Annotated in this window: 45 protein-coding genes and 2 tRNA genes (1 of these 47 cut by a window edge); 27 read left to right on the top strand and 20 right to left on the bottom strand. The window is 48.4% G+C overall.

Annotation, left to right across the window (positions count from 1 at the left end; all coding sequences use genetic code 11):
* Window positions 1–36: 36 nt before the first annotated feature.
* Both C2M34_RS11075 and C2M34_RS11070 read right to left on the bottom strand, forming a co-directional pair.
* Window positions 37–113 (bottom strand) — tRNA-Asn (locus C2M34_RS11075).
* Between the two features lie 22 nt (window positions 114–135).
* A tRNA-Asn gene (locus C2M34_RS11070) sits at window positions 136–212 on the bottom strand.
* A 719-nt stretch (window positions 213–931) separates the two neighbouring features.
* Between C2M34_RS11070 and C2M34_RS11065 the strand changes: the two genes are divergently transcribed.
* Window positions 932–2,275, top strand: a complete 1,344-nt coding sequence (locus C2M34_RS11065; RefSeq protein ID WP_105214333.1) for an MATE family efflux transporter — start codon at window positions 932–934, stop codon at window positions 2,273–2,275.
* A gap of 15 nt (window positions 2,276–2,290) precedes the next feature.
* Window positions 2,291–4,306, top strand: a complete 2,016-nt coding sequence (gene uvrB, locus C2M34_RS11060) for an excinuclease ABC subunit UvrB (RefSeq protein ID WP_105258788.1) — start codon at window positions 2,291–2,293, stop codon at window positions 4,304–4,306.
* 24 nt (window positions 4,307–4,330) lie between these two features.
* On the opposite strand, the gene C2M34_RS11055 is transcribed toward uvrB, so the two are convergent.
* The 3 genes from C2M34_RS11055 to queC all read right to left on the bottom strand — a co-directional run bounded on the left by C2M34_RS11055 (window position 4,331) and on the right by queC (window position 6,700).
* Entirely contained in the window at window positions 4,331–5,674 is a 1,344-nt protein-coding gene (locus C2M34_RS11055) for a diguanylate cyclase (RefSeq protein ID WP_105214329.1), read from the bottom strand.
* Window positions 5,675–5,699: 25 nt separating this feature from the next.
* Window positions 5,700–5,939: a hypothetical protein gene (locus C2M34_RS11050; RefSeq protein ID WP_105201557.1), complete on the bottom strand. Its 240-nt coding sequence runs from the start codon at window positions 5,937–5,939 to the stop codon at window positions 5,700–5,702.
* Between the two features lie 101 nt (window positions 5,940–6,040).
* Complete coding sequence (queC, locus tag C2M34_RS11045; RefSeq protein ID WP_105189125.1) at window positions 6,041–6,700, bottom strand: 7-cyano-7-deazaguanine synthase QueC; 660 nt, start codon at window positions 6,698–6,700, stop codon at window positions 6,041–6,043.
* A 152-nt stretch (window positions 6,701–6,852) separates the two neighbouring features.
* Between queC and queE the strand changes: the two genes are divergently transcribed.
* Window positions 6,853–7,518: a 7-carboxy-7-deazaguanine synthase QueE gene (gene queE, locus C2M34_RS11040; protein ID WP_105214327.1), complete on the top strand. Its 666-nt coding sequence runs from the start codon at window positions 6,853–6,855 to the stop codon at window positions 7,516–7,518.
* A gap of 57 nt (window positions 7,519–7,575) precedes the next feature.
* Here queE and bcp read toward each other — a convergent pair whose 3' ends face one another.
* Window positions 7,576–8,049, bottom strand: coding sequence for a thioredoxin-dependent thiol peroxidase (gene bcp, locus C2M34_RS11035; protein WP_105258787.1), 474 nt, complete (start codon window positions 8,047–8,049; stop codon window positions 7,576–7,578).
* Between the two features lie 12 nt (window positions 8,050–8,061).
* Window positions 8,062–8,595: a glycine cleavage system protein R gene (locus tag C2M34_RS11030; RefSeq protein WP_105214323.1), complete on the bottom strand. Its 534-nt coding sequence runs from the start codon at window positions 8,593–8,595 to the stop codon at window positions 8,062–8,064.
* 339 nt (window positions 8,596–8,934) lie between these two features.
* On the opposite strand from C2M34_RS11030, the gene bamC reads away from it, so the two are divergent.
* Window positions 8,935–9,987 carry an outer membrane protein assembly factor BamC gene (gene bamC, locus C2M34_RS11025; RefSeq protein WP_105201552.1) on the top strand — a complete coding sequence of 351 codons (1,053 nt, stop codon included), beginning with the start codon at window positions 8,935–8,937 and terminating at the stop codon, window positions 9,985–9,987.
* Between the two features lie 135 nt (window positions 9,988–10,122).
* Window positions 10,123–11,463: a YjiH family protein gene (locus C2M34_RS11020; RefSeq protein ID WP_442792508.1), complete on the top strand. Its 1,341-nt coding sequence runs from the start codon at window positions 10,123–10,125 to the stop codon at window positions 11,461–11,463.
* A 28-nt stretch (window positions 11,464–11,491) separates the two neighbouring features.
* Here C2M34_RS11020 and C2M34_RS11015 read toward each other — a convergent pair whose 3' ends face one another.
* Entirely contained in the window at window positions 11,492–11,659 is a 168-nt protein-coding gene (locus C2M34_RS11015) for a DUF2897 family protein (RefSeq protein WP_105258786.1), read from the bottom strand.
* A 105-nt stretch (window positions 11,660–11,764) separates the two neighbouring features.
* Between C2M34_RS11015 and C2M34_RS11010 the strand changes: the two genes are divergently transcribed.
* On the top strand, window positions 11,765–13,102 hold the full coding sequence (locus C2M34_RS11010; RefSeq protein WP_105201549.1) for an ankyrin repeat domain-containing protein: 1,338 nt from the start codon (window positions 11,765–11,767) through the stop codon (window positions 13,100–13,102).
* 225 nt (window positions 13,103–13,327) lie between these two features.
* Here the strand turns inward: C2M34_RS11010 and C2M34_RS11005 are convergent, their stop codons facing one another.
* The 4 genes from C2M34_RS11005 to C2M34_RS10990 form a co-directional block, all read right to left on the bottom strand.
* The gene (locus C2M34_RS11005) at window positions 13,328–13,780 is read right to left on the bottom strand and encodes a DUF2069 domain-containing protein (protein ID WP_105201548.1); all 453 of its coding nucleotides are present in this window, start codon (window positions 13,778–13,780) and stop codon (window positions 13,328–13,330) included.
* A complete protein-coding gene (gene wrbA / locus C2M34_RS11000) occupies window positions 13,773–14,324 on the bottom strand; it encodes an NAD(P)H:quinone oxidoreductase (protein ID WP_105201547.1) in 552 nt (183 codons plus the stop codon). Before wrbA ends, C2M34_RS11005 begins: the two co-directional genes overlap by 8 nt.
* The gene (gene arsC, locus C2M34_RS10995; protein WP_105201546.1) at window positions 14,324–14,671 is read right to left on the bottom strand and encodes an arsenate reductase (glutaredoxin); all 348 of its coding nucleotides are present in this window, start codon (window positions 14,669–14,671) and stop codon (window positions 14,324–14,326) included. Before arsC ends, wrbA begins: the two co-directional genes overlap by 1 nt.
* A gap of 201 nt (window positions 14,672–14,872) precedes the next feature.
* Window positions 14,873–16,318 (bottom strand): M48 family metalloprotease, encoded by a 1,446-nt coding sequence (locus C2M34_RS10990; protein WP_105258785.1) that lies wholly within the window; start codon window positions 16,316–16,318, stop codon window positions 14,873–14,875.
* A 622-nt stretch (window positions 16,319–16,940) separates the two neighbouring features.
* Between C2M34_RS10990 and C2M34_RS10985 the strand changes: the two genes are divergently transcribed.
* From C2M34_RS10985 to C2M34_RS10955, 7 genes are all read left to right on the top strand, one after another.
* Complete coding sequence (locus tag C2M34_RS10985) at window positions 16,941–17,174, top strand: hypothetical protein (RefSeq protein ID WP_105258784.1); 234 nt, start codon at window positions 16,941–16,943, stop codon at window positions 17,172–17,174.
* Window positions 17,167–18,252 carry an AI-2E family transporter gene (locus tag C2M34_RS10980; RefSeq protein ID WP_105258783.1) on the top strand — a complete coding sequence of 362 codons (1,086 nt, stop codon included), beginning with the start codon at window positions 17,167–17,169 and terminating at the stop codon, window positions 18,250–18,252. The genes C2M34_RS10985 and C2M34_RS10980 overlap by 8 nt, the downstream gene beginning before the upstream one ends.
* 94 nt (window positions 18,253–18,346) lie before the next feature.
* Window positions 18,347–20,626, top strand: coding sequence for an aminotransferase class V-fold PLP-dependent enzyme (locus C2M34_RS10975; RefSeq protein WP_105258782.1), 2,280 nt, complete (start codon window positions 18,347–18,349; stop codon window positions 20,624–20,626).
* Between the two features lie 30 nt (window positions 20,627–20,656).
* The gene (locus tag C2M34_RS10970; RefSeq protein ID WP_105201541.1) at window positions 20,657–21,151 is read left to right on the top strand and encodes a GNAT family N-acetyltransferase; all 495 of its coding nucleotides are present in this window, start codon (window positions 20,657–20,659) and stop codon (window positions 21,149–21,151) included.
* Window positions 21,152–21,266: 115 nt separating this feature from the next.
* The gene (locus tag C2M34_RS10965) at window positions 21,267–22,616 is read left to right on the top strand and encodes an AlkA N-terminal domain-containing protein (RefSeq protein ID WP_105258781.1); all 1,350 of its coding nucleotides are present in this window, start codon (window positions 21,267–21,269) and stop codon (window positions 22,614–22,616) included.
* Complete coding sequence (locus C2M34_RS10960) at window positions 22,613–23,146, top strand: methylated-DNA--[protein]-cysteine S-methyltransferase (RefSeq protein WP_105258780.1); 534 nt, start codon at window positions 22,613–22,615, stop codon at window positions 23,144–23,146. Before C2M34_RS10965 ends, C2M34_RS10960 begins: the two co-directional genes overlap by 4 nt.
* A gap of 79 nt (window positions 23,147–23,225) precedes the next feature.
* Complete coding sequence (locus C2M34_RS10955; RefSeq protein WP_105258779.1) at window positions 23,226–23,813, top strand: thymidine kinase; 588 nt, start codon at window positions 23,226–23,228, stop codon at window positions 23,811–23,813.
* A 3-nt stretch (window positions 23,814–23,816) separates the two neighbouring features.
* On the opposite strand, the gene rlmF is transcribed toward C2M34_RS10955, so the two are convergent.
* Window positions 23,817–24,740, bottom strand: coding sequence for a 23S rRNA (adenine(1618)-N(6))-methyltransferase RlmF (gene rlmF / locus C2M34_RS10950; RefSeq protein ID WP_234398804.1), 924 nt, complete (start codon window positions 24,738–24,740; stop codon window positions 23,817–23,819).
* Window positions 24,741–24,920: 180 nt separating this feature from the next.
* On the opposite strand from rlmF, the gene C2M34_RS10945 reads away from it, so the two are divergent.
* The 5 genes from C2M34_RS10945 (at window position 24,921) to C2M34_RS10925 (ending at window position 30,392) form a co-directional block, all read left to right on the top strand.
* Window positions 24,921–25,253: a hypothetical protein gene (locus tag C2M34_RS10945; protein ID WP_158681430.1), complete on the top strand. Its 333-nt coding sequence runs from the start codon at window positions 24,921–24,923 to the stop codon at window positions 25,251–25,253.
* Between the two features lie 65 nt (window positions 25,254–25,318).
* The gene (locus tag C2M34_RS10940) at window positions 25,319–26,050 is read left to right on the top strand and encodes a hypothetical protein (RefSeq protein WP_105258777.1); all 732 of its coding nucleotides are present in this window, start codon (window positions 25,319–25,321) and stop codon (window positions 26,048–26,050) included.
* A 4-nt stretch (window positions 26,051–26,054) separates the two neighbouring features.
* A complete protein-coding gene (locus C2M34_RS10935; RefSeq protein ID WP_105258776.1) occupies window positions 26,055–29,105 on the top strand; it encodes an ATP-binding protein in 3,051 nt (1,016 codons plus the stop codon).
* Between the two features lie 2 nt (window positions 29,106–29,107).
* Window positions 29,108–29,749: a hypothetical protein gene (locus C2M34_RS10930; RefSeq protein WP_105258775.1), complete on the top strand. Its 642-nt coding sequence runs from the start codon at window positions 29,108–29,110 to the stop codon at window positions 29,747–29,749.
* Between the two features lies 1 nt (window position 29,750).
* Window positions 29,751–30,392 (top strand): hypothetical protein, encoded by a 642-nt coding sequence (locus C2M34_RS10925; protein WP_105258774.1) that lies wholly within the window; start codon window positions 29,751–29,753, stop codon window positions 30,390–30,392.
* Between the two features lie 127 nt (window positions 30,393–30,519).
* On the opposite strand, the gene C2M34_RS10920 is transcribed toward C2M34_RS10925, so the two are convergent.
* Window positions 30,520–30,882: a hypothetical protein gene (locus C2M34_RS10920; protein ID WP_105258773.1), complete on the bottom strand. Its 363-nt coding sequence runs from the start codon at window positions 30,880–30,882 to the stop codon at window positions 30,520–30,522.
* Window positions 30,883–31,031: 149 nt separating this feature from the next.
* Between C2M34_RS10920 and C2M34_RS10915 the strand changes: the two genes are divergently transcribed.
* Window positions 31,032–31,943: an alpha/beta fold hydrolase gene (locus tag C2M34_RS10915; RefSeq protein WP_105258772.1), complete on the top strand. Its 912-nt coding sequence runs from the start codon at window positions 31,032–31,034 to the stop codon at window positions 31,941–31,943.
* A gap of 138 nt (window positions 31,944–32,081) precedes the next feature.
* The gene (locus C2M34_RS10910) at window positions 32,082–32,471 is read left to right on the top strand and encodes a hypothetical protein (RefSeq protein WP_105214303.1); all 390 of its coding nucleotides are present in this window, start codon (window positions 32,082–32,084) and stop codon (window positions 32,469–32,471) included.
* A 28-nt stretch (window positions 32,472–32,499) separates the two neighbouring features.
* On the opposite strand, the gene thpR is transcribed toward C2M34_RS10910, so the two are convergent.
* Entirely contained in the window at window positions 32,500–33,033 is a 534-nt protein-coding gene (gene thpR / locus C2M34_RS10905) for an RNA 2',3'-cyclic phosphodiesterase (protein ID WP_105258771.1), read from the bottom strand.
* A 71-nt stretch (window positions 33,034–33,104) separates the two neighbouring features.
* On the opposite strand from thpR, the gene C2M34_RS10900 reads away from it, so the two are divergent.
* Complete coding sequence (locus C2M34_RS10900; protein ID WP_105258770.1) at window positions 33,105–34,475, top strand: leucyl aminopeptidase family protein; 1,371 nt, start codon at window positions 33,105–33,107, stop codon at window positions 34,473–34,475.
* A gap of 51 nt (window positions 34,476–34,526) precedes the next feature.
* Here the strand turns inward: C2M34_RS10900 and C2M34_RS10895 are convergent, their stop codons facing one another.
* A complete protein-coding gene (locus C2M34_RS10895) occupies window positions 34,527–34,913 on the bottom strand; it encodes an STAS/SEC14 domain-containing protein (protein ID WP_105258769.1) in 387 nt (128 codons plus the stop codon).
* 142 nt (window positions 34,914–35,055) lie between these two features.
* Window positions 35,056–36,123, bottom strand: coding sequence for a ketoacyl-ACP synthase III (locus C2M34_RS10890; RefSeq protein ID WP_105258768.1), 1,068 nt, complete (start codon window positions 36,121–36,123; stop codon window positions 35,056–35,058).
* A gap of 386 nt (window positions 36,124–36,509) precedes the next feature.
* On the opposite strand from C2M34_RS10890, the gene C2M34_RS10885 reads away from it, so the two are divergent.
* From C2M34_RS10885 to C2M34_RS10865, 5 genes are all read left to right on the top strand, one after another.
* Window positions 36,510–36,914 (top strand): nuclear transport factor 2 family protein, encoded by a 405-nt coding sequence (locus tag C2M34_RS10885; protein WP_105258767.1) that lies wholly within the window; start codon window positions 36,510–36,512, stop codon window positions 36,912–36,914.
* Window positions 36,915–37,172: 258 nt separating this feature from the next.
* Window positions 37,173–37,577, top strand: a complete 405-nt coding sequence (locus C2M34_RS10880; protein WP_105201690.1) for a DUF1761 domain-containing protein — start codon at window positions 37,173–37,175, stop codon at window positions 37,575–37,577.
* 133 nt (window positions 37,578–37,710) lie between these two features.
* Entirely contained in the window at window positions 37,711–38,754 is a 1,044-nt protein-coding gene (locus C2M34_RS10875; RefSeq protein ID WP_105258766.1) for a DUF2804 domain-containing protein, read from the top strand.
* A gap of 93 nt (window positions 38,755–38,847) precedes the next feature.
* Complete coding sequence (locus tag C2M34_RS10870; RefSeq protein WP_105214285.1) at window positions 38,848–39,099, top strand: hypothetical protein; 252 nt, start codon at window positions 38,848–38,850, stop codon at window positions 39,097–39,099.
* Window positions 39,100–39,243: 144 nt separating this feature from the next.
* Window positions 39,244–39,513 carry a CBU_0592 family membrane protein gene (locus C2M34_RS10865; protein WP_105214283.1) on the top strand — a complete coding sequence of 90 codons (270 nt, stop codon included), beginning with the start codon at window positions 39,244–39,246 and terminating at the stop codon, window positions 39,511–39,513.
* A gap of 66 nt (window positions 39,514–39,579) precedes the next feature.
* Here C2M34_RS10865 and C2M34_RS10860 read toward each other — a convergent pair whose 3' ends face one another.
* The 3 genes from C2M34_RS10860 to C2M34_RS10850 form a co-directional block, all read right to left on the bottom strand.
* Complete coding sequence (locus C2M34_RS10860; protein ID WP_105201516.1) at window positions 39,580–40,200, bottom strand: hypothetical protein; 621 nt, start codon at window positions 40,198–40,200, stop codon at window positions 39,580–39,582.
* 181 nt (window positions 40,201–40,381) lie between these two features.
* Entirely contained in the window at window positions 40,382–41,101 is a 720-nt protein-coding gene (locus C2M34_RS10855; protein ID WP_105258765.1) for a PP2C family protein-serine/threonine phosphatase, read from the bottom strand.
* A 250-nt stretch (window positions 41,102–41,351) separates the two neighbouring features.
* Entirely contained in the window at window positions 41,352–42,077 is a 726-nt protein-coding gene (locus tag C2M34_RS10850) for a tetratricopeptide repeat protein (RefSeq protein WP_105201514.1), read from the bottom strand.
* A 290-nt stretch (window positions 42,078–42,367) separates the two neighbouring features.
* On the opposite strand from C2M34_RS10850, the gene ppc reads away from it, so the two are divergent.
* Window positions 42,368–44,625, top strand: the 5' portion of a protein-coding gene (ppc, locus tag C2M34_RS10845) for a phosphoenolpyruvate carboxylase (protein WP_105258764.1). The gene runs 367 nt beyond the window's last position; only the first 2,258 of its 2,625 coding nucleotides appear in the window; it begins with the start codon at window positions 42,368–42,370; the stop codon falls past the right edge of the window.

Genomic DNA, 44,625 nt, shown 5'->3' with positions numbered 1-44,625 from the left:
AACTGAGCTAAGGGGGAACAAAATAATACTAGGATGTGGCTCCCCCTCCCCGACTCGAACGGGGGACCTGCGGATTAACAGTCCGTCGCTCTAACCAACTGAGCTAAGGGGGAACAACCTAGTGTTGAAAGATATTGGCTCCCCCTCCCCGACTCGAACGGGGGACCTGCGGATTAACAGTCCGTCGCTCTAACCAACTGAGCTAAGGGGGAAGCGCCTGTCTCTCAACGGGGCGAAATATTAATGACCCCACCTGCTAGTGTCAACTAATAAAATCGGCAAAAATAAAAAAAACGACTCGTTCGCCGTTTTTTCACTCAAATTGCCTGCTAAGCAGGCAAAAATGACCCCTGTTTGGGTTTCCCTGCATTGTCCCTCTGGTAATTTCATAGATAATTCGGCTCGTCAAAGGACAATCAAAGGCTTAGTTAAATTCTGCGAGGCCAAAAAATGAATGAAAATGGAACCTGGGTTTATCAGTGTAACAATGCTTTTTTGCCTATAGCGATCAAACCCTTATATTTAAAGGCTTCGATTAACTTATCCACGAAATCTGTGGATAAGTCTGTTTATTAATGGGGGGAATGCAGCATTGATAGGCGACAAGGAGCACTTGAGAAGAAAGCAATAGGTAAAATGCAAAAAACATTTCTTATATTTATCAATGAGTTATTTCGATATGCTTAAAAGTTACAAAAAGTGACATTCTTATAATTAGAACTGAGGGGATAATGCCGCTGTTGTGCAAAAATACAGCGTTAATTTGTGCAGATGTTTAAAAGGTGTAAATTAATTGTTTTTTGACGGGTTTCATTTGTATATATCGCTGAACAACGAAAAATGAACATTTTTTATGCGCTAATTAAGCATGGAAGGGGAGGCTTCGATGCTTTAGAATAGAGCGCTTGTATCAGCAGCAATAAGCGTTGTTATGGCTAAAGCCGAACCTGCAATGATCCTCAGTGCGCCCATTGTGCCAACCTTACGCAAAATGACCATTCCGATGATCTTCGGGATGATCTTTTTAATGCTTTTCAATCTTGTTGATACCTTCTTTATCAGTATGTTGGGCACCGAGCCCTTGGCTGCCATTAGTTTTACTTTTCCCGTTACCTTTACTTTGATCAGTCTGGCCATAGGTTTAGGTATAGGCACTTCTGCGGTTATCGCTACCGCCTTGGGGTCTGGGCAGCAATCGCAAGCCCGTTTCGATGGTGCGGTGGCCCTGATGGTTTCGGCCTTCTTAGTCACAATACTGGCCCTAGTGGGTTATTTTTGCAGTGATCCTATCTTTCTATTACTGGGCGCTGAGCCGCAGTTACTGCCATTGATAGATGAATATATGCAGGTGTGGTTTTTAGCCAGTGTGTTGTTGGTAACGCCTATGATAGGTAATGCCGTGCTCCGTGCTAATGGCGATACCAAGACGCCGAGTCTGATTATGGGAGCATCTGGGCTGGTTAATGCGGTGCTCGACCCTATTTTGATTTTTGGTTTTGGTCCCATCGAGGCCATGGGCGTACGCGGGGCGGCCATCGCCAGTGCCATTTCCTGGTTAATCGGTGTTGCCGCGATTTTATATATTCTTATTGTCCATCGTCAGTTAATTGGTATTCGTTGCCGCACCCAGTCATTCGTCGTCGCGACGCGAAAAATCCTTAAAATCGGCTTGCCAGCGGCCGGGGCGAATATGCTTACCCCCTTAGCCATGGCGGTGATGACCGCCATTGTCGCCCACTTTGGTGCCCCCGCGGTGGCCGCCTTCGGCGTCGGTAGTCGGATTGAGTCCATTGCCTCTTTAGTTGTGCTGGCCTTATCTATGACATTGCCTCCCTTTATCAGCCAAAACTTTGGCGCCGGCAATAAGGACAGGGTGGAGCAGGCCTATAAGCAAACCCTGAAGTTTGTGATGTTTTGGCAATTTGCCATTTATTTGCTGCTTATAGTGGTGGCTCCTTGGATTGCCGGTGCCTTTGCCACTGAGGCTCAGGTGCGTGAGTTGATTAAGTTATTTATCTATATTCTGCCCCTGACTTACGGTTTGCAGGGAGTGATAATCCTCACCAACTCGTCGTTTAATGCCCTGCACAAGCCCATGCATGCTTTGGTATTGAGTGTTGTGCGTTTGTTTGTGTTTTACGTACCGATAGCCTACCTGGGCAGCCTGATTGGCGATTTAACAGGCTTGTTTATCGGTGCCGCAGTGGGTAATTTATTAACGGCCATCGTTGCTTATTTGTGGTTCAGCCGCGAGCTTGAACGCCAAACCGTTTAACCAAGGGGTGTTATAGTGAAAGATGTTTTTGAGCTACATTCGAGTTATTCGCCCGGTGGCGACCAACCTACCGCCATTGCTCAATTGGTAGAGGGCCTGGAATCGGGCCTGGCGCATCAGACCCTATTAGGTGCCACGGGTACGGGTAAAACCTTTACCATGGCCAATATTATCGCCACCTTGAATCGCCCTACCATTATTATGGCGCACAACAAAACGCTGGCGGCGCAGCTCTATGGGGAAATGAAAGAGTTCTTCCCTAACAATGCGGTGGAATATTTCGTTTCCTATTACGATTATTATCAGCCCGAAGCCTATGTGGTTGCCAGCGACACCTTTATCGAAAAAGACGCATCGATTAACGAGCATATCGAGCAGATGCGCTTGTCGGCCACCAAGGCCCTGTTGGAGCGCCGTGATGTTATTATCGTTGCCTCTGTGTCGGCCATCTATGGTCTGGGCGATCCCGACTCTTATATGAAAATGATGCTCTTGCTTAAGGTCGGCGATACCCTTGACCAAAGGCAGATGCTGCGTCGCTTGGCCGAGCTCCAGTACACCCGCAACGATATGGACTTCAGTCGCGGCACTTATAGAGTGCGCGGTGAGGTGATTGATATATTCCCTGCCGAATCGGACGATATTGGTGTGCGGGTGGAAATGTTCGACGATGAAATCGAGCGTCTTAGCCTGTTCGACCCCCTGACCGGTCAGGTGCAAAAGAACCTGGTACGTGCCACCATTTATCCAAAAACCCACTATGTGACGCCGCGAGAGAAGATTTTAGGCGCCATCGACAAGATCAAGGTCGAGCTTAAAGAACGTCGCCAGCAATTGCTCGACGGCAATCGTCTGGTCGAAGAGCAAAGGGTGTCACAGCGCACCCAGTACGATATTGAAATGATGCAGGAGCTCGGTTATTGCTCCGGCATTGAAAACTACAGCCGTTATTTGTCTGGGCGCGCCCCCGGCGAGCCGCCGCCAACCCTATTGGATTATCTGCCCGATGACTCCCTGATGATCATCGACGAGTCCCATGTTACCGTGTCGCAGATAGGCGCTATGTACCGCGGCGACCGCTCGCGCAAAGAAAACCTGGTGGAATACGGCTTCCGTTTGCCTTCGGCCATGGATAACCGGCCCCTTAAGTTTGAAGAGTTTGAGGCGATTGTGCCGCAAACCATCTATGTATCGGCGACCCCCGGCGATTATGAGCTGAATAAATCAGCCGGCGAGGTGGCCGAGCAGGTCATTCGTCCCACCGGTTTACTCGACCCTCAGCTAGAGGTGCGCCCGGTCAGTACCCAGGTGGACGATCTGCTCTCGGAAATTTACCAGCGCGTGGAAATAAACGAGCGCGTCTTGGTGACCACCTTAACGAAACGCATGGCAGAGGATTTAACCGACTACTTAAGCGACCACGATGTTAAGGTGCGTTATCTGCACAGTGATATAGACACTGTGGAGCGCATGGAAATTATTCGTGACCTGCGCGCCGGGGTCTTCGATGTGCTTGTGGGTATTAACTTGCTTCGTGAAGGTTTGGATATGCCCGAAGTGTCTCTGGTCGCCATTCTCGATGCCGATAAAGAAGGCTTTTTACGCTCTGCTCGCTCCTTGATTCAAACCATAGGTCGTGCCGCCCGTCATATTAACGGTAAGGCAATTCTGTACGGCGATGTGATCACCAAGTCCATGCGCCAGGCCATGGACGAAACCGACCGTCGTCGTGAAAAACAAATTGCCCACAATGAAGCGCACGGCATTACGCCGCAGGCACTGAATAAGCGCATTACCGATGTGATGGATACAGGAGAGACGCCCAAGCAACAGCCAAGCGGTGCCCGTAAGGCAGGCAAGGGACGTAAGGGCGGTGATACTGAGGTGGTGATGGATGCGACGCAAATCGCCAAGGAGATCACCCGCTTGGAAGCGCAGATGCATGAATTTGCCCGAGCCCTGGAGTTTGAAAAGGCGGCGCAGGTGCGTGACCAGGTGCATCTATTGCAACAGCAACTGATCAAGAGTTAACGCTGGAGCCACTCCAGCGTTAACTTAAGCAATTACAGTTTTTTTGCCGCTTAATTTATTGCTCTGTTTGTCTTCGTACATGCGTTTATCGGCCTGTGCCAGCAGGGCGGCGATATCCAGAGTGCACTCGGTGTGGCAACTAAAGCCGCAGCTGATCGATGGATATATGATATGGCCCTTATAGTTTAGCGGTGAGCTCTCAATATGCAGGCGCAGCTTTTCGACTATGGCGGCAATTTGTTCGTCGCTGTTGATACGATGTAAGAGCACTAAAAACTCATCACCGCCGAGGCGGGCAATAATGTCCGAGTCGCGCAAGGTGCGCTGTAATTCCTTCGCTATATGCACCAGCAGTGCGTCCCCACAATCATGGCCGTAGCTGTCATTTACCGCTTTAAAGTCATTTACATCGATATTGATAATGGCAAAGTACTTGTGTACATCCGAGCCTCGGGTGAGGTCGTCCAGATGCAGCATAATGGCACGGCGGTTGGCGAGCAGGGTGAGGTCGTCTTGCAAGGAGGTGGCCTTGACTAAAAAGTAGGCGCGCACCAAGATGGCGACAGATACAAATAACACCAGGCACAAGAGCGCCCCAAGGGCACGAATAAGGGTGGCATGACGCTGGGGCTCGGCATTAAACTTTGCCGCCAGTGCCCAGCGACCATTGGGAAGATGTAAGGGCAAGATCACATCGGCATGCGTAAAGGTGTCGGCATCACCATAAAACACCAAGGAGCCCTCGGCGGTGTTTTTTAATGCGTATTGCACCTGCTCCTGAGAGTCCAGCTCCAGCAAATGATAAAGGGTAGTAATGTCCAATACCAGGCTTAGGGTGCCCCAGTAACTGCTCTTATCGGCGGGGGTGGCAAACAGTGGAAACTGAGCCAACAGTGCCTCACCGCCTTGCACCAGAGTGAATGGTCCGGCGAGCACCACGGATTGAGTTTGTTGCGCCTGCTCTATGGCGGCAAATTGTTTTTCATCGGTGCGATAGTCAAACCCTAGGGCTCTTTGATTGCCTTCTAAGGGATAAACATATTGGACTATGTTGTTTGGAGCCAGGGTGATACTGCGCACCAGTTGCGAGCGCGCCACCAATTGGGCGGCGATATGCTGCCAATGCTGGGCGGTAAATTCGCGATTGATATTGGCAATAACCACCAGACTTTCGGCGGCAAAGATCTCTTGATTCAAGGTGGTTTCAAGTTTGGCACGCAGCAAGGCCGATTGTTTACGCAGGTAGAGTTGCTCTTCCACATACTCTTGTTGTTGATAGAGGTGAGCAAAATACTCGATCACAAAGGCACTGGCCCCCAAATAAAGGGTGCTGAGCAAGATAAGCAGGAGTATGGAGCGTCTTGTCATATTAGGTGCACTGTACGGCTTAAATTCAGAGGTTATTTATCTCTTGTTCGACACTAAATCCTTTCTCCGTGACTATGGCTTCGAGCACCTGTATCCGCTCTTTAAGCTGGCTGATTTGCGCTGACATTGTGTCTGTTTGCTGGCTTGCCGCCTGGTATTGATCTTGTAGCTTGGAGAGTTGCTGGCCTTGTCGGCGCTGCGTGCGCAGGCCGAAGCTAAATGCTAAGGCTGCGATAATCAGCAGTAATATCATGTATATAAGCATGGCTATATCTTGCTAGCGAGAATAATCTCAGTATAACTGCAAAATGCCACAAGGCCACTGATGGGGCAAAATTATCAGTGGCTTAGGTAGAAAGAGGGGGCTTAAGCTTCGTACGGCAGGGGATCGACGGCGTTATTAAGGGCAAATGCTTCTAAACGCTCCTGACAGGCACCGCACTTTCCACAGGCTTGCTCGCGGCCATTGTAGCAGGTCCAGGTCTGGCTGTAGTCCAGGCCCATTTTCAGACCGTCGGTGAGAATGTCGATCTTGCTGTTATCAAGATAAGGACAAACGATTTCAACTTCGTCATAGTTGGCGATACGGCATACATCGTCCATTTTCTTCACAAACTCAGGGCGGCAATCCGGATAGATGGCGTGATCACCCGAGTGCGCACCGTAAAATACCTTGCTGGCCTTCAGTGACACCGCGTAGCCCACCGCCAAAGACAATAAGATCATATTGCGGTTAGGCACTATGGTGCTCTTCATGCTTTCTTCTTCGTAATGCCCTTCCGGCACGTCGATATCGTCGGTCAGTGATGAGCCGCCAATTAACTGATTAATTGCGGAAATATCGACTATCTTATGATTAACGCCGAGTTGCTCGCACACCTGCTTGGCTACTTCCAGCTCTTTGACATGGCGCTGGCCGTAGTTAAAGGAAAGGGCATAGACCTCGTGACCTTGACGAAGTGCCTTGTTGAGCACGGTAAAGGAGTCCATGCCACCGGAATATATTACAACGACTTTTTCTGCCATTTGCCTGCGAGCCTTTTAATCATAGAGGTTTACGTTAGGGCGCGGTATACTACAGGGTTTGAGCTTAGATCACAATTATTCGCCGTTGGCATTTGCTTTAGGTCGGGTATTTGTGAAGAGCGATTGTTAAGTTTTAGCAGCAGGTTAGATTTTTGTACCAAATAAACGAGATTTTTGAAACCATCCAAGGGGAAGCCAGTTTTACCGGTACGCCCTCAATTTTTGTGCGTTTGCAGGGCTGTCCTGTGGGCTGCTCCTGGTGTGATACCAAACAAACCTGGGATGCCAAAGACAGTTATGTGGTGTCCTTGGAACAAACGGTGGAAAAAAAGTCCGACTCCGAACATTGGGCCAAGGCCGATGCCGAAGATATTTTGGCGCTGTTCCAAAGCCGTGGCTATCGCGCCAAGCACGTGGTGATCACAGGCGGTGAACCTTGTTTGTTTGACCTCAATCCGCTGTGTGAACTTCTGCATCAGCATGGCTACAGCACCCAAGTCGAAACCAGCGGCACCTTTGAAATCAAAGTGCCGGCGCAAACCTGGGTGACGGTATCGCCGAAAATCAATATGCGCGGTGGTTATGAGGTGCTGGCCAGCGCCATGAAGCGCGCCAATGAAATTAAACATCCGGTGGCGATGCAAAAGCATGTGGACGAGCTAGAAGAGCTGTTTAAAGTGACAGGTGTGCACCCGCGACTGGTCTATCTGCAGCCCATCAGTCAAAAGGCCAAGGCAACAAAACTGGCCATAGATACCTGCATCAAGAAAAACTGGCGATTATCTGTACAGGTGCATAAGTATCTGGGGATTAACTAGGCTTGGCTTATTAAACATAAAAAAACGCGGCTTAAGCCGCGTTTTTTGTCTTTCTAATTAAGCATTATCTGCCAAATAGTCGATCACCACCTGGTGATGATCCTTGGTTTTAAACTTATTGAAGACATGTTTAATCTTGCCGTCTTGGCCGACTAAAAAGCTGATGCGGTGAATGCCATCGTACTCTTTACCCATAAACTTCTTCAAACCCCATACGCCGAAATCGTCCGCCACCTTGTGGTCTTCGTCGCTTAACAGCTGGAAGTTAAGTTCTTTCTTGGTTTCAAAGTTCTTCAGTTTCTTCACCGGATCCGGGCTGATACCCACAGCCACTGTATTGAACTTGGCCAACTCGGCCTTATGATCGCGCAGTTGCTCTGCTTGTACTATGCAGCCTGGAGTCATGGCCTTGGGGTAGAAGTACACTAAAACTTCATGGTCCTTTAATAGCGCTTCTAGGCTAACCGCTTCGCCGTTTTGATCCTCAAGGGTGAAAAGTGGCGCTTTATCGCCCGCTTGCAAGGTGTTCATAATGCTGCGTCCTTATCTGATCCGCTTAAAAGTATAATCTATGTTCAGGCGCTGAGATAACGCCTCAAAGGCCACCTTAAAGGCATCAATATCAAGCTCTTGTGGCACATTAAACTCGAGTTCGCAGCGCATTTGAATGTCGTCGCCTTGCGCGTAGGTGTCCGATTTTAAAGAGCAGATGCTGATATTGTGTTCGGCAAAATAACCGGTGATCTTACTCAGGGTGCCCGGCGTGTCTATACCCATGTATTCCAAGGTATAACCGCCACTAAAAAGCTCTTCGGTGTGGCTGGAGGTGCGTTTCATCATGGTCAACAGCCCCAGCTCCATGCCTTTATTTGGCAGCAGGTGCTCGACTCGGCTAATGGCAGCCATATCGCCGCACAGCAGCATAATAAAGGTGAGTTCATTGCCTAAAATGGCAATGCGGCTGTCGGTGATATTGCAGTGACAATCGCTGACCAATTGCGTTAAGGCGCTAACCACCCCGGCTTGGTCTTCGCCAATTGCGGTGATCACTAACTGTTGTTTGGCCAATTCGCCCATTGATTTGCCCTTGCTAAATGAAAACAATCTTTTGGCGGCGCAGTGTAGCATAAACGGGGTTTTAAAGGGCAACTTTTAGCCGTACCTTGCTTTATTACCTTTTCGATGGCGACATTCTTGTTTTTAACCTCGTGTAAAAGTACCATAGTGAAAATTTTTATAAGCCATTGCTGTGCGCCAGCACAACACTGGTGTGGGTGTCGATACTCGGGTTGAACGCCTTGGTATGATAGGCAAGACAACTAAGCCGTTGTTAAGTTGAATCTGACACTGAACCAATTACCACTCACTGACTCAAAGTCCGTACAATAATAATGGTGAGTAAAGGAGAACAACAAAGTGCAGTATTGGATCCCTAAAGTATTGATCTTGAGTGCTTTAGTCACTTTGAGTGGCTGTGGCATTTTTACCAACGAGGCACACCACAAGCGTAACTATCAGGCGAATCAGCCATTAGTGACCCCTCAGGGACTCGATGCACCGCGCCAGGACCCTACCTATAAGGTGGACGTGGCGAGCTACGATAACAGCGAAGACGCCAAGACAGTTAAGCCGCCAATGCAGATTATGCCTATTGCCCAGGGCAGCTGGATTGAAGAAGGTGACAAGGTAGCCAGGGTTTACTTCGATAAAAACGATGGTATTGAAGATCTTGACCAGTTTATTTTGGCGGCCGTAGAAGGCGTTCTGGAAAACTACAACACACCTGTGACCAATAGGTCACAAACCAGCATCGAAAGTGATTGGTTTTCTATCGTAAAAGTTGAAGAAGGTTGGTTATGGGACGATGAAATCGTTGCCGAACAGCGCTACAAGTTTACCGTTGAAGAAAAAGATCACCAGCGCACCGCGTCTTTGCGTGCCGAGATGATTGATTATCGCTCGCAGCAAGTGCCGCTAACGCCTCTATTACAACAACGTTTGGAAACCCGTGCCCTTAATGGCGCGATTGCCGAATTCGATTATCGCTACCGTCAGTTACAGGTCGAACTGCGCCAGCGCCAAGGCATTATCTCTCTGGCTTTAGGCTTTGATAATCAAGGCAATGCGGCGCTGATCACCGAGCAGGACAAAAACCTGGTGTCAGAGCGCTTCAGTGCCTTCTTAGAGCGTCTACAATTTACTATTATTGAAGTGGATGCCGAAAAAGGCCGTATTATTGCCGACTACACCCAGCCTGAATCTAGTGTATGGGATTCGATTTGGGGTGAAGAGGCAATGCAATTGCCTTTAGAAGACGGCCAATATCAGATTCTATTGGATAACGCCAAAGCTGGCGGTACCAGCATTACCTGGATGGATAAAGACGGTGAGGTGCTTGAGCCCGGCACCATGAATGATTTACAGCAAGCCCTAGTAACGGCCCTGCGTGCTCGCGGGATTCAACTGTAATCATCTGATTTTGCTGTAAAAAAGGAAAGGGGTTGAGTCACCTTTCCTTTTTTATTTGGAGCTAAAAGAGGCAGGGCAGCCCAAAGATAACAAAGAAAATAAGTAACGATTATGACAACAAGCCAGCCACGGTCAATGACCAACACTTTACTGACGTTTTTAATTCCCTCGCTGATCGGCGTCTTTCTCTTTATGGTGCCTATCCCCTGGGATGGTCAGATAAAAATTAGCGTGGCGATTTTGGCGGATATGTTACGTCAAGCCCTAGCGCCCATCGCCAGCACCTTGCTGTTGGTGATTATTTGTATGACCGGCCTGTTATCCTTGTTGATGACCCTGATACAACCGCGCTCCCTGTTTGAAAAGCCCATGATTCGCCATCTCTTCCTGGTAACCCCGACCTGGCTGGTTGTGCGCCTTGTGGGCATGGTGTTTGTGGTTATGACCTATTTCCAGCTTGGCCCCAAGGCTATCTACTCAGACGCTACTGGCGCCTTTGTGTTGACTGAGTTGCTGCCGTTACTGCTTACCGTGTTTATTCTGGCTGGCTTCTTATTGCCACTGCTTTTGAATTTCGGCTTGCTTGAGCTGGTTGGTACCCTGTTTACCAAGATTATGAAACCCTTGTTTGGTGTGCCCGGCCGTAGTGCCGTAAACTGCGCTGCTTCTTGGCTTGGCGATGGCAGTGTCGGTATTTTGATGACCGCCAGACAATATGAAGAAAAGCATTATACGCAAAAAGAAGCGGCCATTATCGGTACCACCTTCTCGGCCGTGTCTATTACCTTCTGTTTTGTGGTTATAGGTCAGGTTCGCCTTGAGCATCTATTTGCACCCTTCTATTTAACCGTGTGTTTGGCTGGTGTGGTGTGTGCGCTGATTTTGCCGCGTATTCCTCCTCTTAGCCTGAAGAAAAATATTTATGTCGATGGCACCAGCCAATGCGACGACAACGAGGCGGTGCCAGAGAATAAAAGCCTGTGGCGTCAGTCAGTGGATATGGCTCTTGATAAGGCGCGCCATGCCAAAGGAGTAAAAGGCACGGTAGAAGAAGGCCTGCACAATGCACTGGATATGGTGTTTGCTGTGTTGCCTGTGGTAATGGCCGTGGGTACCTTTGCGCTTATCGTTTCTGAATATACGCCGGTATTCCAATGGCTGGGTAAACCCTTTATTCCTTATCTTGAACTTTTGGGTATTCCCGAGGCGGTGAAGGCTTCAGAAACCATAGTGGTGGGTTTTGCCGATATGTTTATCCCGTCGATTTTGGCGGCGTCGAATATCGACAGTGAAGTAACGCGCTTTATTATCGCGGCCATGAGTGTGACCCAGTTGATTTATATGTCGGAAGTGGGCGCGCTCTTGCTGGGCAGTAAGATCCCGGTGAATATTTTTGAACTCTTTGTAATTTTTATTTTGCGTACCCTGATCACCTTGCCAGTGATCACCCTGATGGCAAAATGGCTGGTAGCCTAGGGTTTTCCTAGGCACATACACCAAGGCTTTAGGACTCTTTTTCGTCGCTCTTTGAGTCCTGTTGCTTGGCCTTTTCGATAGGGTCCTGATTGAACTTTTTAAGGTCCATTTTCGCCGAATATTTTAACAGTGCGATATTGCTCCAGATCACCGCCAATACCAAGACGATGATCAGGATTACATGCCAGGTTTGCATTGCAGTGTCCGCTATATTAAGTGCAGGGTAAGGGAGTGCCCTTTATAACTGACAACCTAGTTGCGATGCAACATCTAGAACGATTTAGTGGAGTCTTCATAGGCTATGGAAAAGGTACTAATTTGGCCGGAACAATATCCGTTATTACTCAAAGGACTTATTGAGCAAAACGGCGCCTTTATACTCGATGCTTTGGAAGCATGGCCAGCTTGTAGTACAAAAATCGAGGAAGAGGTCAGCACCACCACGCTGCCACCTCTGTATTATCTAATTTGGCTGCAGCCGCGTGACCCTTTTGAAGAGTGCACTTTCCAGCATATCAGCGACGTTGACGAGCAGGCTCTGCGTTATATTCAGGCGGCTAAAGAATATTTCCTGAGCAATGACTACACCGCCGAGCAAATCAGCGAAATGCTGCTTGCACGCCTGGCTCAGTACGCCGATATTAATGCGCAAATTCAGGTTGAATCACCGCTTTCGCTTGCCAAGCTGTTGTTTGAGCAGCGCTATTTTTCTTTGTTGGCGGAGCTGTTGGAGCGCGATGTAAAGCTGAGCAGCGCTGATATCTTGCTGCTTTGGCAGGAAGTGGATTTTCGCCCTAAACTGGAGCCTTATCTGCCGGATTGTGCGGCAGACTTGCCTGATTTACTGGAAGCGGCGAAGACCGAACTTATCCAGGGCCATGACTTTTTCACCCTGTTGCAGTGCCTCTCTAATGAGGAGAATCTGCAACAGCTGTTAGAGCAGGCCTTACTGGCTCATTTACACAGTGAGCATGCCAAACAAAGCCTGGCGATGCGCTTTATTGAACAGGGCGCACGGGGCAGTGAACAAAACGAGCAAGGGCAAACGGCACTTATGTTGGCCGCCGAGAAAGGCTTTGTCAGTGTGATTGAAGCCTTGCTTAACCACGCATCGCTCGATGCCAAGGACCATCAGGGTAACAACGCCTTGCACTATGCGGTTGGCGCCGACAACGGCAATTGTTTAACCGTGCTGCTGCGCGCCGGTGCGAATTTCCATGCTAAAAACAATGCCGGACTGAGCTGCTATCGCTATGCGGTGGAGCAAAACCGTAAGGCCTTAGTGCGTCTTATGGAGCGCGAGTTTGGCATCAAGGAATTATCACCTCAGGGTCAGTATATGCGTATTGCCAAGGTGCATGCCCTGCATGCCTTGGTAATGTTGCTCCTGCCGCTGCAACTGTTTTTCTTTTTTGATGACGGTATCGACTATAAAAGCGAGCTGACCATGGTCTTTACCATGCTCTCCGTGGTGGCGATATTCTTTGCTATTAGCCTAAAGCGCTGCGCCTTATATCCGCAGTTGCGTCATCCATTTGGGCTTGGCTTATTAAGGGTGGGCTCTGTGCTGTCCTTGTTGGCGCAATTGGCATTGCTGAGCGTGGTAGGGCTGGCATTCTTAAGTCAGCTGGGTGGCTAAGCTCTGATACCAATTCACTTAAATAGCTAATCATTCTAGTGGGCTAAATATCGTGCTTACTGCGTTGGAATTTTTCTATGTAGAATAACTACATAAAAAAATTCCGCCTTGTTATCACATCATTTATCCAGCACTATCTCTGATCACATACTTAACAGAATTGGTATGATTGGCTAAATCATAATTCCAAACTAAAAACGCCGAGCGAGTAGCCCGGCGTTTTTGTTATTGCTTATCCTGATTCTGGCGGTGATATTCCTGCGCCGCCTTTTCATTGGCTAAATCGTCTTTTAATTTACCCACTTTTAAGCCTAACTCCTGACCGCGATAACGGGCATAGTAGGTGCAGCCGATAAACATACAGCTGGAAAAGACCAGCTCCAGTATCACCCAAAGGCGCTCGTCCGGGCTGACCCACAGCAGGGTAAAGCCATGAATAAAGTAGATCATGACGATAAAGTTGGCCCAGGCATAGGTATAGGGCTTGTCCTGAATAATGCCTTTAAGGGGCAAGAGCAGGGGCACTATATACAGGCCAAAGGTAAAGGCGAAGCTGTAATCGCTGCGCGGCGAAAAGACAAACAGCCACAGGGGCATTAACAGCAACAGGCCGATATAACCGACCAGCGCCAGGCGCTGATAACGCTGAGTCAGCGGCTTTTTGGCGATATTAGTCATTGAGTTTTCTCGCTAAATTAGCCAAACGCCGACCAAGGGCTTGGCAAATCTGTTTTTCATCATTGCTGAGCTGGGAATTATTATCCAGACCAGAAACATGGCTGGCACCATAAGGGGCACCGCCTGTGGTAGTGGCATTGAGAGCAGGCACGTCATAGGGTACACCCACCAACAGCATGCCGTGATGCAATAAGGGGATGCTTAGGTGCAACAAGGTGGTCTCATTACCGCCGTGCATACTGCTTGACGAGGTAAAGACGCAAGCGGGCTTGTCGATCAACTGACCCTTAAGCCAGATATCGCTGCTTTGCTCCCAAAACGATTTAGCCTGGGATGCCATCATGCCAAAGCGGGTCGGCGTGCCAAAGGCCAGGGCGGCGCAGTCGATAAGCTCCTGCTTATTCACCTGAGGGTGAGCGCCATCGTCACAGATACAACGTAACCAGACATCGCAGCCTTGTGCTTCTATGCTGTCGGCGATTTCTTCCGCCAGCGCCTGCACACTGCCACTACGAGAGTGGTAAAGCACCAAAATCGGTGCCATTAAATGATCTCCAGGGCATTTTCAGGCGGTCGGCCAAGTACTGCTTTGTCACCGTTTACTACGATAGGTCGCTCGATCAGCTTAGGATGGGCGTGCATGGCATTAAGCAATGCCTGCTCGTCCTGCTCGTTTTGTAATTCCAGCTCTTTGTACAGGTCTTCTTTGGTACGCATTAGTTCGCGCGCCGAGCCAAAACCCAGCTTGGCAACTAGCTCGCTTAAAGTTGCAACGCTTGGCGTTTCTTCCAGGTATTTAACGATAGTGACCGGCGTGCCTTGCTCTTCAATTAAAGCCAGGGTTTGGCGCGACTTTGAACAGCGCGGATTATGATAAATAACGACAGACATAATAATTCCTTAAATACAGATAATGGCGATAGTGTAAAAGATACTGGCCGTTAAGGGTAGGGGCGCGCCACCTGAGGGGTGTTTTTTATACCAATTCTGTCAAGTATGTGGGCATGATATTTAGCTTCACTAGAATGATTAGCTATTTAAGAGAAGTGGTATTAGCCAACCTGGCAGAATTTCCAGGTTGGCTGGGTGTACTTATAGCCTTGAAAGCTCTTTTTGCATGGCCCGGTATTGGCTAAGCAGGGCTTTTAAGCGTTTTTGCTTAAGGGCCTCGTTTGGCTCGATATGGTTAAGCGCCTTTTGCACCTCGTCGGCGGCCTTCATATAGGCACCATATTGGGCCAGTAAGTCGGCATTGGCTTCATGGTAGGCGGCTCTGTTTTCCTGATGTTTGTAGGTGTCGGTCAGCAATTGCTTGGCCAGGATATGCTCGGGTTTTTCCAGGGCAAAGCTGCGTAGCAGGTCTTCGGCCAGCTCGTACTGTTTAGCCTCAATGGCGGCGTGGGCGTAGTTCAGGGTGATCACCTGGTTATTCGGGCGCAGTTGATGGAAAGGGCGAAGATGCTCAACGGCCTTTTCCGGCTCGCCTTTACCCACATAGTAATCGGTCAGTGAGTCTAGATAGAAAAGGTTGTCCGGGGCTTTTTGCAGGAGTGCATCAAGCAGAGATTTTGCTTCAGCGAATTTCTTTTGGTCGATCAGGGTTAAGGCCAAACCATAACGTAACGCCGAGGTATCGCCAAAACTGTGCTCTTTGAGCAGCTTGCGAAACTGGGCTTCGGCATTTTCACTGTCGCCATTAAAGCGGGCAATGACCCGGCTTTTGGCAAGGTGAAATAGCAGGTTATCTGCATAGGGCCTGTCTTGATATTGCTGTGCCCGCAGACGCACGTCACTGACCCGGCTTTGCGGCAGCGGGTGGGTCAGCAAGAAGATAGGCGGTTTTTGCTTATAACGAATTTGTGCCGATAATTTGGTTAAAAACTCTCCCGAGGCCTTAGGGTCAAAACCGGCTTCGTACAAGGTCCGCATACCTATGCGGTCCGCCTCTTGCTCGGCGCCGCGGCTATGGGTGAGCTGACTTAGCGCACTTTGCGTTTGCGTGCCTGTAATAATGGCCAGACCGGCATCGGGAGAGACCATGGTTGCCAACACACCAGCGATAAGGCCGGCTATGGTCAGGCCTGAGTTGTCCTGCTGTTGTTGCAGTCGGCGCGCCAGGTGGCGCTGAGTCACGTGGGCGATTTCGTGTCCTAGTACAGAGGCTAGCTGACTTTCGTTATCGGCCTGAGCGATAAGCCCGGTATGTACGCCAACATGGCCGCCATAGAAGGCGAATGCATTGATTTCCTTGTTATTGATCCAGAAGAAAGAAAAAGGAAAGCGGATATCGTCGGCGTGGGAGACCAGCTGGTTGCCCAAGCCGCGCAGGTATTCATCGAGCACGGGATCGTTGATCACCGGCGAGCTGCCACGAATTTGCATCATCATTACATCGCCTATGATGCGTTCCTTTTCTATCGGCATAGCCTGTAATGCCGAGGTGCCTAAGTCGGGCAGCTCAAAAGAGTTTTGCGCGTGGGCCCCGGTCACACTGGTAGCCAATACCAAAGCGCATAACAGCAGACGTCTAAATAACATATTATTCCTTGCGGTCTTTGTCTTTATTTTGCAACAGGCGTTTAATACCCATTTAAATAGCTAGGATCTGTTTATCTTTGCGGTTAAATACATCCATGAAGCTTGGTTACATCGCGCATCTATGCGCTCACCTCGCTAAGCTGCGAAGCATTGCTTCGGTCTTGCTCGCCTATGTAGAATAACTACATAAGAAAAATTCCGCCTTGTTTTCACATCATTTATCCAGCGCTATATCTGATCACATACTTAATAGAATTGGTATAAGCAATCTGAAGCTTATAAGTGGCGTATAATTAATTGGTCTAGCCATTGTTGTTTAGTGCTTCAGACCCTGCGCATGCGACGAACGTTCACTTTCAAGGGCAATAAAGTCCCGCTAGTATGCACTTTCCTAAGTACATAGAAGATGAATGAGCCGCGCCTATTCGCCTTTGTGTATTTGACCATACTAATCTTAGGATAAACGAATGTGGCGATGCTTTTAAGTGTTTTTACGGTATTATGCCTTACGCGCCAAGGCCCTAGCTAAGGTTTGCACATAAGCAAACGTCTTATACAAGGCCCGCTAGATGCAAAGAATATTTAAAAAGTATGTGGTTTAATGGGATTACCGCCAGAAGCTATGAAAAATTCGGATCTACGCTGTTATCACTGTCCTGAGCTGTTTGTTCGTTTTAAACTGGCGTTAATGGCGGCGCAGGCCGAGCAGCAGGATATCGCCTTTATGCTTAAGGGCGACGATCTACAAGGTGTCAGTGATATTAAGCGTTATTTAACCAAACAAAAGCTAGCATTCACTGTCACAACAACGGCAGAACAATTAATAATAACCGTGGAGAGAGAAACTCGTGTTTGAATTTGTGCGCTCGTGGTACCAAAGAAAATTTTCCGATCCTCACTCGGTGACCCTGCTTTTACTCTTGCTCTGCACTTTTGCCGTGCTCTATTTCTTCGGCGCGCTATTAATGCCTGTGCTGGTTGCCGTGGTGATCGCCTATTTATTGGATTGGCCCGTGGTGCGCTTGCAGCGCTTAGGTCTGTCACGGACTTTGGCCACCATACTTGTGGTCAGCTTATTCTGCTCCCTAGTGGTAGGCACCTTGTTCGGTTTTGGCCCAATTTTGTGGCAACAAACCAGTAATTTACTGCAAGAAGCGCCCACCATGTTGGAGCAGGGAAAACATTATCTTATGCATTTACCTGTCGATTATCCTACCTTGATCACCCCGGAGCAGGTGCGCACCCTAGTTGCCAGTGTCGAAAGCAAGGCGATGGAGTTCGGCCAGGTGCTGGTGTCGGTGTCCCTTACTTCGCTTAAAGATGTGGTGGCTTGGTTGATTTATCTGGTGCTGGTACCGCTGCTGGTGTTCTTTATGCTCAAAGATAAAACTCAGCTGCTGCACAGTGTGAGCGCTCTATTGCCGGCGCAGCGCCGCCTGATCCAACAGGTATGGCTGGAAATGAACCAGCAGATTATGAACTATATTCGTGGCAAGGTGTTTGAAATCCTGATTGTCGGCGGTGTGTCCTTTGTGGTTTTCACCATATTTGATTTACGTTATGCCGCCTTATTAGGGGTGTTGGTTGGACTCTCCGTGTTGATCCCCTTTATCGGCGCTGCTCTGGTGACTATACCCGTTGCCGCCGTGGCCTTGTTCCAGTTCGGTGTCAGCAGTGAGTTTTGGTCTGTGCTGGTGGCCTACGGCATTATTCAGGCGCTCGACGGCAACGTCTTGGTGCCGCTGCTGTTTTCCGAAGCGGTGGATTTAAACCCGGTATTTATTATCACAGCGGTGCTGTTCTTTGGTGGCTTATGGGGCTTTTGGGGCGTATTCTTTGCTATACCCTTGGCTTCTTTAGTGCGCGCCTTGGCGAATGCCTGGTCATCGACCTTGGAAGACGCCAACGCCAGTGCCAAACAGGCCCAGGAGTAGTGCCCACTTTATTCGGCTGGTTAGATGAAAAGCTGATAAAAGTTAGCGCCATGCAAACAAATTGGTATTAATAGCGCTGGGGCACTTGTGTACAATGGTTATAACTTATAGCCAATTGGAATATGGTGCCCATGACCCAGCGTTTTTTCACTCAGCTAGCCAAGATCTCGTTTATCTCGATGCCAATGCGACCACTCCTGTGTTGCCGCGCATTGCCGATGTTGTCTCTCACACCATGCAGGTGTGTTTTGGTAATCCGTCTAGTTCGCATATCACCGGGGTACAGGCCAAGTATCTGTTGGAACAAACGCGTGCCAAGGCGCGTCAGGTTATAGGCGCCGAGCAGGGCGACATTCTCTTTACCTCGGGCGCCACCGAAGGTATCCAAACCGCCGTAGTTTCTACACTTTTAGCCAATCGACATAAGGCCACCGAGCACAGCGTATTGCTCTACGGTGCCACCGAGCACAAGGCGGTGCCCAACACTCTTAAACACTGGAACCAGGTGCTGGGCTTGGGGGCCAAGGTAATGGCCATTCCTGTGGATGAAGCGGGCTTGCTGGACTTGGACTTTATCGCCCAACATGTGGGTAAGGCGCTGATGATCTGCACCATGGCGGTGAATAATGAAACCGGCGTGTACCAGGATTTAGCCAAGTTGGAGCAGGTGATCCGCGCTAATAACGACCATGTTAGCTGGATGGTGGACTGTGTGCAGGCTTTGGGTAAGCAAGACCTGGCGCTCAGCGATACCAGCATAGACTATGCACCTTTCTCTGGTCACAAGCTCTACGCCCCTAAGGGCATAGGCTTCTTATATATTCGTGAAAATAGTCCATACACTCCTTTTATCGCCGGTGGCGGTCAGGAAAGTGGCATGCGCTCGGGTACGGAGAACCTGCCCGGTATTGCCGGCCTGTATGAGCTGTTCGATATGTTGCTCGATAAATCACAAGACGTATTCAAGCCGGTTGCGACTTTGCACTTATACCGCCAGCAATTGATCCATGCCCTGGAGCAAACTTTTGGCGATATCAGCTTTAATGCTCCCCTTGAAGGCACAGTGCCGACAACTTTGAACTTCTGCGTAAACAGCCTGACCTCAAAAGAAGTCATGGACCTGTTTGATGCTGCCGGTATTCGTGTCAGCGGTGGCTCTGCCTGTAGCTCGGGTGCCTCGCGCAGCTTTGTTTTAGATGCCATGGGGGCCAATGACTGGCAAAGTGAAAATGCCATTCGTATGTCTTTTGGCCCGGCCGCCACAGAGCAGGAAATTGCCCTGGCGTGTGAACGCATTTGCGCCTTGAAACCCGTGTTGGCGAATAACTGCTTAATCGTCTCAGATGCCACTCAGCCCGAGCATGAAGTATGTGCCCTGGGCCTTACTCAGCTGCGCCACCAAGGCAGTTGTTGTTGGTTGTATGTGGGCATTAATAACGAGGCCGTGATCATCGACCCGGTTGTCGAGCTGGTCCCGCGTATCGCCCGCCTGGTTACTCAGCAGCAGCTGCATGTAAAAGCCGTACTGGAAACCCATAAACATCAGGATAAAGACTCGGCGCGCACTCTGTTGTCAGAGCGTCTTGGTCTGGCGCCGGTGCAAGATCCCCTGGGCTGGCCCGAAGGCGACGACATCAGCCTTGGCGAGCAGCGCCTGACTCGTGTGTCTACTCCTGGCCACAGCGCCGACAGTCACAGCTATTTGCTCTATCAAGGCGATAAGGTTACTGCCTGCTTCTGCGGCGACCTTTATATTTTTAGCGGCTTGGGCAGCACTCAATTTGCCGATGCCGACACAGAGCAAATGCTGGACTCTATTCACACCCTGGCGACTAAGTTGGCTGCGGATACCGTGCTGTGTCCGGCTCATGACTACGAGCAGTGTTTTGCCTTGAGTTGGCAGGCGCAGGTTCAGGCCACGCCTTTGTTACAACAGGTCTTGCAAGAGCAGATAAACAAGGCGCAATTCGCCGAGCAAAAATGCGCTTTGGATCAGCAGCTGAGTACAGAAAGCGGCGCCCTTTGTGGTTTTAGCCATCAGCCTAAGCATGCCAACGCCCAGCAACTGAGCAGTGCCGAAGTACAGCAGATGCTTGCCAGTGAGGAGTTTGAAACCGTGCTTTGGGATGTTCGCGAACCTTATGAGCATGGTGCCAAAGACATACGCTCGCTATTTAGTGTGCATGACGATCAACTGCTCAATGTGCCGCTAAGTCGCATGGCCAATGCCTTATTTGCCCAGCAGTTGAAGCCGGATACGCGTTATATCCTGGTCTGTCGCACCGGTAATCGCTCGGGGCAGGCGATCAAGAACTTGCAGTCTTTGGGCTATCACCAGGTCTACAACTTGCAAGGTGGCTTAGCATTAGTATGATGGTGGTTTAGATTGTAAACAGGAACCACCATGAGCCAGGTATATATTCGCGATGCGGTGATCAATGATGTGCCTTTGATCTATCAGTTTATTAAGGCATTGGCGGTGTACGAGCGAGAGCCCGACGCCGTTGCCGCCACCGAGCTAGATATAGAGCGCACCTTGTTTGACGAAGGGGCGACCGCGCACAGCGTTATCTGCTTTGAAAGCGATGCCCCCGACGCCGAAGCCATAGGCTTTGCGGTGTATTTTTATAATTATTCAACCTGGCTTGGCCGCAATGGCCTGTATCTTGAGGACTTGTTTGTCAGCGAAGACAAGCGTGGCCGCGGTGCCGGCAAGGCACTGATGAAGTACCTGGCGCAGCGTGCCATCAGCAAAAATTGTGGTCGCTTTGAGTGGGTGGTATTGGACTGGAATCAGCCGGCCATCGATTTCTATCACAGCATAGGTGCCGAGGCGCAAGCGCAGTGGCAAATCTACCGGCTTAGCGGCGACAAGCTGCTGCAATTTGCTGAGCAATAACCCTTCCAATTGCGAGCGCGGCACGCATTTTTACCATTGAGTGCAAAATCCGGCTAGTGCCGCACCGCCAATGGGGTAAGCTAAGCATATAAATCACCCTTACTGGAACCTTGTTATGTTCACCGCCGATGTCTGCCAAAAAGCCCGCTTAAGCCGTGATAAGCGCTTTGACGGCTTGTTTTATGTGGCGGTGCGCAGTACGGGCATTTATTGTCGGCCTATCTGTCCGGCGCCAGCCGCCAAAGAGCAGAATGTCGAGTATTTTGAGCATGCGCATTTAGCGGCGCAGGCGGGATTTCGCCCCTGTTTACGGTGCCGCCCAGATGCCAGCCCTGGCAGCTATCCCTGGCTGGGGGCGCAAACCACGGCGCTCAGGGCGAAACGCTTAATCGATCAGGGTCATTGGTCAAATGGCGGCGCCGAGGCACTGAGTGCTCGCCTTGGCGTGTCATCCAGCTACCTAAATCAATTGTTCAAAAAGCATTATGGCATCGCTCCAGGGCAATATGCGCTCTTTAGCCAATGTCAGTTTGCTAAACAGCTGTTGCAGCAAACCCAGTTGCCGATCACTGAGATTGCGTTTGCCGCCGGCTTCAATAGCGTGCGCCGTTTTAACGATGCCTTTAAGAAGCTGATGCAGCTGACGCCGAGTGCCATTCGCACCAAGGCTCAATTCGATGCTGGCTCTATCAGCCTGTTTCTCAGTTTTCGCCCCCCTTATGACTGGCAGGCCATGCAGGCGTTTTTAAATAAACGTTTGGTCGCGCCTATGGAATGGATAACTGCCGAAAGTTATGGCCGCGCTTTCACCTATCAGGGCGCAAAGGGCGAATTTACCGCTCATTATCAGGATAAGAAGCAGGGCTTTAGGGTTGAGATCAGCCTGGATAACTGGCACTGCCTGCAAGGAGTAGTGGCTAATATTCGCAGAGTGCTGGACCTGGATGCCGATACTCAGGTGATCAATGGCCAGCTGCAAAGCGCGGTGGGTGAGCAGTTCTCACTGACTCCAGGGCTGCGCCTGCCGGGTATGTGGGATCCTTTTGAGGCCGGTATTCGCGCTGTACTGGGGCAGCAAGTTAGCGTTGGTGCGGCGCGCACGCTTACCACTGCTTTAGTGAAGGAGTTGGGCGAGCAGGGGCGTTATTTTCCCACCGCCAAGCAAATGGCGGCAAGCGAGTTGGCCTTTTTTAAGATGCCGGGGCGGCGTAGAGAAGCGTTGCGTGATTTAAGCGCCTATGTAGCCGAGCATGGCAGTGCCGATTTGGATGCCTGGTTGGCTATTAAGGGCATAGGCCCCTGGACGGTCAATTACGCTAAAATGCGCGGCAGCAGCGACCCGGATATTTATCTCGGCGGCGACTTGGGTGTACAAAAAGCGCTCGCCGGGTTCAGCGGCATTGATATTGAGCGCGCCGCACCGTTTCGCTCATACCTGACTTTTCAACTATGGCAACAATTATGACCTTATATCAAGAATGTATCGATACGCCTCTGGGCGAGCTGGTGATCCAAGCCAGTAACAAAGGCCTGTGTTATGTAGGTTTTGACTTTGAACGCAAGGTAGATGCGACTGCAAGTGCGGCTGCAAGTGCGACTGCAAGTGCGACTGCAAGTGCGGCTGCAAGTGCGGCTGCAAGTGCCAATGCCATCACGGCGCAGGCAAAAAGCCAGTTAGCAGAATATTTCCAGGGAGTTCGCTCCCAGTTTGATCTCCCCCTGGATACCAAGGGTACCGAGTTTCAGTGCAGGATCTGGCAAGCCTTAGGCAGCATAGCCTATGGTGAAACCGGCAGTTATAGCGATATTGCCCGTTTGGTGGATAATCCCAAGGCGGTGCGCGCCGTGGGCGCGGCTAATGGTCGTAACCCCATCAGCATTATTGTGCCTTGTCACCGGGTGATAGGGGCTAACGGTACTTTGACCGGCTATGCCGGTGGGCTGGAACGCAAGCGCTGGCTACTGGCCTTCGAGCAAGGCCACATTAGCAAGTAATGGCCTGGGATGAGTTTGCCTTGGCCTTGATAGGGGCCTTAGTGTAAGCTTGGCGCGCGAAGTTTTTAGAAGAATTACCATGGCTCAACTGTATTTTTACTATTCGGCAATGAATGCCGGCAAGTCCACCACCTTATTACAATCGGCATTTAACTACCGCGAGCGCGGCATGCGTCCCATGATCATGACCGCGGCCATCGATGACCGTGCCGGGGTTGGCAAGGTGGCCTCGCGCATCGGTTTGCAGGCCGATGCCTTTGTCTTTGATGGCAACAGCAATGTGTATGATCTAATTGCCTCGCAACACCAGGAAGAGGCCCTGCATTGTGTGCTGGTGGATGAGAGCCAGTTTTTGTCCAAGGCGCAGGTATGGCAACTGACCGAGGTGGTCGATCAGCTTAATATTCCCGTCTTGTGTTATGGTTTGCGCAGTGACTTTTTAGGCGAGTTGTTCGTCGGCTCTCAGTATTTACTGGCTTGGGCCGATAAGCTGGTGGAGCTAAAAACCGTGTGCCACTGTGGCCGTAAGGCCAATCATGTGTTGCGTTATGATCACCATGGCGATGTGGTCGCCAGCGGCGATCAGGTACAGATAGGCGGTAATGAGCGCTATGTGTCCGTGTGCCGTAAACACTATAAAGAAGCGCTCAACCAAAATGAAGCCTAAGGCTTAGCCTAATAGCCGAGCCAGTTGCGCTCGGCGCTCGTCAGCCTCCATAAAGGTCCAGGCAATAAAGCGGCTGCTTTTTTGCCCTTGTGCCATGGCCACCACTTCAATTTGCACGGCACCCAGTTTGCGTAAGGTGCTTTTCAACGGGCGCTCATTTTCCTTTTTCGATACCAGGCTGGTAAACCAGATCACCTGCTCGGCAAAGTGTTGGCTCTCCAATGCCATATTGCGAACAAAGGCCAGCTCGCCACCTTGGCACCAAAGCTCATTGGCGCGACCACCAAAGTTCAGGGCATTGCTCTGTTGTCCCTTTAAGTTACGCCATTTACGCTGGGATCCTGCCTGGGCACTTTGTTCGCTATCATGAAACGGCGGGTTGCACAGGGTTGCCACTATTGTGTCTTGCGCCTTGATGATGTCGGCGAAATACTGAGTCGGCTGCTTTTGCTGCACCACCTTGATTGGCAACGCATTTAACTGTGCCAGCTGTTTTGCTAACTTAACCGAATGCACATCTATATCGCTCGCTAAAAACTGCCAATTAAACAGCTTGTTACCTAGGATGGGGTAGATAAGCGAGGCACCTGTGCCGACATCCATCACCCGCACCTTATGCTGCTTTAGGCTGTGCTCAGTATCCTGGCTTATCAAATCATAAAGATGGTGCAAGTAGTCGGCGCGCCCGGGCACAGGAGGGCATAAAAAACCCTCGGGCAAATCCCAAATGGCCACATCGTAGTGATGTTTCAGCAAGGCCTGATTGAGCGTTTTCAATGCCTTGGCATCGCTAAAGTCGATACTGGCTTGCCCGTCGGGGCGCTTAATCACATAGGCTTGTAGGCTCGGTAAGCTGCTGCACAGGGCGTCGAAGTCATAGCCGTTTCGATGGCGGTTTTGTGGATGCAAGGGCGGGATCTCTATCACGTGAATATGGGCATAGTATAAGGGATCGGCCCGCTGGAATGTAGCACCGAGTTAAGACCTAAGCCGGCCAAGCCATTTGGGCCGCGTGCGGACCTTATTTACAGCTTAGAAAATAAGTGTAAATATGTTGGTTATTAATTAGTTAACCTGCCATTGTGGTTGCGGGTAAATATTCTTAAGTTGCCTAAAGCATTAAGCCAACAAGCTAAATACTTGCAACCATTAACAACACCAGTATTAGGGAAAATTATGACTGATAATAGGGAAGCACAACGCAGTGAAATCAATAAAAAAATGCTTCAGGCACAGCTAATAGGCGCGCCGGGCTCGATTTTATTCGGCTTAGGTTTGTATGGCGTCTTTGCCGTGAACGGCGATGCATTTATCTCGCTTCTAAATGAAATTGAAAATAGCTATGCCCTAACAGGCGTAGGTGGTGCGATTATGGCCTGGCAGTTTATTACCGTGATCAAGTTGTCGATAAAGCGCGCAAAACTCGGTGTTCAGGATTGATTTAAAGGCAATAGGTGAAGCCCCTTGGTATGGGCTTCGTTGATTTTATTTAATAGGCAAGATACATGGAATTAAAATTGTTGATATTTCACAGCAAAGTAATTGTTGTATTCAGAGATAGAAAATTATGGAAATATCATAATGTCAGAGGGGAAAAAGCTACTTGCATTAAGAATTGGCAAGATAGACATTGGGAGGATTTTAATGACTACCTTCTGAAAAGCTTGGGCTTAAACTCTTTAGAGTATTTAAGCGTAAGCTTGTTAGTTGAACCAAAAATGGTAAGCGTAGCTAAACGGTTATCTAGACTATTTTCATATAATGATACGGCTTGCTTATTAGAATTACTTAATTCACATATTCAAAGCTATTATAGAACTAAAGTTCGCTTGAAATCCGTGCCTGTTACTGATGATGGTGAAGGAATTCAAATTGAATTAAATGATAAAAAGAAAACATGTGATTCTTTGCCGTTCCTTAATATTGTTAACCCTATAAATATGCAAAAAGATAAAGCTGAAACTTCACATAGAAAAATATTAGTAACACCTTTTATAGAAAAAAAAGACTTAGTTAAGCTGAATTTAAGAACTGCAAACAAGACAAAACGAGGGCAAATTCAAGAAGTACAGCCTTCAGGATTTCATGTTTTGGTTGATGATGTAAGGTTTTATATTCCAAATCAAAGAGTAAGGATGCAATTACCAAAAGGTACTACTTATAAACCAAAAGAAGGTGAAATTGTAACTCTACTAGCTAATAGTGACGGTATTGTGCAGGCAGAAATAAGGATATAAAAAGTTGAAAAAAAATATACTAGATAATTCCTTTGCATTTAGCGGTTTTGAAAATAGTAATTTTTCGGTATTTGACTCAGTAGCGGAAGAAATAAACCATTATCCAAGTATCTTGCCAAGAAATTGTCATTTTATAAAAATTGACTCAATTGGGTTTGATGAAAAAGATAAGATGCCTCGTAGAGAGCCTTTACAAAATGTTATCGGTTCATTGAATGATCCTGCATTTAATTTTGTTTATTTGCTCTGCGGTGATGAATATGGAGTCGAACTCTATTTAGGTGTAGTTAAAAATTATAACTTCCAAAAAGAAAGTAAATTTCATGCTTATGATTTAGGTGAGCTTCTAAGAGAGTCTTTTAAAGGTAACTTTCACGGGAGTGCAGTAACAGATATCACAACTGAACAAGAACTTAGTGATTCAATATTATCCAAAATAAGACACTCTCGAAGAGGCTCCATAATTACTGGAGTTCCATCGATTAACTCTAAACACGAAGACAAGGATGTTTATACTCAAAAGTTAGATAGTTTAGTTAACAGTATGGATGGCGCTCTTGGTAGCTGGCAGTTGATGATTGTATGTGAATCAATGCAACATAAAGAAATCAATGAGCTAAAAGATGCATTATTCAATATTTATGATCAAGCTCATTTATTAACTAAAACTTCTATACAAAAAAGCACTACAGAAAGTGAAAATTCCAGTGTTACGATTAGTGCAGGTACCAACAAATCGGAGACAACAGGAACTAATAGTTCAGACACTCAAAGTGTGAGCAAAGGTTCAAGTTCCAATGAAAGTCATGCGAAAGGCACTAACACATCTATTGCCAAAGGCTCGAATGAAGGCGAAAGTAAAGGAAAATCAGAAGGAAAATCTCACAGCACATCTCATTCATCTGAGCACGTAAGAAAAGAGTATCAGTCCTTAATCAAATATATGGATGAAGAATTATTTGAACGAATTAATTTAGGACAGGTCAAGGGGTTATTTAAGACATCTGTTTACGCATTAGCTGAGAATAACCTTTCTCATCAAAGGCTGGTTAGAAACCTATGCTCTATGTGGCAAGGTGATAGTTCATCATTTAGCCCTCTGCGGGCAACAGAGTTACCAGAGGGTATTACTGGCGATTTGAATAAAATCTTCTCACACTTCCAATCGATAAATACAAGTAATGAGATTGGCAGCGAGCTGCCTCTGGTTTTTGGACACCCCAATAATAACAATAACCTTGAACTAAGGACTTGTTTGACTACTAGCGAACTAAGCTTAGTTTGTTCCTTACCCTCAAAAGAGCTTACAGGCATTGCATTAAAACCATCGGTAGAGTTTAGTCTAAACCCTAAATTGTCTTATGAAAGCAACGCAATAGTACTAGGATCGCTAATTCATCAAGGTAATGAGTTACCGCACAGAACATTATCAGTTAATAAAGAGATGCTTAGCCGTCATATTTTTATTGCAGGCGTAACTGGAAGCGGCAAAACAACAACTTGTAGGCGATTATTAACAGAGTCTAATTTACCTTTTTTAATTATTGAGCCTGCAAAAACGGAGTATCGTTCATTATTGAATGAAGTGGAAGATCTAACAATTTTTACTTTAGGTAACGAGTACTTAGCGCCATTTAGGTTTAACCCTTTTGAACTATTACCCGGCGAGTCTCTAACAAGCCATGTTGATATGCTCAAAGCTGCATTTACTGCTGCGTTTCCCATGGAGGCAGCAATGCCTTATTTATTAGAAGAAGCTATCTATGAGAGCTACAAAGATTATGGATGGAATATAGATGGTTGGAGAAGTGTTGAGGAAGCGAACACATTTAGAGCCAATCCTTGGGAGGCATACGGGCGATGTTGGCCTACTATGGACGACTTGCTTAAGAATATGGAAAAAGTCGTAAAGAGTAAAAATTTTGACCAACGTCTTGAGTCTGACTATATAGCCTCATTAGTAGCACGATTTAAAAATCTGACTGTGGGTGCCAAGGGACAGATGTTAAATTGTAGGGTTTCAACTGATATTAATGCATTTTTAGATAAAAAGATTATTTTAGAATTGGATGAGCTTAAATCGCCAGAGGACAAGTGTTTGATGATGGGATTAATCATTAGCCGCTTATCTGAAGCGATAAAACTGAGGTATTTGGAACAACCAGAGTACAAGCATATTACTTTGTTAGAGGAAGCTCATAGATTACTTGAAAAAGCAGGCCCAGGTGATGATAGTTCACGAAAACATGCTGTAGGAATGTTTACTGATCTATTAGCTGAAGTAAGGAAATATGGTGAAAGTTTAGTCATCGTCGACCAAATTCCGAATAAGTTAACTCCAGAAGTACTTAAAAATACAAATATTAAAATAATCCATAAGCTTTTTGCTCGTGATGACCGAGAAGTTATCGGTGATACGGTCGGTTTGAACGATAGCCAAAAAACTTTTTTAACGAAGCTCAAAATAGGTGAAGCTGTAATTTATTCTGGAGAGTGGGAAGATTCAGTACATGTGAAAATTTATCAGGCTAAAACAGACGATCAGATCAGAGAATCGTTATTAATGGATCTTGTTAGAGATAGGTTTTCAGATCGAAGTTTAAATGCAGAGGTCTTGTATCAGTATCCGGAGTTTGAATTGTTAGATATTGATATAAATGAATTTTCATTAGATGAATATATAAAGATAAGAAAACAGTTTTGGAAAAAGCTTAATTCTTTAGTTGTTGAGTCTATGGAGCTAGCTACTTTAGAGTACGGTACTGGAAGCGCTGGTTGTAATAAAGCTCTCTCTAATAAAGCTTTTAAGATTTTTGTATCTAAAATAGATGAGCTGAGCACTTTCGTTAATGCAAAAGAAGCGTCATTACTTAAAGGCTTTTTACTATCTGAACTTCCACTAAATGTTACTCAAGATTGCTTTGAAGGGTATAGAGAAGCTATTGAAAACTGGTTTAGTGAGCTGGATCTTTCAAAACAAAAAAATTTATTTTTGAATGATTTGGATTTATATAGAGAAATGTTAAACGAAATATTCTCTGTTAAAAGGAACTAATCATGATAGTGCCACCAACAGTTATTGCGCAGCTTCCTCAAGTAATAGGAAAAATAATTCCATTATTTACTAACGCTATTAAGGTTCTATCAACAAAGTTACCATTACTTATTGATAAGATTAAGCCAATTACAGATACAATTTGGAAAGCTTCTCAAGCTATGGAAGTTTATAAAAGTACCGCAAGTGCAGAGAAATTAGGTGATAAAGTAATTCAAGCTGAGCAACAAGGCGTCACCTTAGAAAGTTGTATGGGCGACTATAAAGCTTATCAAAATAAGATAGATAACTTTAATTTAGATGCTGATAAATCATTGATAATACCAGTTGAAGAAAAACTTTCTGCTAGTTTAGTTTTAATGACTATTGAATTAGAAGAAAGGTATGGACCTGAAATTGTGGGAATATTTGGATTAATTAATCGCAATAGTGATTTTTTTTCGTCGGATAGGATCTCTAAATATTTAGAAGCTTGTGACCAAGCCTACATTTCAATTTCAGATATTTGTAGTTACTTTAATTCTAATTTGAACCGTCAGGATTCTAATTTAGTAGAAAAGAAGCTTATTGAGATAGAAAAGAGTATTAAGAGCGACATTAATGAAGGAAATATAGTTTCGTCAATAAGGTTAGAGAGGGAATAGTATGGGTTTTTTTGATAGTTTATGTAGCTCGATAAGCTCCGCATGTCGGAGTGTTTGTAATGCTGTTAGCAAAGTAGTTGATACAGCAGTTGAGTTAACCAATAAAGTTGGCTCAATGGCTATTGAAGGGTTAAGAGGTGTTGCTTCAGTGATTACAAATATTGCACAGTCATTAGGGTTTATGAAGCTAAATGAGAATCCTGAAGAATTAGGTGATCAGATAATACAAGCTGAGGGTGAAGGCATTACTTTGGAGTCATGTATGGGAGATTATGAAAAATACATGGAGAAAATCAGGAATTTCAAGGTTGACCCTGAGTACTCTAAAAAAATTACTTTAGAAGACAAACTCGTTGCTACATCTGTTGTCATGGGATCGCGAATAGAACAGCACTATGGCCAGAGTATTGCCCCTTTAATTCCCCTCATGGCACGTATGCCAGAGTTTTTAAAAGGTGGTAGACTTAAAAGCTTTTTAGATGCAGGTATATCAATACTTAAGGTTGGAGATTACTTTTCTTCAAATTTGAATAGAAAAGAATCGACTCCTATAGAAGCGATGCTGGTCAAAAATGAAAAAGCTAACAGTCCTGACGTAGATGAAGACAAGCTCAGAAATATGCTACGTTCTATGCGGGAGTAATCAGTACCCTGTGCAAATTGTAGAAGCAAGCTAGCCTTCAGTACCGTGTGCAATACTGAAGGCTAAAAGGGAGATTAGTTACACTCGCCTTTGCGACGTTCGTCTCGTCGCACTATTTAAGTCTTTCTTAGTTGTTCTCTTTAGCCTTTTCTTTGGCTTTCTTTTCCTTGGCTTTCATTTTTTCTTTCGCATCTTTTTTGTGCTCGTGGGCTTTGCCCTCGGCCGCTTCGTGCTTGTCTTCAGCTACTTCTTTTTTAGCTTCAACGATTTCTTTTTTGGCTTCGGCTTTTTCTTTGGCCATTTCACGCTTCTCTTGGGCGTGCTCTTGAGCATTTAGGTGCTTAAGTTCAGCGTGCTCATTCATTTCTTTAACTTGTGCTTTTTGCTCTTTTACTTCTTTTTCTTTTTTATCTTGAGCACTGGCTTCAACGCTTACACCTAGAGAAACAGCTAGCATTAAAGCAACACTTAGTGGACGTAATGAGTTCATAATTTTTACTCTTGAGTTGTTAATTTCCTGTAAAGGCTATCACACTAGCCTAAACTGAAACTGAACAAGAAATTCGGATATATTTTAACAGCTTGTTGCCGATTATTATCACTGGTACGATGAGATGAAGTAACTAAACGGGCCGAATTATGACCGATCTTCAGCAGCATTCGCTTTTTGTTGACCTTAATGCCGCGCAGCAATTACATCTGCGTTATATCGCCAAGGCCGATTCAACGGGTCCGGCGGTGTTTTTTATGCATGGCGCCGTTGAAAACGGCAAAATTTTCTATACCCACAGTAATAAGGGCCTGGCGCCTTTTTTAGCGCGTTTAGGTTATCGTTGCTACGTGGCCGATTTGGCTGGAAGAGGTGAGAGTAAACCGGCCATAGCCCGAGGTGCCGCCTATGGTCAAACCGAGGCCATCTGCGCCGAGATCCCCGCTTTTATTGATAAGATTATCGCCCATAGCGGCGAGTTTCCTCGTTTTTGGGTTGCGCATTCCTGGGGTGGGGTGCTCTTTAACAGCGCTTTTGCCCGCTTCCCTGAATATATAGACAAGGTAAGTGCCTGTGCCTATTTTGGCTCAAAGCGCTCGCTCTACAATCGCCATCTGGGGAAATTTATTAAGGGTAATTTAATCTGGTATTGGCTGGCACCTAAGTATGCGCAAAAGCACGGTTATCTGCCTGCGCGCCAGCTTAAGTGGGGCAGCGACAATGAAACCATTAAGTCGCACTATCAGAGTATGCAGTGGGCCAAGGTGTTGCCTTGGGTCGACAGTGACGATGGCTTTGACTATGGTGCAGCTCTGCGCGAGAAGAGTTTACCGCCGATTTTGCATATTGCCGGGGTCAAGGATAAATCCCTGGCTCAGCCCATAGATATTCAAAAGTTTATGCAGGAGTCCGGGGTCGGGCTGCAGGAGCTAAAAATCTATGGCCGCAGCCATGGTCATCACCATGATTATGGTCATATCGATATGCTTACTCATCCACAGGCAGTGCGGGATCAGTTCCTGGATGTGCAGGCCTGGTTTGCACGGCACGGCGAAATTTAATTTGTTTCGCTACGCAATCCATGGCGCCTGTGTTGGCCGATACAAGCCGTCCTCATCCAGCTGGTGGAGAAGTCGGGCGCTAGTGAAATGCGTCTAAGTATGTGACAATGCGCAATCAGATCCCTAATTCAAGACAGTATGCGAATCTATCGTTCGTTCCATCGCGCTCCATTGCGGGTGCTTATGATTTCGCGGCGCCGACAAAAACTGAAACTCCGCCGCGCCATGGTGACGCTTAAGTGGGCGCTTGCTCAAGAGCGGCAAGAAACAAGGGAAATGCTCGATATATATAAGCGCTACACCAAGGGACAGGCGTCTAAACAAGACTTACAGGTAGCCAATAAACAGTTTATTGATATTCTTAAAGGCCTCGGCCTTGGGGTATTTGCCGTGCTGCCGTTTGCACCCATTACCATTCCTTTGGTGGTCAAAATTGCTCATATGGTGGGGGTCGATATCCTGCCCAGCTCCTTTAGTAACCCCAAACCACCCAAAACCAAAGTGTTGGATAAGCCAAAAGACGATTAGTTCTGGACTCTAGCGGCCTTTAGCGACGCTAACGACAGGCGAATTCGGCGATGGGGCGATACACTAGCCCCTGATCGTCCCGAGTCGAGTGATATAAGGTGAAATGATCAATATCCAGCTGCAATGGTGGCATGGGGCGCTCGACCTTAGGGGGCGTTTTAAGGTTACGTGCCAGGGTAACATGAGGGCGATAACGGCTATGTTGATCGTGGAACTGATGTTGCCCGGCCAAGGCTCGTAGCCCTGCGGCTAAGGTCAGCAAGTGTGGATCGGGAGCGCTTGGGCGTAGGTGGAATAAGCCATTGTGCGGCCAATAATCATGCTCATCCAAGATCAGAGAAAAACGTGGCACTCGCAGATTGTGGGCGCTATCAATTAACTGCTGCGCCTGCTCTTGCTCAACCTGACCGAGAAACATCAGGGTTAAATGCCAGTTACGGCATTGGGTTGGCGCCTTGCTTAAGGTGGCATGGTGGCTTAACCACTGCTTGATATGTTGCTTCTGCTCGGCGCTCAGCCCCAAGGCAAAAAACAGTCGACGTGCTTGCTCGCAAGGTCCCATGGTTTGGCTATATCATTTACTTTTTTAACTTGATATCCTGCCTATTATCAGTAATAAAAAGTGAGTCCGCAATGAATTTACTCATCAATAAACCTCGTCTCGATACCGCCTTAATTCCACTTTTCATTTTTGACCAACAAGGTTGTGAGGCTTGGTGCGCAGAGCAAGATGATTTTACCCGCACCTGGGTAGCTCGCTCACTGCAACAGCAACCCGGCTTATGTGTGCTGCCGAATCCGGAAACTGGCGAGCCGCAAAGCGCTATTTTGGTGACTTCAGATGTCGCTGATATGTGGGCGGCCGGTGATATTATCGGTAAATTGCCCAAGGGTGATTATCAATTACAAAATGCCGCTAATGAGCGCGATATTGCCCTGGGCTTTGTGCTCGGCGGCTATCAATTCAGCGGCTACAAGCAAATTCAGCTGCCACAGGCGCGTTTGCTTATTGAAGATGCTGCCTTATACCAAGAATTAGTGGCATTAATGGAGTCGACCCAGGTGGTACGTGACCTGGTTAACACCCCAGCTGCGGATATGATGCCGCAGCACTTAAGTGAAGTGATGAACGACATGGCTCAGCGCTTTGGCGGTGAGTTTAGCGAGTGGGTGGGTGATGAGCTGCTAGAGCAAAATTACCCCACCATTCATCTTGTTGGCCGTGCCAGTGAAAACAAGCCGCGGTTGTTGGATTTACGCTGGGGCAAATCGGATGCGCCTAAAGTAACCCTGGTTGGTAAGGGTGTGTGTTTTGACTCCGGTGGTCTGGATCTAAAACCCGCCGCCGGTATGCGTTTGATGAAAAAGGATATGGGTGGTGCCGCCCATGTAATTGGCCTGGCGAATCTGATTATGGCCATGGAGTTGAATATTCAACTGCGGGTCCTGGTACCTGCGGTGGAAAATGCGGTATCACGCAATGCGTTTCGCCCGGGCGATGTGGTGAAAACACGCAAGGGTCTGACCGTGGAAATCGATAACACGGATGCCGAAGGTCGTTTAGTCTTGTGTGATGCCTTAGATGAAGCACAGCAGGAAAACCCGGAGATGATCATCGACTTCGCTACTCTGACCGGCGCCATGCGCATTGCCTTGGGTACCGAGCTGCCGGGCTTTTTCAGTAATGATGACAAGCTGGCCGAGGCCCTGACTCAAGCCGGTGAACATAGCCAAGATCCTGTATGGCGCATGCCATTATTCGCCCAGTACAAGAATATGATGAAAAGCGATGTGGCAGATTTAACCAACTGTGCACCGGGCCCTTTCGCGGGTGCTATTACCGCAGCCCTGTATCTGCAGGAATTTATCGACGCCAAAACCCCTTGGGTCCACTTTGATGTGATGGCCTGGAACCTACGTGCGTTGCCCGGTCGCCCGGTAGGCGGTGAAGCTTTCGGTATTCGCGCCGTATACACCATGCTGGCAGACAAATACGGGCGTTAACTCGTTCTCACTCCAACATATAAATCACGAGCCGCGATTGCGGCTCGTTTTTTATTCTCCGTCGGACTCATTGAGCCAGGCCCTGGCGGCATCAGCATCGGCAAAGTACTTGACCTCGCCGCTGGTAAACCAATTGGCGATGCGTGCCGCATAATCCTGCCAGTCGTGACGGCCATAAAAGGCGATACGGCGAAATTGATGGCGGTGGGCAATGCCGAGCTTAAAGTCATCCCACAGAGCGCGGGTGCTGAATCCTTCTAGCTCGCTGGCATCGATAAACACATCGACGATACGCTCATCCAGCCCCTTTAGGGCGTCATCAAACATAGGAGTGATCACTTCATAGTCGTGATGATCTAACTTGCCGACTATCACCATGGAAATGTAAAAACGCGCTTTGGTGCGCTCTATGCCTATATGTAAACCATGACGTTTCATTTGCTGGCCCTTATGGTGTGTTTAGATGTTTATTTAACATAGCAAAAGGGTGGCGAGAACGCCGATGATGTAGCGCAATAAAACAGCAAAAAGAAACAAGGCCGCATAGGCGGCCTTGAATTGAAAGGAAGTTTACCGTTTTTTATTTCTGACACGCAGCAACGGCGTCGGCGATAAGCTCCAGGCCGGTTTGCGGGCAAGGTGGTAACTCGGCGCTGCTTTCACGCACAGGAGTTACTCTTTGACCCCACTTTATATAACTTGCGGCCCAGGTTAAACCTGCTCCAAAGGCCGCCGACATAATGTTGGCACCCGGTTTTATCATGCCGCGCTCTACCGCTTCACACAGGGCGATGGCTATGGTGGCCGCCGAGGTGTTGCCATACTCATCGATATTGACCATCACCTTGTCGTCTTCGACCTTAAGGCGTTGCTGAATGGCCTGGATAATGCGCAGGTTCGCCTGATGGGGTACCAGTACATCGATATCATCCAGGCTTAATTGTGCCTGGTTCAGTACGTCATCACAGGCGCCGCTCATGCCTTTAACCGCACGCTTAAAGATTTCCGGGCCGACAAAATGCAGCTCCGAGCCACCGATGGCTTCGTACTTATTGATGTTGGAACCAAAATTTTCAATGTGCAGGATGCTGCGATCCGAGCTGTCGCAGCCAGATTTGCTGGCCAATAACCCCAGGGCTTTCTCGCTTGCTTCAAGTACTACGGCACCAGCACCATCACCAAATAGCACGGCGCTGTCGCGGCGGGCCCAGTTGATATACCAGCTCATACGTTCTGCAGCGACAACCACGGCGCGCTTGATCATTCCCGCCTGAATTTGTGCAGTGGCCATTTGCAGTGCGTATAAAAAGCCAGAGCACGCGGCATTACTGTCACACGCGGCTGCACCTGTGGCACCGAGGCGTTGTTGTACCTCGGAGGCGGTGTTGGCGACCACAGTGCTGGGTGTACAGGTGGCGACCAATACCAGGTCTAAATCCTTGGCATCTAGGCCGGCACAATCTAGGGCGCGCTGCGCCGCAACTGTGGCCAGCTCGGCGGTGCTGACATGGCTAACATGACGGGCTTTAATGCCAGTGCGTGAGCTGATCCACTCGTCGGATGTATCTACGACTGTGGCTATATCCTGATTGCTAATTCGCGCCGGTGGAACACACTTGCCCCAGCCGGTGATCTCTGCATAATGCATATAAAATCCTGTGTCATTGCATCGGCGACCGCCTAATTCAACTGGCCCGATGTCTTTAGTATGTTGCTGCTTTATACCAAAATGAGCCTGCTTGGTCGAGCCTTACCTATGTCTTGCACAGAAGTATGCTTTGTTCTCTGTATGCTGCGTATGACAGTTACTGAAAGTGCAAGCCAGTGATGAAGTAAATCAGTCAGTCTTTTTATAGCACCTAATAGCACCTAAGGTATTGAATATGGTACATGAAGTTGGCAAATTGGCCGCTTGGCTACTACGCTGATGTAATCGCTTTAGATAAATCGCCGCTGAACGATACCGAACAGTTAATTTCGGCCAGTTAACGCCGGTTCGTTTGATGATGCACGCAGGAAAATTTATACGCCACTATGAACAAGATTAAAGCGCAGTTATTTGAGCAACTGATCGAGCTTGAACGCTCCTTGATGCGTGACGATGTGCGTGCCGATGCGGCGCGTCTCAATGCCTTGATTGACGATGACTTTATTGAGGTGTCCTCGGACGGAAAACGTTTTAATAAGACCAATGTGCTGGAACGTCTGCCTAAAGAGCAGTCGAAAAGCCGCAAGCCGCTTTTTCATAATCAGGATTTTGTCGGTCGTATGCTCAGCGATACCGTGGTGCAGCTTTATTATCGCAGTGCCTTGCGGCGTATTCGAGGCGGCCAGTGGCATTTTTCTTCGCGTATGTCCTTGTGGCGTTTGGATGCGGAGCAACACTGGCGGGTGGTTTATCACCAAAGTACCCCCTGCGAGGCCTTCACCATGGAATAATGGCCCGAGCTTTCAACGTATTGGGTTTGGTTATTTTCTTTTACTAAAGTCTGCAAATTCGGGGTTACTACTTGCTCTCGGGAAAGCGCCTTGGTTATTAGTTTTGTGAATTTATTAAACAATTTCAGTGAGCTAGAATAATGGCTCTTGCTTAATTTCGATTCGGCAAGATAATCTCGCAGTCCCGCTCTGGAGCACAATTTTGCCGCTATGGGGATCGCAGGCTACGCTTAAGCAAACACTGTCGTGAGCTTGATTATGAATTTTGCAGAGTTTAACTTTTTTGCGGTGCTGTTGGCGGCCTTAGCCACCTTTATCCTTGGCGGGCTATGGTATTCGCCGCTCATGTTTAAATCCGCCTGGCTCGATGGTTGTGGCTTAACCGATGTGGACTTGGCTCAGGCTTCCATGGGCAAGGTGTTCTCCCTGGCTTTTATCCTCTCCTTGGTCGCGGCCTTTGTGTTTGCGTTATTTCTAGGCCCCAAACCCGATCTCGGCTTTGCCGTTGGTGCCGGTTTTGCCGCCGGTTTATGCTGGGTGGCAACCTCTTTTGGCATTAGTTATTTATTCGAGCAAAGACCGCTGAAACTGTTTTTGGTCAACGGCGGTTATCATACTCTGCAATTTACCTTGATTGGCCTGATCCTCGGGTTATGGCACTAGCCTGATCGGGCGCTGCAGATTGTGCCCGAGCATATTGAGGTTTTAACTTGGCTCTCAAGGGGTTAGAGTTAATACTCCAGTGCCGCCCCCACAGGATTCAGCCAAGGCGGTGCAAAAATAAGAAAAATAAAGGATGAAGATGGATATTCTCCCCATAGCCCTAGGCACTGAAACAGGCCTTGATACCCTGGTGAGCGAGTCGGGCAAAGTGCACTTTGGTCACCTCAATGGCCCGATTCAATCCTTTGGACTCGAGCACTTTAACTACACCAATGCCATGGATAAGCCCGCCGGGCGATTGGCAAAGCATTTTCACTTTAAGCAGTTTCAGTTTGTCTCTGTGATCACTCCCAGATTTTTAATTGGCGTGGCCATTGCCGATATTCGTTATGCCGCCTCAGGCTTTTGCTATCTCTATGATATTGAAGCCAATAAGCTGGTGGAAACGAGCTGGCTTAAGCCCCTGTCATTGGGCTGCACCATGGCTCCTTCGCCTTGGGAGGGATGCTCCAGCTTGGGTGGTGCGGGAGGCAAGATAAGCATGGAGATCAACGCCGGCGTGTGGCAGTTGCGTATTGCTACCAAGCAGATTAGCGCCGATTTTACCCTGATCCCGCCAACGGCGAGCCTGCCCATGGCCCTGTGCAATCCCACCGGCTACAGCGGCTGGACCTACACCCAGAAACACAACGCCTTGGGGGTGCAGGGCTCGCTGGTGATCAATCAAGAAGCTCAAGATTTGGAGCATGCCCTAGCGGGGTATGATTTTTCCGCCGGCTTTATGCGCCGGGAAACCAGTTGGCGCTGGGCCAGTATCAATGGCCGTATTGGTGGGTCATTGTTCGGCCTCAACCTGGCCGCCGGAGTCAATGAGACAGGTTATAACGAAAATGTGTTTTGGCGCGATGGTGAGAGCCATCTGCTTGGCCCGGTGCATTTTGATTTTACTCGCAGCGCCTGTGAGCCGGACTGGCAGATAAGCTCTCAAGATGGCAAGGTCTCGCTGACCTTCAGCCCCTTAAACAAGCGTCAGGAGCGCCTGAACCTGGGGCTGTTAAAGAGTAACTTCCGCCAGTATATCGGTCATTTCAATGGCCAGATTGAAGATGCCAAAAGTCAGCTGCATCGCCTCGATAATGTCCTTGGCTTAACTGAAGATCATTATGCTTTATGGTAAGGGCTTCATTGCTCCCGATCGTTTGATGGCGCGCCAATGGCTCATCGCGCCGTTAAAATGTTAAGCTAACTGCTCATCAATAATGGGGGAAGCATGGCCAAGCCGAATAAAAAGGGACCGGTTCGCACCGTGGATATCTTTTGCAGTAAATGTCGCACCCAACTGTATAAGTATCGAAAAGGTGGCAAGGGGGCGTTGGTAAAGTGTTTTATTGAGCGTATCAGCGAGGACTACACCGAAGAGGTGGCAACCTGCCCGGGGTGTCAGCAGGTGTTTGCCCGACAAACCCTGATCCGCGGCACGCCGGCATTAAAAATAATCGGCCAAAAGGTGTATATGAAATAATACCAATTCCAACGCGGTTAGCATGGTATTTAGCCCGCTAGAATGATTAGCTATTTAAGTGAGTTGGTATCAGCAGGGCATTTGTCCTTAGGTGTCCAGCCTGGCCTTGGTAGGCTGAAGAGGTTTGTTTTGTGGAGCTAGGTAATGGACCTATTATTTGATGTTATTGGCATGAGCGGCACCTTTTTAGTGGTGGGCGCGTTTTTCTTATTACAGCTAGAGAAGTTACCTGCCTCGGGTCTGGGCTATAACCTGATGAACCTAAGCGGTGCCATCTTGTTGTTAGTAAGTCTCTGTTACAATTTTAACCTTGCCAGTTTTGTTATCGAGATATTCTGGATAGCCGCCTCTCTTATCGGTATTTATAAGCACGTGATGGCGCGTCGCGAGCTAAAATCGCTACCGGCTTCTTAACTAACCTAAATAACACAAAAAAGCGGGCTAATTAGCCCGCTGTGTTTTGGCGCATAAGAGTGAAAATTAGCGTGGCAGGTTTTTGCTCACTTTTTTGTTTTTATTCATAACGCCACTGTAATAGCCGTGCAGAGCATCGCTAAGTTGTTTTTCGCAGCGCTTGAGCTGTTCGCCCTGGGTGATCACCTGCATGCTCAGTTTTACCTTTTCTTCGCGAATGCTGTTGATGTCCTGGCTCTGCCCTTGCAAACGTCGTTGCAGCTCTTCTACCTGTTGTGTTGATGATTTAAGCAGTTCATGCAGCTCCTTGTTGCGCTCCTGAAGATCGCGGCAATGATGCTTCATTACATGCCCGCTGGTATTGGCTTCTTCTAACTTTTGCTCCAGATCGGCCAGCTCTATCTGCACATCGCGTTTGGCCTGGATCTGCACCTGCTGCATCTGTTCGGCCATTTTATCCATATGGGCCAAGGCTTTTTTATTGAGCTCGTCTGCCTGATTGATTTGTGCCAGTAGCGGTGCTTGCGCTTCTTGCAAGTGTCTTATCTGTCGCTCTTTTTCTAGCAACAATTGTTTATACAGGTGCACCTGCTCTTGCACCGAGGGCTCCCCGGAGGATTTGTTAATGTGAGTGACATTGGGCTGCATAGCCGCCTCCATATGAGGATGTAAGTCAGAGTGCGCCATGATCTATCCTTGTTTACGTGATAATTTGGATTGGTTAAATTTTAACAAGGATAATGAGCGCAACTTATTGATCTAAATCAGTATGGCATGGCTATTGATGGTGCAGTTGTACCGAACTTTGATCTAGCGCAAGGGCTGGGGCAAAAATCGCCGTCGCTGGTAAGGAAAAGGTTGGCAGGTTTTACTCGCCCTGCTTAACGAGTATACAGGTGACGTTGTCGCCGGCGCCGTGAGAGAGCGCCGAGTGCATCAAGGCCTTGCCGGCACTGTGTATATTAGTGGCGTTTAGTGACACTTCTATTTCAAAGTCGGATAGCTTGTCCGTTAAGCCGTCACTGCATAATAAAAAGATATCCTGCTTGTGCCTTTTACCATGCATCACTTCTACCTGAACTTGGCGTTTGACGCCTAGGGCCCGCACAACCTCATGTTGCAGCGGGTGGCTGGCAGCTTGCGCCGAGGTGATCACTCCGGTATCAAGCAACAGGTTGATCCGGCTATGATCCCGGGTCTGTTGCTCCAGTTGATTGTTTCTAAATAGGTAACCTCGGCTGTCGCCGACCCAGATAAAATAGAAATCAGGGCCATCCAGGACCAGGGCGACCGCCGTTGAACCCATGGTTTTTCCCTGCATATACAGCTGTGAGTAGTCGAAAACTTGTCTATTGGCGTCTTCAAAAGCGCTGACCAGGGTGAGGTAGAGGGGAGTGTTGTGAGGGCGCTTAAGCAGCTGCTGTTTGACGACTTCAATCACCTGCGCACTGGCGTATTCGCCCCCGCTGTGCGCACCCATGCCATCGGCAACCACCCAGACTCCTTGATCGGGAAGTGCCAATAAGGCGTCTTCATTTTTGCTGCGAATAACGCCGCGATGGCTTTGTGCAAAGCTGTTCAGTTGCATGCCCTTGTCCACTGAGGTGGTATTGTGAGCATCTTCGCCATATACCGAACACAGCGGAGAAAAATATAAGAGCGAGCGTCCATTAATCTTGTTTATTCCCTTGGGTTAGTCAATGAAAACACAGTAGGTGGTAACTCACACCTTGCCTCGTATATAAATCCTTATGGGCTCAATATTAGCTGGATACTCCAGGGAATGCCGCCGCTAACCGGGCTTTGCTGTTGAAAAACAAAGCCCGTTTAGCTTGTCTTTAAAGGCGTCGGCCTTCACCTACGTAACGTCCGGCGAGGATCCTTTCATACATATCATTGGCGGTTCTTTTCGCGCGCTCTATGGCATCCGGTTGTAGTCTACGCTCATCGAGCTTGCGGCTGGTGCTGGCATCCATATTGCCGTTGAACTCGGCAATACTGTTCCAGATGTATGATTTTTCGATGCTTTTTGGTACGCCTAGGCCTTCGTAATACATCAGCGCCAAGTTAAATTGGGCTAAAGTGTAATTCTGCGCTGCGGCTTGTTGATACCAGTCTACCGCTGTAGGGTAGTCTTTGAGTACACCTTCGCCATTGGTGTACATAACGCCGAGGTTAAACTGGGCGGCGGCTACACCCTTTTTAGCGGCACCGATAAAAAGTTGTACAGCACGTTGTGAGTCCACTTTCACGCCTCGGCCTTCTTGATACATCACGGCGAGTGAAAACATGGCATCGGCGTATTCTTTGTCTACAGCTTGTTGGTAGAGTTGCGCTGCTTTGTATTGATTTTTGGCGACGCCATAACCATTTTCATACAGCTGAGCAAGTTCATAAATCCCTGGCGCAAAGCCCTTGTCGGCAAGATATTGAAATTCGCTGATGGCGGTTTCAAAATCACCCACATTGGCGGCAGCAATTCCTTCTTCTAAACCAGCTTGGGCAGGAGGGGTGAGCACGAGTGCAGTGCACAGACTCACAGTGTATAAGGTAAATCGCAACATAGTGTGTCTCCGAGAATGGCTGCTATCTATCTGATTCTAGCCTTGTTATCCATTATTATCCAAAGTCTATCGAGAAATAACCAAAGAGAGTTAGAAGTTTTTTAGTTATATCTAAGACCTAGCAGTAGGATACAAAATTGTTACTTTTGATTGCAGGCTATATGTCCGCTTTATGCTCAAGGCGAAGCTCCGGTCTATTCATCCCCTCGGCCTAAGACGCAAGCCTTTAATTTTGACCCAATTCCATGCTACAACAAGTTAAATTCTGCACACCGGATATGGAGAAAGGAATGAGCGACCAATACAGCGCACTGCGCAGCAATGTGAGTTTGTTAGGGCAAATACTGGGACACACCATAGAGCAGGCCTTAGGTGCGCCAGCTTTAGAAAAGGTTGAAGCCATTCGTCAACTGGCCAAGAGTTCACGTACTGGTGACGAGCAAGCCCGGGAGCAGCTGCTGAACGAGTTGCATCGCCTTAGCGACGATGAGCTCCTGCTGGTGGTGCGCGCCTTTAACCAGTTTTTAAATCTGGCCAATGTGGCGGAGCAGTACCACACGGTTTCGCGTCATGCGGATACAGGTTTTTGCCAGCTCGACCCTCTCAAACAGACCCTAAAGCGCCTGAAGCAGAGTAATATCGGCAGTGAGCAAATAGCGCAGGTGCTGGCCAAACTCGATATTAACCTGGTATTGACGGCGCACCCCACCGAGGTGACTCGACGCACATTAATCAACAAGCATGTGCAACTAAGTGATTGCCTCGATAAGCTTGAACTCGACAAACTCTTGCCGACCGAACGCACCCAGTTGCTTGCGCGTATGCGCCAGCTTATCGCCCAGGCCTGGCATACGGATGAAATACGGCACAGCCGGCCAACCCCCCTGGATGAGGCCAAATGGGGCTTTGCTGTGATAGAAAACAGTCTGTGGCAAGCGGTGCCCGAATATGTGCGTGAGCTCGATACCCTGTTGCAGCAGGAGTTAAATATGAGCCTGGCACCCAGTGCCCGGCCGGTGCGTTTTACTTCCTGGATGGGCGGCGACCGGGACGGCAACCCTTATGTTACCGCCGAGGTTACCCAAAGCGTGCTCGAACATGGCCGCTGGATGGCCCTGGACTTGTATATTCGCGATTTGAATCAGCTTATCAATGAGCTTTCCATGCATCAGGCAAGTGACGAGCTATTGGCGCTCAGTGGCCCAAGCCATGAGCCTTATCGTCAGGTGCTCAAAGCGCTGCGCAGCGACTTACAGCAGACCCATAAATATCTGGAAGCAAAAATTACCGGTCAGCCAAGCCGGGGTGAAAACCGTATTACCGACATCAAGCAAATCATCAATGTGCTGCAAATGTGTTATCGCTCTTTATGCAGCAATAAGATGGCGGTCATAGCCGATGGTCTGCTGCAAGACACTCTAGTGCGCTGTCGCTGCTTTGGCCTGCAGCTGAGCCAGCTCGATATTCGCCAAGACAGTGACAAACATGCCCAGGTACTGGCGGAGATCAGCCAATATCTGAATTTGGGCGATTACTGTGCCTGGGATGAGCAGACCAAGCTGGCGTTTTTAGCCAAAGAGTTGGCCAATCCGCGACCTTTGTTGCCCCGCCATTGGCAGCCGTCCGAGCAAACCCAAGAAGTGCTCGATACCTTCAAGGTGATTGCCGACAACCACGCCGACAACTTTGGCATCTATATTATTTCCATGGCCCGTCAGGCTTCCGATGTGCTGGCGGTGAAGTTGCTGTTAAAAGAGGCTGGCTGTGCGTTCAATATGCCGGTGGCGCCTCTGTTTGAAACTTTGGACGACCTTAATCGCGCCCCCGAGGTGATGCGCACTCTGTATGATAATGAGGTTTACCGCGCCGTGATGGGTGAGCAGCAATACGTGATGATAGGCTACTCCGACTCGGCCAAGGACGCCGGCATGATGGCTGCAGGCTGGGCCCAGTACAGCGCCATGGAATCCCTGGTTACCCTAAGCGATGACTGTGATATTGAGCTGGTACTCTTTCATGGCCGTGGCGGCACAGTGGGCCGTGGCGGCGCACCGGCGGCTCAAGCCCTGCGCTCGCAACCGCCGGGCAGCTTGAAAAACGGCCTGCGGGTGACCGAGCAGGGGGAAATGATCCGTTTTAAATACGGTCTTGCCAGTGTCGCCAAGCAAAGCCTGCACCTGTATGTGGGCGCCGTGCTTGAGGGCAATCTATTGCCTCCGCCGCAACCCGAGCCGCAGTGGCGCGAGGTCATGGCGGTAATAAGTGAGAAGTCCTGTGAACATTATCGCGCCATAGTGCGTGGCAATAAGGATTTCGTTCCTTATTTCCGCAGCGCCACACCTGAGCAGGAGCTGGGTAAACTGCCCCTAGGTTCACGACCGGCAAAACGTAATCCGGACGGTGGCGTAGAAAGCCTAAGAGCGATCCCTTGGATATTTGCTTGGTCGCAAAACCGGTTAATGCTGCCGGCCTGGTTGGGTGCTTATCAGGGATTGGCGGCAGCCATAGAGGAATTTGGTGAGCAACACCTGGCCTTGATGAGCCAGCA

Source organism: Pseudoalteromonas sp. T1lg88, assembly GCF_002964765.1.
Lineage (GTDB): Bacteria > Pseudomonadota > Gammaproteobacteria > Enterobacterales > Alteromonadaceae > Pseudoalteromonas.
This window is presented reverse-complemented; position numbering and strand designations above follow the sequence as displayed.

Bases quoted from the DNA above. Each gene is read 5' to 3' on its own strand.
- C2M34_RS11065 (WP_105214333.1), top strand. From the start codon at position 932: ATGGCTAAAGCCGAACCTGCAATGATCCTCAGTGCGCCCATTGTGCCA.
- C2M34_RS11055 (WP_105214329.1), bottom strand. From the start codon at position 5,674: ATGACAAGACGCTCCATACTCCTGCTTATCTTGCTCAGCACCCTTTAT.
- C2M34_RS11050 (WP_105201557.1), bottom strand. From the start codon at position 5,939: ATGCTTATATACATGATATTACTGCTGATTATCGCAGCCTTAGCATTT.
- queC (WP_105189125.1), bottom strand. From the start codon at position 6,700: ATGGCAGAAAAAGTCGTTGTAATATATTCCGGTGGCATGGACTCCTTT.
- bcp (WP_105258787.1), bottom strand. From the start codon at position 8,049: ATGAACACCTTGCAAGCGGGCGATAAAGCGCCACTTTTCACCCTTGAG.
- C2M34_RS11030 (WP_105214323.1), bottom strand. From the start codon at position 8,595: ATGGGCGAATTGGCCAAACAACAGTTAGTGATCACCGCAATTGGCGAA.
- C2M34_RS11020 (WP_442792508.1), top strand. From the start codon at position 10,123: ATGACCAACACTTTACTGACGTTTTTAATTCCCTCGCTGATCGGCGTC.
- C2M34_RS11015 (WP_105258786.1), bottom strand. From the start codon at position 11,659: ATGCAAACCTGGCATGTAATCCTGATCATCGTCTTGGTATTGGCGGTG.
- C2M34_RS11010 (WP_105201549.1), top strand. From the start codon at position 11,765: ATGGAAAAGGTACTAATTTGGCCGGAACAATATCCGTTATTACTCAAA.
- C2M34_RS11005 (WP_105201548.1), bottom strand. From the start codon at position 13,780: ATGACTAATATCGCCAAAAAGCCGCTGACTCAGCGTTATCAGCGCCTG.
- wrbA (WP_105201547.1), bottom strand. From the start codon at position 14,324: ATGGCACCGATTTTGGTGCTTTACCACTCTCGTAGTGGCAGTGTGCAG.
- arsC (WP_105201546.1), bottom strand. From the start codon at position 14,671: ATGTCTGTCGTTATTTATCATAATCCGCGCTGTTCAAAGTCGCGCCAA.
- C2M34_RS10990 (WP_105258785.1), bottom strand. From the start codon at position 16,318: ATGTTATTTAGACGTCTGCTGTTATGCGCTTTGGTATTGGCTACCAGT.
- C2M34_RS10985 (WP_105258784.1), top strand. From the start codon at position 16,941: ATGAAAAATTCGGATCTACGCTGTTATCACTGTCCTGAGCTGTTTGTT.
- C2M34_RS10975 (WP_105258782.1), top strand. From the start codon at position 18,347: ATGGTTATAACTTATAGCCAATTGGAATATGGTGCCCATGACCCAGCG.
- C2M34_RS10970 (WP_105201541.1), top strand. From the start codon at position 20,657: ATGAGCCAGGTATATATTCGCGATGCGGTGATCAATGATGTGCCTTTG.
- C2M34_RS10965 (WP_105258781.1), top strand. From the start codon at position 21,267: ATGTTCACCGCCGATGTCTGCCAAAAAGCCCGCTTAAGCCGTGATAAG.
- C2M34_RS10960 (WP_105258780.1), top strand. From the start codon at position 22,613: ATGACCTTATATCAAGAATGTATCGATACGCCTCTGGGCGAGCTGGTG.
- C2M34_RS10955 (WP_105258779.1), top strand. From the start codon at position 23,226: ATGGCTCAACTGTATTTTTACTATTCGGCAATGAATGCCGGCAAGTCC.
- C2M34_RS10940 (WP_105258777.1), top strand. From the start codon at position 25,319: ATGGAATTAAAATTGTTGATATTTCACAGCAAAGTAATTGTTGTATTC.
- C2M34_RS10930 (WP_105258775.1), top strand. From the start codon at position 29,108: ATGATAGTGCCACCAACAGTTATTGCGCAGCTTCCTCAAGTAATAGGA.
- C2M34_RS10925 (WP_105258774.1), top strand. From the start codon at position 29,751: ATGGGTTTTTTTGATAGTTTATGTAGCTCGATAAGCTCCGCATGTCGG.
- C2M34_RS10920 (WP_105258773.1), bottom strand. From the start codon at position 30,882: ATGAACTCATTACGTCCACTAAGTGTTGCTTTAATGCTAGCTGTTTCT.
- C2M34_RS10915 (WP_105258772.1), top strand. From the start codon at position 31,032: ATGACCGATCTTCAGCAGCATTCGCTTTTTGTTGACCTTAATGCCGCG.
- C2M34_RS10910 (WP_105214303.1), top strand. From the start codon at position 32,082: ATGCGAATCTATCGTTCGTTCCATCGCGCTCCATTGCGGGTGCTTATG.
- thpR (WP_105258771.1), bottom strand. From the start codon at position 33,033: ATGGGACCTTGCGAGCAAGCACGTCGACTGTTTTTTGCCTTGGGGCTG.
- C2M34_RS10900 (WP_105258770.1), top strand. From the start codon at position 33,105: ATGAATTTACTCATCAATAAACCTCGTCTCGATACCGCCTTAATTCCA.
- C2M34_RS10895 (WP_105258769.1), bottom strand. From the start codon at position 34,913: ATGAAACGTCATGGTTTACATATAGGCATAGAGCGCACCAAAGCGCGT.
- C2M34_RS10890 (WP_105258768.1), bottom strand. From the start codon at position 36,123: ATGCATTATGCAGAGATCACCGGCTGGGGCAAGTGTGTTCCACCGGCG.
- C2M34_RS10885 (WP_105258767.1), top strand. From the start codon at position 36,510: ATGAACAAGATTAAAGCGCAGTTATTTGAGCAACTGATCGAGCTTGAA.
- C2M34_RS10880 (WP_105201690.1), top strand. From the start codon at position 37,173: ATGAATTTTGCAGAGTTTAACTTTTTTGCGGTGCTGTTGGCGGCCTTA.
- C2M34_RS10875 (WP_105258766.1), top strand. From the start codon at position 37,711: ATGAAGATGGATATTCTCCCCATAGCCCTAGGCACTGAAACAGGCCTT.
- C2M34_RS10870 (WP_105214285.1), top strand. From the start codon at position 38,848: ATGGCCAAGCCGAATAAAAAGGGACCGGTTCGCACCGTGGATATCTTT.
- C2M34_RS10865 (WP_105214283.1), top strand. From the start codon at position 39,244: ATGGACCTATTATTTGATGTTATTGGCATGAGCGGCACCTTTTTAGTG.
- C2M34_RS10860 (WP_105201516.1), bottom strand. From the start codon at position 40,200: ATGGCGCACTCTGACTTACATCCTCATATGGAGGCGGCTATGCAGCCC.
- C2M34_RS10855 (WP_105258765.1), bottom strand. From the start codon at position 41,101: ATGCAACTGAACAGCTTTGCACAAAGCCATCGCGGCGTTATTCGCAGC.
- C2M34_RS10850 (WP_105201514.1), bottom strand. From the start codon at position 42,077: ATGTTGCGATTTACCTTATACACTGTGAGTCTGTGCACTGCACTCGTG.